The 42,490-nt window shown below is 73.2% G+C and carries 37 protein-coding genes, 3 pseudogenes and 1 CRISPR repeat array; of the genes and pseudogenes, 14 read left to right on the top strand and 26 right to left on the bottom strand.

Annotated elements, in window-relative coordinates:
• Window positions 1-60: 60 nt before the first annotated feature.
• Window positions 61-513, bottom strand: coding sequence for a DUF7144 family membrane protein (locus tag ABT247_RS06915; RefSeq protein WP_392900119.1), 453 nt, complete (start codon window positions 511-513; stop codon window positions 61-63).
• Window positions 514-657: 144 nt separating this feature from the next.
• Window positions 658-2,028, bottom strand: coding sequence for a hypothetical protein (locus ABT247_RS06910; protein WP_350739089.1), 1,371 nt, complete (start codon window positions 2,026-2,028; stop codon window positions 658-660).
• 316 nt (window positions 2,029-2,344) lie between these two features.
• Here ABT247_RS06910 and ABT247_RS06905 point away from each other — a divergent pair, with 316 nt between their 5' ends.
• Both ABT247_RS06905 and ABT247_RS06900 read left to right on the top strand, forming a co-directional pair.
• On the top strand, window positions 2,345-2,845 hold the full coding sequence (locus ABT247_RS06905) for a DUF6325 family protein (protein ID WP_350739086.1): 501 nt from the start codon (window positions 2,345-2,347) through the stop codon (window positions 2,843-2,845).
• Window positions 2,846-2,868: 23 nt separating this feature from the next.
• Complete coding sequence (locus ABT247_RS06900; protein ID WP_350739084.1) at window positions 2,869-3,153, top strand: SHOCT domain-containing protein; 285 nt, start codon at window positions 2,869-2,871, stop codon at window positions 3,151-3,153.
• A 40-nt stretch (window positions 3,154-3,193) separates the two neighbouring features.
• Here ABT247_RS06900 and ABT247_RS06895 read toward each other — a convergent pair whose 3' ends face one another.
• On the bottom strand, window positions 3,194-3,715 hold the full coding sequence (locus tag ABT247_RS06895) for a hypothetical protein (protein ID WP_350739082.1): 522 nt from the start codon (window positions 3,713-3,715) through the stop codon (window positions 3,194-3,196).
• Window positions 3,716-3,898: 183 nt separating this feature from the next.
• On the opposite strand from ABT247_RS06895, the gene ABT247_RS06890 reads away from it, so the two are divergent.
• The 4 genes from ABT247_RS06890 to ABT247_RS06875 all read left to right on the top strand — a co-directional run bounded on the left by ABT247_RS06890 (window position 3,899) and on the right by ABT247_RS06875 (window position 11,110).
• Window positions 3,899-5,728, top strand: a complete 1,830-nt coding sequence (locus ABT247_RS06890; RefSeq protein ID WP_350739079.1) for a glycoside hydrolase family 15 protein — start codon at window positions 3,899-3,901, stop codon at window positions 5,726-5,728.
• Between the two features lie 12 nt (window positions 5,729-5,740).
• Window positions 5,741-7,150, top strand: coding sequence for an MFS transporter (locus ABT247_RS06885; RefSeq protein WP_350739076.1), 1,410 nt, complete (start codon window positions 5,741-5,743; stop codon window positions 7,148-7,150).
• 214 nt (window positions 7,151-7,364) lie between these two features.
• On the top strand, window positions 7,365-8,255 hold the full coding sequence (locus tag ABT247_RS06880) for a YhjD/YihY/BrkB family envelope integrity protein (protein ID WP_350739073.1): 891 nt from the start codon (window positions 7,365-7,367) through the stop codon (window positions 8,253-8,255).
• A 140-nt stretch (window positions 8,256-8,395) separates the two neighbouring features.
• Window positions 8,396-11,110 carry a winged helix-turn-helix domain-containing protein gene (locus ABT247_RS06875; RefSeq protein ID WP_350739070.1) on the top strand — a complete coding sequence of 905 codons (2,715 nt, stop codon included), beginning with the start codon at window positions 8,396-8,398 and terminating at the stop codon, window positions 11,108-11,110.
• 63 nt (window positions 11,111-11,173) lie between these two features.
• Here ABT247_RS06875 and ABT247_RS06870 read toward each other — a convergent pair whose 3' ends face one another.
• Window positions 11,174-12,118 (bottom strand): hypothetical protein, encoded by a 945-nt coding sequence (locus tag ABT247_RS06870; protein WP_350739067.1) that lies wholly within the window; start codon window positions 12,116-12,118, stop codon window positions 11,174-11,176.
• 224 nt (window positions 12,119-12,342) lie between these two features.
• Between ABT247_RS06870 and ABT247_RS06865 the strand changes: the two genes are divergently transcribed.
• The gene (locus tag ABT247_RS06865) at window positions 12,343-12,738 is read left to right on the top strand and encodes an SHOCT domain-containing protein (protein WP_350739064.1); all 396 of its coding nucleotides are present in this window, start codon (window positions 12,343-12,345) and stop codon (window positions 12,736-12,738) included.
• Window positions 12,739-12,881: 143 nt separating this feature from the next.
• On the opposite strand, the gene ABT247_RS06860 is transcribed toward ABT247_RS06865, so the two are convergent.
• From ABT247_RS06860 to ABT247_RS06805, 12 genes and pseudogenes are all read right to left on the bottom strand, one after another.
• Window positions 12,882-14,102 carry an arylsulfotransferase family protein gene (locus tag ABT247_RS06860; RefSeq protein ID WP_350739061.1) on the bottom strand — a complete coding sequence of 407 codons (1,221 nt, stop codon included), beginning with the start codon at window positions 14,100-14,102 and terminating at the stop codon, window positions 12,882-12,884.
• 55 nt (window positions 14,103-14,157) lie between these two features.
• A pseudogene (locus ABT247_RS06855) lies at window positions 14,158-15,340 on the bottom strand (LLM class flavin-dependent oxidoreductase).
• Between the two features lie 138 nt (window positions 15,341-15,478).
• The gene (locus ABT247_RS06850; RefSeq protein ID WP_350739059.1) at window positions 15,479-16,504 is read right to left on the bottom strand and encodes an ABC transporter substrate-binding protein; all 1,026 of its coding nucleotides are present in this window, start codon (window positions 16,502-16,504) and stop codon (window positions 15,479-15,481) included.
• 10 nt (window positions 16,505-16,514) lie between these two features.
• Window positions 16,515-17,252 (bottom strand): ABC transporter ATP-binding protein, encoded by a 738-nt coding sequence (locus ABT247_RS06845; RefSeq protein WP_350739056.1) that lies wholly within the window; start codon window positions 17,250-17,252, stop codon window positions 16,515-16,517.
• Window positions 17,225-18,079: an ABC transporter permease gene (locus ABT247_RS06840; RefSeq protein ID WP_502892396.1), complete on the bottom strand. Its 855-nt coding sequence runs from the start codon at window positions 18,077-18,079 to the stop codon at window positions 17,225-17,227. Before ABT247_RS06840 ends, ABT247_RS06845 begins: the two co-directional genes overlap by 28 nt.
• Before the next feature lie 734 nt (window positions 18,080-18,813).
• The gene (locus tag ABT247_RS06835; RefSeq protein WP_350739054.1) at window positions 18,814-19,638 is read right to left on the bottom strand and encodes a DUF1295 domain-containing protein; all 825 of its coding nucleotides are present in this window, start codon (window positions 19,636-19,638) and stop codon (window positions 18,814-18,816) included.
• Window positions 19,635-20,894 (bottom strand): class I SAM-dependent methyltransferase, encoded by a 1,260-nt coding sequence (locus ABT247_RS06830; RefSeq protein WP_350739051.1) that lies wholly within the window; start codon window positions 20,892-20,894, stop codon window positions 19,635-19,637. Before ABT247_RS06830 ends, ABT247_RS06835 begins: the two co-directional genes overlap by 4 nt.
• Entirely contained in the window at window positions 20,891-22,180 is a 1,290-nt protein-coding gene (locus ABT247_RS06825; protein WP_350739048.1) for a class I SAM-dependent methyltransferase, read from the bottom strand. Before ABT247_RS06825 ends, ABT247_RS06830 begins: the two co-directional genes overlap by 4 nt.
• Window positions 22,177-22,956 (bottom strand): DUF1365 domain-containing protein, encoded by a 780-nt coding sequence (locus ABT247_RS06820; protein ID WP_350739101.1) that lies wholly within the window; start codon window positions 22,954-22,956, stop codon window positions 22,177-22,179. The genes ABT247_RS06825 and ABT247_RS06820 overlap by 4 nt, the downstream gene beginning before the upstream one ends.
• A 5-nt stretch (window positions 22,957-22,961) precedes the next feature.
• Complete coding sequence (locus tag ABT247_RS06815) at window positions 22,962-24,218, bottom strand: NAD(P)/FAD-dependent oxidoreductase (protein WP_350739098.1); 1,257 nt, start codon at window positions 24,216-24,218, stop codon at window positions 22,962-22,964.
• Window positions 24,219-24,696: 478 nt separating this feature from the next.
• Window positions 24,697-24,870, bottom strand: coding sequence for a CsbD family protein (locus ABT247_RS06810; RefSeq protein ID WP_350739045.1), 174 nt, complete (start codon window positions 24,868-24,870; stop codon window positions 24,697-24,699).
• Window positions 24,871-25,081: 211 nt separating this feature from the next.
• Window positions 25,082-25,498 (bottom strand): TOBE domain-containing protein, encoded by a 417-nt coding sequence (locus ABT247_RS06805; protein ID WP_350739042.1) that lies wholly within the window; start codon window positions 25,496-25,498, stop codon window positions 25,082-25,084.
• Between the two features lie 393 nt (window positions 25,499-25,891).
• On the opposite strand from ABT247_RS06805, the gene ABT247_RS06800 reads away from it, so the two are divergent.
• Window positions 25,892-26,452, top strand: coding sequence for a hypothetical protein (locus tag ABT247_RS06800; protein WP_350739040.1), 561 nt, complete (start codon window positions 25,892-25,894; stop codon window positions 26,450-26,452).
• A gap of 54 nt (window positions 26,453-26,506) precedes the next feature.
• Window positions 26,507-26,779 (top strand): annotated as a pseudogene (locus tag ABT247_RS06795) (helix-turn-helix domain-containing protein); the annotation flags it as partial.
• 256 nt (window positions 26,780-27,035) lie between these two features.
• Here the strand turns inward: ABT247_RS06795 and ABT247_RS06790 are convergent.
• On the bottom strand, window positions 27,036-28,538 hold the full coding sequence (locus ABT247_RS06790; RefSeq protein WP_350739037.1) for an FAD-dependent oxidoreductase: 1,503 nt from the start codon (window positions 28,536-28,538) through the stop codon (window positions 27,036-27,038).
• A 148-nt stretch (window positions 28,539-28,686) separates the two neighbouring features.
• On the opposite strand from ABT247_RS06790, the gene ABT247_RS06785 reads away from it, so the two are divergent.
• Entirely contained in the window at window positions 28,687-29,280 is a 594-nt protein-coding gene (locus ABT247_RS06785; protein WP_350739035.1) for a TetR/AcrR family transcriptional regulator, read from the top strand.
• A gap of 215 nt (window positions 29,281-29,495) precedes the next feature.
• On the opposite strand, the gene ABT247_RS06780 is transcribed toward ABT247_RS06785, so the two are convergent.
• Window positions 29,496-30,464 carry an NADP-dependent oxidoreductase gene (locus ABT247_RS06780; protein ID WP_350739032.1) on the bottom strand — a complete coding sequence of 323 codons (969 nt, stop codon included), beginning with the start codon at window positions 30,462-30,464 and terminating at the stop codon, window positions 29,496-29,498.
• A gap of 126 nt (window positions 30,465-30,590) precedes the next feature.
• Here ABT247_RS06780 and ABT247_RS06775 point away from each other — a divergent pair, with 126 nt between their 5' ends.
• Window positions 30,591-31,568 carry a GlxA family transcriptional regulator gene (locus tag ABT247_RS06775; protein ID WP_350739029.1) on the top strand — a complete coding sequence of 326 codons (978 nt, stop codon included), beginning with the start codon at window positions 30,591-30,593 and terminating at the stop codon, window positions 31,566-31,568.
• 86 nt (window positions 31,569-31,654) lie between these two features.
• A pseudogene (locus ABT247_RS33610) lies at window positions 31,655-31,936 on the top strand (hypothetical protein); the annotation flags it as partial.
• A 269-nt stretch (window positions 31,937-32,205) separates the two neighbouring features.
• On the opposite strand, the gene ABT247_RS06765 reads toward ABT247_RS33610, so the two are convergent.
• Both ABT247_RS06765 and ABT247_RS06760 read right to left on the bottom strand, forming a co-directional pair.
• Window positions 32,206-32,709 carry a universal stress protein gene (locus tag ABT247_RS06765; protein ID WP_350739026.1) on the bottom strand — a complete coding sequence of 168 codons (504 nt, stop codon included), beginning with the start codon at window positions 32,707-32,709 and terminating at the stop codon, window positions 32,206-32,208.
• A gap of 535 nt (window positions 32,710-33,244) precedes the next feature.
• Window positions 33,245-34,840, bottom strand: coding sequence for a CocE/NonD family hydrolase (locus ABT247_RS06760; protein WP_350739023.1), 1,596 nt, complete (start codon window positions 34,838-34,840; stop codon window positions 33,245-33,247).
• Between the two features lie 207 nt (window positions 34,841-35,047).
• Between ABT247_RS06760 and ABT247_RS06755 the strand changes: the two genes are divergently transcribed.
• Window positions 35,048-35,749 carry a TetR/AcrR family transcriptional regulator gene (locus ABT247_RS06755; RefSeq protein ID WP_350739092.1) on the top strand — a complete coding sequence of 234 codons (702 nt, stop codon included), beginning with the start codon at window positions 35,048-35,050 and terminating at the stop codon, window positions 35,747-35,749.
• Here ABT247_RS06755 and ABT247_RS06750 read toward each other — a convergent pair.
• Together ABT247_RS06750 and ABT247_RS06745 are read right to left on the bottom strand one after the other, a co-directional pair.
• Entirely contained in the window at window positions 35,724-37,106 is a 1,383-nt protein-coding gene (locus ABT247_RS06750; protein WP_350739019.1) for a HEAT repeat domain-containing protein, read from the bottom strand. The genes ABT247_RS06755 and ABT247_RS06750 overlap by 26 nt on opposite strands.
• A gap of 49 nt (window positions 37,107-37,155) precedes the next feature.
• Window positions 37,156-38,070, bottom strand: coding sequence for an SDR family NAD(P)-dependent oxidoreductase (locus ABT247_RS06745; protein ID WP_350739016.1), 915 nt, complete (start codon window positions 38,068-38,070; stop codon window positions 37,156-37,158).
• A gap of 340 nt (window positions 38,071-38,410) precedes the next feature.
• On the opposite strand from ABT247_RS06745, the gene ABT247_RS06740 reads away from it, so the two are divergent.
• Window positions 38,411-39,007 carry a hypothetical protein gene (locus ABT247_RS06740; protein ID WP_350739013.1) on the top strand — a complete coding sequence of 199 codons (597 nt, stop codon included), beginning with the start codon at window positions 38,411-38,413 and terminating at the stop codon, window positions 39,005-39,007.
• 84 nt (window positions 39,008-39,091) lie between these two features.
• On the opposite strand, the gene ABT247_RS06735 is transcribed toward ABT247_RS06740, so the two are convergent.
• The 4 genes from ABT247_RS06735 to ABT247_RS06720 form a co-directional block, all read right to left on the bottom strand.
• A complete protein-coding gene (locus ABT247_RS06735; RefSeq protein ID WP_350739010.1) occupies window positions 39,092-39,838 on the bottom strand; it encodes a hypothetical protein in 747 nt (248 codons plus the stop codon).
• Window positions 39,835-40,323: a GNAT family N-acetyltransferase gene (locus ABT247_RS06730; RefSeq protein ID WP_350739007.1), complete on the bottom strand. Its 489-nt coding sequence runs from the start codon at window positions 40,321-40,323 to the stop codon at window positions 39,835-39,837. The genes ABT247_RS06735 and ABT247_RS06730 overlap by 4 nt, the downstream gene beginning before the upstream one ends.
• Before the next feature lie 115 nt (window positions 40,324-40,438).
• The gene (locus ABT247_RS06725; protein WP_350739003.1) at window positions 40,439-40,981 is read right to left on the bottom strand and encodes a GNAT family N-acetyltransferase; all 543 of its coding nucleotides are present in this window, start codon (window positions 40,979-40,981) and stop codon (window positions 40,439-40,441) included.
• A gap of 61 nt (window positions 40,982-41,042) precedes the next feature.
• Window positions 41,043-41,189: a hypothetical protein gene (locus ABT247_RS06720; RefSeq protein WP_350739001.1), complete on the bottom strand. Its 147-nt coding sequence runs from the start codon at window positions 41,187-41,189 to the stop codon at window positions 41,043-41,045.
• Window positions 41,190-41,873: 684 nt separating this feature from the next.
• Window positions 41,874-42,386: direct repeats of the CRISPR family, unit length 28 nt; unit sequence GAGCAACCCCCGCGAGCGCGGGGCCGAC.
• Window positions 42,387-42,490: the final 104 nt, after the last annotated feature.

Below are 42,490 nucleotides of genomic sequence, written 5' to 3'. Positions count from 1 at the left end.
GGACGACGTCCGGGGCCGGGCCGTGTCGCGCCGAGGCGGCGGATTCCGGCGGTCACTCGGTCACTCGGCCGCCCGCTCGAGGCCGCCGTGGCACAGCCCCCAGATGACCAGTGCGTCGATCGCGATCAGGACGATGGCCCACCCCGGGTAGTAGGGCAGCCACAGGAAGTTGGCGATCATTCCGAGGCCGGCGATGGCGACACCGAAGATCCGGGCCCACAGGATGCCGCTGAAGACGGCGACGCCCGCCACCACGATCAGGACGCCGAGGATGAGGTGGATCCAGCCCCACCCCGCGGTGTTCATCGAGTACACGTAGTTGCGGGTGACGACGACCAGGTCGTCCTTGGCGATGGCGGAGATCCCCTCGAAGACCGCCATGAGACCGCCGGTGATCAGCATGACTCCGGCGAAGATGGTCCATCCGCTGGTGTAGCCGTGCTGCCGGGGCGGGGCGACCTGGCTGCCGCCGCTTCCGCTGACACTGCCGCTTCCGCTGACGCTGCTCGTCATGGCCGTGACTCCTTCAGTGGCGTCCCGCCCGGCGGATCGTGAAAGGCGGGGGGTCGAACAGAAGTCCTACGTTCACGGTAGGACCGGATCCGTGTCCTGTCGTGGGCAGCGGCCGGGGGGCGGTGCGGGCCCCGCGGAGCCCGGTCAGTCCTGCGGGGGCGGATGCCCGGCGTCGCCCGGCTCCAGGGCATCACCCGGTGCGGCGCCGCCCGGTCCGGAGGCGACCACCCGCCCGGAGGCGGCGATCAGTGCCAGCACGGCGAGGACCGCGAGCAGCACCAGGACGAGCAGGAGCACGGTCAGCACGGTCGGGTGGTTCCAGAGGGCGAACACCAGGGCCGCGATCAGCAGCGCCGCGAGGGCGAGCCCGCGGCGGTGGGCGTCGGTCCAGGCGCCGACCCGCCCGGTGTGCACGCCGTGCGCGCCGCCCCAGCGGGCGGCCGAGTCCGCGGCCCGGTCGGCCCCGCCGCGCACCGCGCGCGGCAGTCGTCCCGCCCCGGACAGGTAGGCGCCGAGCGCGACCACCACGCCGAGGACGACGGCGGTGCGCAGGCTGACCCGCAGGAACCTCAGCAGTGTGTCGAAGACCGCGGCCGCGGCGGCCGGGGACTGCACCGCGGGCGGCAGGTGGTCCAGGTAGTAGTGCCGGGCGATCACCAGGGCGATCGCCACCAGCAGGGCCGCTCCGGCCGCTCCCAGCGCCGTCGACACCAGCGCACGGCGCCGTCGGCGCGCCAGCAGGACGCCGACCAGGCCGAGCAGCACGGTGATCACCGGCACCCAGTTGCCCAGCACGTCCAGCGCGTGCGCGCCACCACGGATTTTGGCCAGCTTGTCGGACTGGAACAGCACCATCTGCTTGTCCACGTCCGGGATCTTCTCGGCCGGCGTCAGCCCCGCGGCCACCAGTTGCCCCTTCAGCTGGTCGACGGCCTGGCCCACGTCGAGGGTGACCGTGCCGTCGCTGATGCCGACGGCGCCGCGGCCGCTGCCGGTCAGCGCGCGCACCACCGCGGTGTGGGCGCCGCGGTTCGCCTGCGTCCAGACGGTCCCGAAGGCGTCGCTCTGCACGACCCCGGTCGCCGCCCTGGTGACCACCTGGTTCACGGCGTCGTCGATCCTGGGGCCCAGGGACCTGACGGCGGACGCGGCCCGGGGTGGCAGGCCCTGCGACTGCAGCCAGGACGCCAGGTCGGAGGCGACGTCCGGGCCGTCCACCTTGACGTCCACCGCCTGCGTGATCCGGCGGACCGCTGCGTCCTGGATCGCCGGGTTCGTCGCCAACGGCGCGACCGTGGAGACGTAGCGGTCGGTGTCGAGCGCGATGTCGTGCACCCAGACGGTGAGCAGCGAGACCGGCACCAGGATGCAGGTCAACGTGATCAGCACGGCCGAGGCGGTGCTCCTGACGATCCGGCCCACCCGGGAGGCGTGCCGGGGCTGCGCGGGGGCGCCCTCGTCGGCCGGGCCGCCCGGCGCCGGCCCGGACGGCTGGGGTTCGCTCGGCCCGTTCAACTGCCCTCCTGGCGCCGGCTCTCGCTGAAGCGGCTGCGACGCCGCTGACACCATTCACGCCGCAGCCGCCCTGGTCCGGCGCGCCGGGCTGGGCCGTCCGGAGGCGCGGGAGCAGCGGCCGGCCGGTCACGCCCGTCCGACCGGTGCGCGGCCCGGCCCCGGCCGCCGTCTCACCCCGGGCAGGTGATCCGCGCCCACCCGGCGGTCCCTACGGTCGAAAGCAGCGACGGCCCGCAGGGGCCGGCGCGTGAGGCCCTGACGACTCACCGGACTTCACCGGACTTCACGCCGGACGTCACCCGGAAGGAGCACCACCATGGTCGAGGACGACCTCGCCGAGACCGGGCCCATCGACTACCTGGTGGTCGAGTTCCCCGGCAACCGGATGACCGGGGAAGGGCTTCCGCTGCTGATCGACCTGGTGGACCGGGGTGTGATCCGCATCCTGGACTTCGCGTTCGTGCGCAAGGACACCGACGGCACCGTCTCGGGCATGGAGATCGCCGACTTCGACGGCGACGGCCGCCTGGACCTCGCCGTCTTCGAGGGTGCCGGGTCGGGCCTGCTCGACGCCGGGGACCTGAGCGAGGCCGCCGCAGTCGTCGAGCCCGGCAACTCGGCCGGTGTGCTCATCTACGAGAACACCTGGGCCGCCCCGTTCGCCACGGCGCTGCGCCGCGGCGGCGCGCGGGTGGTCGCCAGCGGCCGGGTGCCGCTGCCGGAGCTGCTGCGCTCCCTGGACGAGCTGGACGCCGCGGAAGGCGGCCCGGCCGGTGCGGCGGACGGCTCCGGTTCGGGCCCGTCCGACGCCAGGTGACGTCGCCGAGAGGAGTGGGAGTCATGCCTGGACTGCTGCGCGGCATCGCGCGCACCGCCGTCGTCGCCGGGACGGCGACCGCCGTGTCCAACCGGGTGTCCCGTCGCCAGGCGGGCCGTTGGGCGCAACAGGACGCGGCGGCCGAGTACGCACCGCCCCCGCCCCCGCCGCCGGCCCCTGCCGCACCCGCCGCGGCGGACATGGACGCGAAGATCTCCCAGCTGCAGCAGTTGGCGCAGCTGCGGGACCAGGGCGTCCTCACCGAGGAGGAGTTCGCCACGCAGAAGCAGCGGCTGCTGGCCGGCTGAGCGCCGTCGGCAGGGCCGCGGCAGCACCGCGGCGGGTGCCTCAGTGCCCGACGGCGACCTTGGCCGCGACGATGACCAGGCCCAGGAGCAGGTTGACCGCGCCCTCGGCGGCGATCTGGCCGGACGAGGCGCCGGCCCGGCGGGCCCCCAGCGTCGCCCAGACCACCTGCTGCGCGACGGCGACAGCGAGGGCGAGCCAGGCGTTCTCGCCCGCCCCCAGCCACGGACTGACCAGCACCGCCAGGGCGGGCAGCGCCGACGCCTCGACGAGCGGCCACTCGTGCCGGCCGACCTCGCGCACCTGCCTCCGGGTGACCGGCCGGCCGGCCTCGCGCTCGCCGGCCACCTGCGCGTAGACGTGGGCGGCCCAGAAGACGAGCCCGGTGATCACCAGCAGCAGGATGAGCGACAGCCGGGGGTGCGGCTCGTGCAGGTCGGAGGCCGCGATCACCGAGGCGGCGAGCATCGAACCGTACACCGCGCCGGCGTAGTCGGTCCGGTTCCCGGTTCCGTCCGGAGCCGGTTCGCGCGGGGCGTCGGTACGCCCGCGAGACGTTGTCATGGCGCCTGCTCCCGTCATCGCCGCGAGGCCGACCGCTGGGACCGTTTGGGCCATCATCGCCCGCGACCCGGGTTCCGGCGCGTCCGCGCGGCTCACCCCCGCCGGGTGACCCGCGTTCCGGCCGCCGCTCGTAACGTCAGCACGGCAAGGGCTGTTTCCCCGTCGTCCACCGAGGAGTTCACCGTGAACCCCTACCCCCCGATCGCCGAGCACGGGGTCATCGGTGACCTCCAGACCGCCGCGCTGGTGGCCACCAGTGGCGACATCGACTGGTGGTGCACCCCCCGCTTCGACTCCCCGAGCCTCTTCGCCGCCCTGCTGGACCACGAGAAGGGCGGCCGGTGCGGTCTGGCCGTCGACCGGGAAGCGGTGCCCGACGTCCAGGTGAAGCAGCTCTACCTCGCCGACACGGCCATCCTGGTGACCCGCTTCCTCGCGCCGGAGGGCGTGGCGGAGGTCGTCGACTTCATGGAGCCCGACACGTCCGAGTCCCCGAGCGACCGGCACCGGATCACCCGCACGGCCCGGGTGGTCCGCGGCAGGGTGCCCTTCCTGCTGGAGTGCCGACCGCGCTTCGACTACGGCCGGGCGCCCCACCAGCTCACCCTGACGGACGAACGCAGCGCGGTGCTCCGCGGCCCGGACCAGGAACTGTCCGTACAGGTCACCGCCCCCGTCGTGCTCCGCGCCGACGACTCCGACGTGACCGCGAGGTTCACCCTGGGCGCGGGGGAGATGGCCACCGTCCTCCTCAGCACCCAGCCGCCGGGCTCCGTGCCGGCCGCCCCGCCCAGTGACGTGGAGACCGTCGCCGCCTTCGACGCCTGCCGGGAGTTCTGGTACGGGTGGCTCAGGTCCTCCGGGTACCAGGGACGTTGGCGCCAGATGGTGGACCGGTCGGCGATCACGCTGAAACTGCTCAGCTACCACCCGACCGGTGCGCTGATCGCCGCCGCCACGATGGGGCTGCCGGAGCAGGTCGGCGGGGAGCGGAACTGGGACTACCGCTACACCTGGATCCGGGACGCCTCGCTCTCCGTCCACACACTCATCCGCCTCGGCTTCCGCGACGAGGCGCGCGCCTTCCGACGGTGGGTGCGGGACCGCATGGAGGCCGCCGACGGCGCCGGAGAGCGCCTCCAGATCATGTACCGCGTCGACGGCGACCCCCACCTGACCGAGGAGTCCCTCACCCACTGGGAGGGCTACCGCCGCTCCTCCCCGGTGCGCGCCGGCAACGCCGCCGCCGACCAGCTCCAGCTCGACATCTACGGTGAAGCGGCCTACGCGTTCGCCGCCGACGAGGACGACATGGGGGCCCTGCGCGGCTGGGCGGCGTTCCGCGGACTCGTGGACTGGCTGACCGAGCAGTGGGACCGCCCGGACGAGGGCATCTGGGAGACCCGTGGCGGACGGCAGGACTTCACCTACAGCCGTCTGATGTGCTGGGTGGCCTTCGACCGCGCCGTCCGGTTCGCCCGCCGGTTCGCCCGCCCCGCGGACCTGGACCGCTGGAGCTCGGAGCGCGACGACATCCTGCGCCAGATCGTGCAACGCGGCTGGAGCCGCGAGCGCGAGGCCTTCACCCAGCACTACGGCACCGACGTCCTGGACGCCTCGCTGCTGCTCATGCCCAAGGTCGGCTTCCTCTCTCCCACCGATCCGTCCTGGCTGACCACCCTCGACGCGATGGACCGGGAACTGGTCCAGGACAGCCTGGTCTACCGCTACGACCCGGCCGCCTCACCCGACGGGTTGAGCGGCTCCGAGGGCACCTTCAACCTCTGCACCTTCCTCTACGTCGAGGCCCTGGCCCGGGCCGGCCGGGTCCACCAGGCCCGGTACGCCTTCGACAAGATGCTCACGTACGCCAACCACGTCGGGCTGTTCGCCGAGGAGATCGGCCCCTCCGGCGAGCAACTCGGCAACTTCCCCCAGGCGTTCACCCACCTCGCCCTCATCGACGCGGCCATGGCCCTGGACGAGGAACTCGACCGCCGAGGGACGTCCTGAGGGGCGCGCGCGATGACCTCCACCGCCGTCCCCACCCCCACCGCGGCCGGACGCAAGGTGCTGATCCCGCTGGCGCTGGCCCAGTTCATCTGCAGCTTCGCCGGCTCCAGCATGAACGTGATGATCAACGACATGAGCCGGGACCTGGACACCAGCGTCCAGGGCATCCAGGTCGCCATCACCGTCTTCCTGCTGGTGATGGCCGCGTTGATGATCCCCGGGGGCAAGCTCACCGACCGCTGGGGCCGCAAGCGCTGTCTGATGGCGGGCCTCGCCGTCTACGGCGTGGGCGCCCTGCTCAGTGCGGCCGCCCCCGGACTCGGCGTCCTCATCCTTGGGAACTCCGTCCTGGAGGGCGTCGGTACCGCCCTGCTGATCCCGCCCGTCTACATCCTCACGACCCTGCTCTTCACCGGTACGGCCGCCCGGGCCCGCGCCTTCGGCACCATCATGGCCCTCGGCGGCGTCGGCGCCGCGGCCGGACCGCTGCTCGGCGGCCTGCTCACCACGGCCATCGACTGGCGTGCCAACTTCGGCTTCCAGGTCGTGGTCATCGTTCTGATCCTGTTCTTCACCCGCAAACTGGAGGACCCCCTTCCCGCCGATCCCACCCGGGCGTTCGACACCGTCGGCGCCGTGCTGTCCGCGGCCGGGCTGATCCTGCTGGTCACCGGCATCCTCGCCGCCGACAACAACACCTGGCTGATGATCGCGCTCCTGCTCGCCGGCGCCGCGGTGCTGGCCGGCTTCTTCCGCTGGATCCGCCGCGTCGAACGCGCCGGACGCGAACCGCTGCTGGCCCCCGGCCTGTTCCACAACCGCACCTCCAACCTGGGGCTGGTCACCCAGAACGCCCAGTGGCTCGTGCTGATGGGCGTCTCGTTCACCGTCGGCGCCTACCTCCAGGTCGTCCGCGGCTACAGCGCCATCGCCACCGGTGGCGTCTTCACCTCCGCCACTCTCGGCCTGCTCGCCACCTCGCTCGCCGCCGAGCGCCTCGCCAAGCGCCGCTCCCAGCGCACCCTGATCCTCACCGGTTTCGCGGTCACCACCGTCGGCATCGTCGTGCTGCTGCTCCTGGTCCGCGCCGTCGACGACATCTGGGCCTTCACCCCCGGCCTGCTGCTGATCGGGCTGGGCATCGGCCTGATGCTCACGCCCTCCGTCAACATCGTGCAGTCCGCCTTCCCCGACAGCCGCCAGGGCGAGATCTCCGGCCTGTCCCGCAGCGTCTCCAACCTGGGCTCCTCCCTGGGAACCGCGATCGCCGGAACCATCCTGGTCTCCGAACTCACCCGCAACAGCTACGCGGCGGCGATGGCCGCCCTCGGCCTCTGCGGCGTGATCGGACTCTGCGCGGCGATGTTCCTGCCGCACGACGGGGCCGCCACCGCGCGCGGCCAGGCGCCGCGATCCCGCTGAGGAGCACGACGCCGGACGAGCTCGACGGCTCGCCCTGCGAACCGCCGTGCACCGGCCAGGCGCGGGGAGGATAGCGGAGGCGCTGCGCCGAACGGCGGACCGTCCGACGTGCCGCGCGCCCTCCCGTCGCCCACCCTTGGACGGAATGCCCAGCGCTCGGGTCGAGGACGAGCCGGGGCGGACCGGATGCGGGCACGACCGGAGGGAGCGCGCGGTGGCGGCACAGCGTGACGAGCCCGGCCGGGCCGAATGGTTCCGCGCCAGGAGCGCCTGGCTGAGGGAACGCACGGCCACCCTGCGCGAGGCCCCGTTCCTGCGCCGGCTCGCCTCGCAGCTGCTCCACGTCCACGTCCTGGACATGGCCACGCGCCTCGCGGCCCAGGCCTTCCTGACCGCCATCCCGGTGCTGTTCGTACTGGCCGCCTTCATGCCCCAGGAGGTGCGCAACAGCGTCTCCGAATCCCTGCGGACCGTCCTGGGGCTCCAGGGTGCCTCGCTCGACGAGATCCGGGCGGCGCTGCGCCCCAGCGGTCAGGGCTCCACCATCGACGCCTTCGGCGGCATCGGGATCCTGGTGACCCTGCTCTCGGCCACGAGCTGCAGCCGCATCCTCCAGCGGCTGTGCGAGCGGAGCTGGCACCTGCCCCACCTCGCCGGGCGCCTGGCGGCGTGGCGATGGCTCGCCTGGCTCCTGGTGTGGCTGACCGCCCTGATCCTCCAGGGCCAGGTGCGGTCCGGGTTCGGGGCGGGCTCCGGCCTCGGGGTCGTGCTCTACCTGATCACGGCCACCCTGCTCTGGTGGTGGACCCAGCACCTGCTGCTCGGCGGCCGGGTCCCCTGGCTGCCCCTGCTGCCGGGCGCGCTGCTGACCGGAGCCGCGCTGACGGCGCTCGCCTGGGTGTCGCGGCTCTACGTACCCCGCTCGCTGAACCGCAGCGTGACGCAGTTCGGCCCGCTCGGCCTGGTCTTCACCCTGCTCAGCTGGCTCATCGTGGTCTTCACGGCCGTCACCCTCGGCATCGCGATCGGGTACGTCGTGGCGAGCCAGGGGCGGCTGGCCCGGCTCCTGGCGACGCCGGAGCCGGCCCCGGCGGGCGGGGACTGAGGCCCGTCGCACCGCGACCGCAGGGGCGGGCGGCCCCCGACGGGGGGCCGGTGGCCCCTTTGCCAGGCCGAGCGGTGTCACCCAGGATGGGGATTGTCAGTGCTCCGCGCCACCGTGCGCCGTACTCCGAGGTGAGCACCATGACCATCGGCTCGCCCACCCACCCCGCGGACGCGCCTCGACCCGGCACCGCCCGGCCGACCCGGATACCCGGCGGCGACCCCGTCCTCGCGGCCCGCTTCGCCGTCCCGCCGGTCCCGGGGACGTTCGTGCACAGACCGCGCCTGGTCGAGCGCCTGCGCGACGGTCTCCGGACGCCCCTCCTGCTGGTGACCGCCCCGGCCGGAGCCGGCAAGACCCTGCTGGTCTCCGACTGGCTGGCGACGACGCGGCTGCGGGGCCCGGCGGTCTGGCTCACCGTCGAGCGGGAGGACAACGCACCGGGGGTCTTCTGGGCCTACCTGCTGGAAGCCGTGCGGCACCAGGGCGTCGTCCTGCCGGACGACATCGGAACCCCCGCCCGGGCCGACGGGATCGACCACTCGCTGCTGGCCGGGCTGGCCGCCCACCTGAGCCGCCGCGAGGATCCCGTAGTCGTCGTCCTCGACGAGCTCGAGCAGGTGTCGTCCGCGGAAGTGGCCACCGGGCTCCACTTCCTGCTCAGCCACGCCGGCCCGGGTCTTCGGCTGGTCCTGATCAGCCGCAACGAGCCGTCCCTGCCGCTCCACCGCTACCGTGCCTCCGGCAGTGCCACCGAGGTCCGGGCCGCCGACCTGGCCTTCCGGCCGCAGGAGACCGCCGTACTGCTGCGCCGGCACGGCCTGGCCCTCTCGGACGACACCGCCCGGGCGCTGACCGAGCGGACCGGCGGGTGGGCCGCCGGGCTGCGACTGTCCGCCCTGGCCGCCCAGCGGGCCGCCGACCCCGAGGTGTACCTGAAGGAGTTCGAAGCCTGCCGCAGCACCGTCGCGGACTTCCTGCTCGCCGAGGTGCTCGGCGACCAGCCCGCCGAGACGCAGGACCTCCTCCTGCGCACGAGCGTCCTGGACCGGATCCACCCGGGCCTCGCCGACGCCCTGACCGGCCGCTCGGACGGATCTCGGATCCTCACGGCCCTCGCCCGCGCCGACACCTTCGTCGAACCCGTCGGCCGCTCCTGGTACCGCTGCCACCCGCTGTTCGCCGAGATCCTCCGTGACCACCTGTCGGCGTGCAGCCCGGGGCTGGAACGGGCGCTCCACCGCAGGGCGGCCCGCTGGCTGACCGCGGCCGGGCACCTGACCGACGGCCTGGTGCACGCCGCCGCAGCCGGCGACTGGGACTTCGCCGCGACCGAGGTCGTCGACCGGCTCGCCATCGGACGGCTGTTCGCCGGTCGCGACGCGGAGCGGCTCGACCGCCTGTTCGCCGACATGCCACCCGATGCCCGGGGGCCGGCCCCGGAACTGATCCGGGCGGCCCGCGACCTCGCCCACCACCAGGTGGACGGCGGGCTCGAGCACCTCCGGCACGCCGAGACGCTGCTCTCCGAGCGCGGCGCCGACGCCGTTCCGGCGGCCCTGCTCAATGCGGCCCACCTCCGGGTGCTGGCCGGCCGGCTGCTCGGCTCGGCCGACATGGCACGGGCCGCCGCCGAACGGGCGGCGCGCCTGGAGGAGGAGGTCCCGCAGGGACTCCGGCGGGAACACCCCGAACTTCCCGCGCTCCGCCTGACCGACCTCGGTTCCGCACTGCTCTGGAAGGGCAGCCTCGACGCCGCCGGAACGGCCCTGTCGGCCGCCGCCACGGCGGAGGCCGACGGTGCCGCCACGGCCTGTCCGCGCCACGAGTCGTTCGCTCGGCTCGCCCTGATCGACCTGCTCCGGGGTCAGCCGGGGCAGGCCGAGATCCACCTGCGCAGGGCCGGGGCCGAGGCCGAACTGGGCGGCCTGGCACCGGACTCCCGCACGGGGGCCGACCAGCTCGTGCTGGCCGCGCTCGCCGTCGACCGCGACGACCTGCCCGCGGCGCGGGCGGCACTGGACCGGGTCGCCGAGTCGGCCGCGGCCGACCACGATCCCACCGTCGCGGCGGGGATCACGATCGTCCGGGCGAGGATGCTGCTGGCCGACGGCCGTAGTCGCGCGGCGCTCGACCTCCTCGGCGGCCTGGAGGACGGTACCCCCGTCGCCGGACCGCCACCACCCTGGGTACGGGAGGGCGTCGCCGTGGCCGCGGCCGCCGGACACCTCGCCGAGGGCGACCCGGCCGCCGCGCTGGAGGCGCTGGAGCGCAGTGGCGCGGACGGCCCGGAACCCGCCGTCGCCGCCGCCCGGGCCCACCTCGCCGCGGGGGAGAGCCGAGGGGCACTGCGGATCCTGGCGGCGATCCCCGAGCACGACGGCCACGGACCCGCGATCACCGTGCGGGTCCTGCTGACCCGGTCCCAGGCGGCGCTGGCCCTGGGGGACGAGGCCGCGGCCCAACGCCTGCTCGCCCGCGCCCTCGCGGTCGCCCGGCCGGAGCGGCTGCGTCGGCCCTTCCGGGAAGCCGGTCCGTGGCTGCGGCGCCTGCTGCACGCCCGGCCCGAGCTGGTGGAGTCCCACGGCTGGCTGCCGCCCGACCTCCTGCCCGGCGCTGCGGCCAAGGCGTCCGAGGAGGCCGCCGCGGTGACCGACCCGGTCGAACCGCTCAGCGACCGCGAGCTGGACGTCCTCAGACTGGCCGCGCAGATGCTCTCCACGGACGAGATCGCCGCCGAGTTGTTCCTGTCGGTGAACACCGTCAAGACGCACCTCAAGAGCATCAACCGGAAACTCGCCGTCACCGGGCGCAACAGGGCCGTGCGGCGGGCGCGCGCCCTGCACCTGCTCTGACCGCGCCCGTCCTGCTCCGGCCGCGCACGTCCTGCTTCGGCCGCCCGTCCGCCCGGGCCCGCCTCAGCCGCGCCGACGCCGGCGCCGGCGGGCCCGGAGATGGCGCCACCCGACGACCACGGCACTCGCGCCGATCATCACCAGGAACATCGTGAGCCACGCGTTGTGGGCGACGCGGGCACCGGTGACCAGCACCAGCAGCACAGCGCCCACGGTCGCCAGGCACGCCAGCACGGTCCGCAGCACCACGAGGAGCATCCCCGGACGCAGGACCGACCGGGTCCTTCCGGTCCGCGCGGCCTCCGGCAGGGCCAAGCCGAATTGGCGCAGCGCACGCTCGCCGAGCTCTCCGGTGGCGCGGCGGTACATGACGCCGCACGCCGGCACCCACACGAACGGGACGACGGTTCCGATGAGCACCAGCACTCCCAGGCCGATCCAGCCGAGCCATTTGCGGAGGCTGGTGCGGGCGGGGTCCTCGGGGGTCACCAGCCCGATCAGGTACGCCTGGCGGCGGACGACGGCCGCCCAGGAGGCCTTCTCCCCGGCACCGGTTCCGGCCCGCGCCGCCCTCCGCAGGGCCTCCTGCGCCTGCTCGACCGTCGGGTGGACCCCCTGCACCACCAGGATCTGGGCCGCCGCGTCGTCGCCGCAGGGATCGCGGCCGGCCAGCGCCGCGAGCTCCAGCACCATGCGCAGCTGGGCGAGCAGCGCCGCGACGAACGCGACCGGGAGCAGGAGGATGAACGGGCCCCCGAGGAAGGATCCCTCGACCACCGTGCGGCGCACCCCCCGCTCGATGATCCGCTCGGCGGGATCCGGCCCGGCCGTCCCCGCCGGCCCGCTCCGGCGCGGCGCCGCGGCCTGTTCCGCCGCCTGGGGGCCCAGGTAGTCGACCACGAAGGCCGCGAGGCGTTCGGGCAGGTGGGCGGGATCCGCTCGGACCGTCGCCAGCAGTCGTCCCACGACGCCGGGTCGCTGTTGCCGCTCGTGCTCCGCTCCGCCCATCAGCCGCAGGATAACCCTGCCGGTCGACGCCCGCCCCGGGGCCGGATCACCCGGCCGGGGTGAGGCCGGGGCGGGCCGGCGGTGCGTATCTGGAACCGGAGCACGTCACGGCTTCCCGCCCGGTGCCTCCGGGGCCCGGGCGGCGGCTCGGGGCGTCCCGGCTCGGCACACCGCGGGCCCGCGGCGGCCCTGCGGGGCGCGCCGTCGATGTCAGGAGGCCCGCGGTGGACTACCCACTGCTCGACATCTTCTTCACCACCATGTGGATCTTCCTGTGGATCATGTGGTTCTTCCTGCTCTTCCGCGTCTTCGGGGACCTCTTCCACGACGACAGCGTGAGCGGCTGGGGCAAGGCCGGCTGGTCGGTGTTCCTGCTCGTCCTGCCCTTCCTCGGCGTCTTCGTGTACCTCATCGCGCGGGGCAACGACATGGGACGGCGCGAAGCGCAGCGGACCGCCGAGGCGGAGCAGGAGCTCCGCGCCTATCTCCGGCAGACGGCCTCCGAGACCGCGGCGCCCTCCAGTCACGTCGACGAACTGGCCCGCCTCGCGGACCTCAGGAACAGGGGAGACGTCACCGAGGACGAGTACCAGCGCGCCAAGGCGAAGGTGCTCGCCTGACGCTCGCCACCCCGAGCGGACGCTGGTCCTCGCCGGCGGTCGAGGAGTGGCCTCCAGCCGTGGAGCGGTGCGCCGGGCGCGCGCAGCGGGGTACGGCCGCGCCCGGGAGACGAAGGCGTCTCCCGGGCGCTCGTGCGCGTCGGTCACTTCCAGTCGAACCGGTAGGCCCGGTAGCTGTTCACCCCCGCGGGAAGCGTGGCGTCGTACAGCAGCTCGCCCTTCCGGCCGAACTCGGAGACGCCGGGCAGCGAGCCCCACCCGACGAGGAGGTTCCCGTTGCGCAGCGTCTGGGCGTTGCCCTGCGACGAGGCGCTGAGCTTCGCCGGCTGGTCGGCGGAGCTCACCAGGGTCGCCCGGTGCGTCCTGGTGTCCAGGCGCACGGTGACCACCCGGCTGTACGGAAGCTCGGAAACGGGGTCGGACCCGGTGTTCGCCCTACCCGCGGCCTCGTTGTCGAAGAACGTGTACAGGCCGTTCCCGAGCGGCTCCGGGTCGTGCTGCCAGGCGAAGATCCTCGCGGCGCCGTCCAGCACCTGGCCCGGCGCGGCGGTCAGCTCGAACGAGCCCGCCTTGCCGCCGAGTTGCCAGAGGATCCGGCCGGTGTGCCGGGACACCTGGTACGTCGTCCAGGTGTTGCGGGCATCGACGAGGAGTTCGCCCTCGCCGTCCGGCTTGACGGCGTTGATGTGGAACCAGTCCCAGGGCGTGTCCGGCGAGGACGGCAGCGGCTGCTCGCTCTGCCCGTAGGGCACGTGGTCGGCGCTGTTCCACTCGAACAGGACCTTGCCGGTGCGGATGTCGATCTCCTGCACGATCCCGTTGATCACCTTCTGGTGGGCGGAGCCGCCGATGGAGGTGAGGTCGGCGGTGGCCTCGGCGTAGGCGAGGATCAGCGCGGTGTTGCGCGGCGTGATCACGAACTCGTGGCCGTCGGCCGAGTAGCCGTTGCCGGCCCGCACTTCGGCGATCTTCCGGTAGTGCTCGTCGTAGATGTAGTCGACGCCGCTGGCCAGGCCGCCGAGGTTGGTGCCCTGCCACCAGGTCAGCACCGGCTTGCCCCGGTAGGTCTGCTTGCGGAAGTCGGCCGCCTGCTGCCCGGCCGGTACCGCGTGCGACCAGACGACCTTCCTGCCGTCGGGACTGAGGATCTCCACGCCACTGGCGTACCGGCCGGTGGCGGAGTTCGGCGCGATGAAGAGGTCACCGCTGCCGGTCCCCGCCTTGTCGGTCAGGACGTTCAGCGGGGGCAGTGGCGCGCTGTCCGGCGTCGCCGCCGTGGCGCCGGGCGCCGGCAGCACGCCGACGAACGCCGCGGTCGCAGCCACGGCCAGTGCCCTGCGGGCGGCCCAGGTCGTCTTTCGCATGGTGGTCCTTACTGGTGGAGGGCGGTCGGGTGAGCGGACTTTCGGTGGTGGGTCGTCAGCGGCCGGCGCCGGAGAGCAGCGGGGTACCGGCCGTCGCGGCGGCGCCGGGCGGCGGGCCGACCAGGCCACGGGCCTGGAGCACAGGGCGCACCCCTTCGCCGAACCAGTACGCCTCCTCCAGGTGCGGGTAGCCGGAGAGGACGAAGTGGTCGATGCCCAGGGCGTGGTACTCCTCGATCCGGTCGGCCACCTCCTCGTGGCTGCCGACCAGCGCCGTGCCGGCCCCACCGCGGACCAGGCCGACGCCCGCCCAGAGGTTGGGGTGGATCTCGAGGTCTGCGCGCGATCCCCGGTGGAGTGCCAGCATCCGTTGCTGGCCCACCGATTCGCTGCGGCCGAGCAACTGCTGGGCCAGTGCGACCGCGTCGTCGTCGAGGTCGTCCAGCAGCCGCTGCGCCTCCTGCCAGGCGTGCCGGGAGGAGTCGCGGGAGATGGTGTGCAGCCGGACGCCGAAGCGGATCTCGCGGCCCTCGGCCTCGGCGAGCCCCCGGATCCAGTCGACCTTCTCCTTGACCTGGGCGGGCGGTTCGCCCCAGGTCAGGTAGACGTCGGCGTGCTTGGCGGCGACCGGGCCGGCGGCGGCCGAGGAGCCGCCGAAGAACACCGGCGGCGCGGGAGCGGGCGGCACCGGTACGTGCGCGCCGGTCACCCGGTAGTGGGCGCCCTCGAAGTCGAACGGCGTGCCGGTCCACGCCCCGCGCACCACGCTGAGGAACTCGTCGGTGCGGGCGTAGCGGCCGTCGTGGTCCAGGTGGTCGCCGAACCGGGCCTGCTCGGCCGCGTCGCCGCCGGTCACCACGTTGAGCAGCAGTCGGCCGCGGGTGGCCCGCTGGTAGGTGGCGGCCATCTGGGCGGCCAGGGTCGGCGAGATCACCCCCGGGCGGAAGGCGACCAGGAACTTCAGGTGCTCGGTCTCGTGGGCGAGGAAGGCCGTGGTGAGCCAGGCGTCCTCGCACCAGGTGCCGGTGGGGGTGAGCACCGCTTCGAAGCCGAGCCGGTCGGCGGCCTTGGCGATCTGGGCGAGGTACTCGATGTCGGGTGGCCGGACGGCCGCGGCGGCGCTGCCCACCGTCGGGTTCGCGGCCGCCCCCGGTGAGGTTGCCGGCGTAGGCGTGGCGGTCGACCAGGCCTCGGCCGTCCCCGCCGGTCGGCAGGAACCAGTGCAGGTGAAGGTTCATCAGGACTCTTTCGGTCGGGCGCTTCGGTCAGGGATTCCGGTCGGGCGCTTCGGTCGGGGGCTTCGGTCGGGGACTCCGGTCAGGCACTTCGGTCAGGCACTTCGGTCGGGCGCTTCGGTCGGGGGCAGGAGCGCCCGGTCAGGACGGAGGGGGCAGCTGCGTGGTGGAGGCCGGCAGCCCCGCGTTGAAGCGGCGGTCGGTGAAGTCCGCGAAGGAGAAGGAGGCCGGGATGAGCTTCTGCCCGGCGAAGGTGTCGGCGATCGCCTGCTCGGAGCGGACGGCGTCGTCGTCCAGCGCCACGCCGAAGGACGTCGCCTGAGTGCGCCGCACCGAGGTCAGCGCGACGTCGTAGGGGATTCCGGTCTGCTTGGACCACACCTGCGCCCACTCCTCGGGATGCGTGGCCGCCCAGTGCTGGGCGGCCCGCAGCCGCTGCAGGTAGTCGCCGACCAGCTTGCTGCGCGCCTGGTCGGCCAGCGCGCTGGTGGAGGCGACGGCGAAGGACAGTCCCGCCGTGACCCCCTCCCCGGTGGCCAGGACGCGGCCGCCGGCCTGCTCCGCCATGGCGGTGTACGGGTCCCACACCGCCCAGGCGTCGATCTTCCCCGAGTTGAACGCGGCCAGCGCGTCGGCGGGTTGGAGGTAGCTCAGGTGCACGTCGGCCGGCGAGAGGCCGGCCTTGAGCAGCAGCGCGACCAGGGTGTAGTGCGAGGAGCTGCCCTGGGCGACGGCGATGGTCCGGCCCTTGAGCGCGGCGATGCCGGTCACCCCCGAGCCCTTGGGCACCAGGACGGCGTCACCCGCCGCGGAGGCCCGGACCGCCCCGACCACCTTCACCGGCCGCTTGGCGGCTCCGGCGAAGACCGGGGGCGTGTCGCCGACCGAGCCGAGATCGACCGACCCGGCACCGATCGCCTCCAGCATCGGCGGGCCGGAGGTGAAGGAGGACCAACTGATCCTGTACGGGAGGTCCTTGCTCTGGCCCGAGGCGTCCAACAGGGCCTGCGCGGCGGAGCCCTTCTGGTCCCCCACCCGCAGGGTCGGGGCTGCCCCGGCGGATTCCGGGGCCTGCGACCGTGCCGATGACGAGCCGCAGGCGGCCAGAGCGGCGAGCAGGAGGGGCGCGATGGCGGCCGCAACGGTGCGGCGGTTCTTCAGGGACATGTCGTGATCCTCAGTAGGGGCCGGAGACGCCGAGCCGGTCGAGCAGGGAGCTGCGCAGGCGGAGCACCGCCGGGTCGGCGGGGTCGCGCGGTCGGGCGAGGTCCACCGGCTCGTCGTGGACGATCGCCCCGGCGCGCATCACCAGCACGCGGTCGGCGAGCAGCGCGGCCTCCTCGACGTCGTGCGTGACCAGCAGCACCGCGCAGTTGCGACGCTCCCAGACCTCGGCGACCAACCGCTGCGCCCGCAGTCGGGTGAGGGCGTCCAGTGCGCCGAACGGCTCGTCCAGGAGCAGGAGTTCAGGTTCATGCACCAGCGCCCGAGCCAGTGCGGCACGCTGGGCCTCGCCGCCGGAGAGGGTCTTGGGCCAGGCGTCGGCCCGGTGGGCCAGACCCACCTCGGCAAGCACCCGATCGGCCAGCGGCCGGTCCGGCCGGCCGGGGAGCCCGAGGACCACGTTGCGCCAGACCTTCTTCCAGGGCATCAGCCGCGGTGCCTGGAAGGCCACGGCGCGCCGCCCCGGCACCAGCACCTCCCCGTCGATCTCCCGGTCCAGACCCGCCAGGATCCGCAGCAGCGTGCTCTTGCCGCAGCCGCTCGCGCCCAGCAGAACGGTGAACTGCCCCGGCTCCAGGCGCAGATCGAGACCGTCGAGGACGACCTCCGGGCCGAAGGACTTGCGCAGGCCGCGGACCAGCACGGCGGCGCCGGTCGAGTTCCTCACGTTCCGCTGAAGGTCGGTCGCCACGACAGCAGAGTCCTTTCCAGCGCGCGGACGATGAGGTCGGCCAGGAGCCCGAGGAGGGCGTAGACCAGGAGGCAGACGACGATCACGTCGGTCTGGAAGAACTCGCGGGCCTGGTTCATCAGGAAGCCGATGCCGTTGTCGGCGTTGATCGTCTCCCCGAAGACCAGTGCGAGCCACGAGACGGTCAGCGCGTACCGCAGGCCGGTCATCAGGCCGGGCAGCGCCCCGGGGAGGACGATGTGCCAGATCTGCTGACGCCGGTTCAGGCCGAGTGTCCTGCCGGCCTCGACGAGCGCGTCGTCGACGCTGCGGATCCCGGCGTAGACGTTCAGGTAGAGGTTGAAGCCGACGCCCATCGCGATCAGCGCCACCTTGGGCGCCTCTCCGATGCCCACCCAGATGATGAGCAGCGGGATCAGGCCGATGAAGGGAACGGTGCGCAACATCTGCACGGTCGCGTCGACCAGGTCCTCGCCGAGCCTGGACAGGCCGGCGACCAGGGCCAGTCCGACACCGACCAGGCTCCCGAGCGCCAGGCCGCAGAGCACCCGTTGCAGCGAGACGGCCAGGGCGGACGGCAGGGTGCCGTCCGCGGTCATGGTGACGGCCTTGCCGAGAACGGTGGACGGCGCCGCCAGGGTCTGGGCGGAGAGCGCTCCGGTCGAGCCGAGCACCTGCCAGACGGCGAGCAGGACGAGCGGCGCGATCGAGCGCCGCGCCCAGCGCGGTGCGCGCCGGCTCCGACCGGCGCGTGCGGCGACGGCGACCAGGTCGGGGGCCGGGGCGTCGCGGGTAACTGCGGGTGGTGGTGGGGCGTCCGTGTCGATGGACACAGGTGTCTCCTCGGGCAGAGTCGGACCCGGGCGAGGGCAGGGAGAGGACAGGCGCCGCAGCGTGCACCCGACGGGCACACGGGTGCGGGCAGGCCTGGGAGTGCACCGCGCGAACGGTGCGTCGGCACACGTGAGGCGGTGTCAGAACACGGGCGGTTCAGCGGCCGGGACGGCCGTCAGAGGCCGTGCGGCAGGGCGTCAGCAGCCCTCAACAGGGGCGACAGGCAGCGGAACAGACCCAGAGGAGGTCGATGTGACCCCGGGTCGTCAGAGGGATTCGGCGCTGCTGCATGCCGGGGAAGCTAGCCGGACTCGGCAAGCGGCGTCAACCACGTCCGGATCCTGAACGCCGCCGGCGGTCGGATCTACGTGACGACGAGGGCGTCCGCGCCTCGGCGCCACCGGGCGCGCGGCCGCGGCGCGGGACGCCTCCGGCGATGGTGAGCGCTCCGCCGCTGAGGGAGCGCTGCCCGCCCCCTGCGCCCCGGGCCGCACCTCGGCCACACCACGGGCCGTCCCGAACGGCGAGTGGCGTCCTGGTCCGGATGCTCCACTGCGCCGGTCACGAGCCGGTGATCGCCGGTCGGCACCGGTCTTCGAATCTTCACGGGGCGTTACAGTGCGCAGGCCGGTGGCGCCCCTCGACGACTACGGCCGCGCCGCAGCCACCGCGCGCCGTCGCCCGAGCAGCACAGCACTCCCGGGCCCGGTCGACCCGGACGGACCGGTCACGGCCCGGTGCCGGGCGGGGGCCCCGGACGGCGTGGCGGCAGGGGCAGGAAGCCGCTGGTACGGGCGGCGTACTCGGCCCAGCCAGGGCGTTCGGAGCCCAGGTGCCTCTCCAGCAGCGGTTTGCCGCTGCCGAAGGCGAGCAGCCAGGTCATCAGGGCAGGGCTGAGGACGAGGGCCCAGCCCGCCGGGGTGTCGGCGCACAGCAGGAACAGGCCCCACCACAGGCAGGCGTCGCCGAAGTAGTTGGGGTGGCGGGTGTAGCGCCACAGGCCCCGGTCCATGATCCGGCCGCGGTTGGCCGGGTCGGCCTTGAAGCGGGCGAGCTGACGGTCCCCGACCGCTTCGAAGAACAGACCCACCGCCCACAGCGCGGTGCCCGCCCAGGCGAGCGCGCCGGGCGGCTTCGGGATGTACTGGGCGGCCTGGACGGGCAGGGAGACGAACCAGACCAGGGCGGCTTGGAGCAGGTAGACCATCCGCAGGGCGTAGCGGGTGCGGGCCGGGCCCTCGGGGGCGCGGGAGAGCATCCGGGCGTAGCGCGCGTCCTCGGGCTCGCCCCGGCCGCGCCACCAGATGTGCCCGGACAGCCGCAGGCCCCACACGGTGACCAACACCGCGGCCAGGATCCGGCGCCCGGGGTCGCCGTGGCCGCCGGAGAGGGCGAGGGAGGCGAGGGCGACGGCGGTGAACGCGAGCCCCCAGGCGACGTCCACGCCGCGGTGGCGCCCGGTGCGCACGCCGACGGCGAAAGCGGCGAGGAGCACGGCCAGGGCGACGGCGGCGGTGACCGGCAGCGCCCGGGCGAAGGCGGCGGCGTTCACGGCTGCGTCCCGTACCAGTGGGCGGGGCGCACGGTGGACGGCGGGCCGCCGGGGCGTCGGGCGAGGACCTGGTCCACGCCCATCCGCCCCTCGGCGAACGCCAGGGAGCTGCCGGCCAGGTAGAGCTCCCACAGCCGGACCGTGGGCCGGCCGACCAGGGCGGTGAACTCGGCCCGGCGCTCGCGCAGGGTGTCGTGCCAGGCGTCGATGGTGCGGGCGTAGTGCTCGCGCATCGCCTCGGTGTGGACGACCTCCAGCCCGGCGGACTCCAGGAGGTCGACGGTCCGGCCCACGGGCCGCATGTGCATGTCGGGGGCGATGTAGGTCTCGATGAAGGCCCCGCCGCCCGGTGCGGTGGCGCCGCGGGACATCTGCTGGACGAGCAGGCGGCCGCCGGGCCGCAGCAGGCCGTTCAGACGGGCCGCGAAGGCCGGGTATCGGTCCTCGCCGACGTGCTCGCCCATCTCGATGCAGCTGATGGCGTCGTAGGCGGCGGGCTCGATGTCCCGGTAGTCGCGCAGCTGGACGTCGACCAGGTCCGCCACGCCCGCTGCGGCCATGCTGTCGGTGGCCCAGCGGTGCTGGCGTTCGGAGAGCGTGACGGCAGTGACGCGGGCCCCGAAGCGGCGTGCGGCGTGGCGGGCGAGCGCGCCCCAGCCGCAGCCGACGTCGAGCAGCCGGGAGCCGGGTTCGAGCGCGAGCTTGCGGCAGACCAGGTCGAACTTGGCTTCCTGGGCGGCCTGGAGGCCTTGGTCGTCGCGCCCGTAGTAGGCACACGAGTAGGCCATCGCGGGGCCGAGCAGGAGCGCGTAGAAGTCGTTGGACAGGTCGTAGTGGTGGCTGATCACCGCGCGGTCGCGGGCCCGGCTGTGCGGCGCGCCGCCGACCGCTGCGCGCCCGCGCGGACGGGCGGGAGGCGCACCGAGCGCACCGAGCCGGGCCGCGGTGGCCAGCAGTGCGGGCCAGGCCCGGGGCGCCGGGAGCGTGGGCCGCCGGCCGGCCAGGGTGCGTCGGACCTGGCTCAGGCCGGAGGCGAGATCGCCCTCGATGTCCAGTTCGTCGAGGATGTAGGCCTCGGCCAGGCCGAGTTCACCGGGCTGCCACAGCAGCCGGCGCACCGCTCGGGGACGGCGCAGGACGACGACGGGGGCGCCCTCGGGCCCGGTGGCGGAGCCGTCCCAGGTCTTCAGGCGGAACGGCAGGGGGCCGGGGAGCAGCCGGCCGAGGGCTGCGGCGACCAGGGCGGCGGCGTTCACCTGCCCGCCTCCTCGCGGGTCAGCAGGACCTGGTGGACGTCGAGGTAGCCGGTGCGGAAGCCGGCTTCGGAGTAGGCGAGGTAGAGCTCCCACATGCGCCGGAAGACCTCGTCGAACCCGAGGGCCGCGACCTCGTTGGAGTGTTCGGCGAAGCGTTCCCGCCACAGGCGCAGGGTCTGGGCGTAGTGCGGCCCCCAGGTGTCGGCGTGGGTCACCCGCAGGCGGGTGTGGCGGGCCGCGGTCTCCTCGATCGCCCGCAGCGAGGGGATCTGCCCGCCGGGGAAGACGTACTTGAGGATCCAGGTGTAGGTGCCGCTGCTGGCCAGCATCCGTTCGTGGGGCATGGTGATGGCCTGCAGGGCGACGCGGCCGCCCGGTGCCAGGACGCGGTCGAGGGTGGCGAAGTACCGGGGCCAGAAGGGCCGGCCGACGGCCTCGATCATCTCGACGCTGACCACGGCGTCGTACCGGCCCTCGGCGGCGCGGTAGTCGCACAGCCGCACCTGCACCCGGTCCGTGTGCCCGGCGTCGGCGATGCGGCGGCGGGCGAGGGCGAGTTGCTCCTCGGAGAGGGTGAGGCTGACCACGCGGGCGCCGCGCGCGGCGGCGCGCAGGGCCAGTTCGCCCCAGCCCGTGCCGATCTCCAGCAGCCGGGTGCCGGGGCCGACGGCGGCGAGGTCGAGCAGCCGGTCGATCTTGCGGTGCTGGGCGGCGGGCAGGCCGTCCCGGGTGGCGAGCGGGGCTCCGTCCGGTCCGGTCGGGAAGATCGCCGAGGAGTAGGTCATCGTCCGGTCGAGGAAGAGTGCGAACAGGTCGTTGGACAGGTCGTAGTGCCGGTGGACGTTGCGCCGCGCGTTCCTCGCGGTGGGCACCTCCGCCGCCGGTGGGCGCTGGACGTACAGTCGGCGCAGCCACTGGGTGCCGGGCGGTACCAGCGTGTGGGGTGCGGTGGCGAGTTCGGTGAGCAGCGCGACCAGGTCGGGGCTGTCCCACTCACCGGCCTGGTAGGACTCGCCGAAGCCGATCAGCCCGCCTTCGCCGACGCGGTGGAGGAAGGCGCGCGGCCGGTGCAGGCGCAGCACGGGGGCGCCGGGCGGGGCGGGCTGCAGGGTGCGGCCGCCGGGAAGGTCGACGCGCAGGCCGCGGCGGGCCGCCACCCGCCGCAGCAGGCGCGCCGCGGCGGCCGCGCGCAGCGGCACGTTCGGCACCCGCGCGACGTCCGGCCAGCGCGAGGGGTCGACGGGGGCCGACGGGGTCGACGCCGGCAGCGCGGTCGTGGTCGTCATGGGGTGGGCACCTCTTCCGTGGGCGCGGGCGTTCCGGCGGGCCGGTACGGGCCGGCGGTCGGACGGGGATGGACGGACAGGCCGCTGAGCCACAGGCGGACGCCCTGGTAGCGGATGTGCAGGCTGACGGCCCAGGTGGCGAACGGATGGGCGAGCGCGGCGCGCAGCAGGGCGGCGGGGCCGGCCGGCCGTGCGGTGCCGCGCACGGTGGCGGTGAAGGCCCGGCCGCCGGGGCGTTCCAGGTGGACGGTCAGGCGCAGCCGTTCGCCCGGTTCGGGCAGCAGCATCGTGTAGCGGCCGTCGACGGGGAAGAACGGTGAGACGTAGAAGTCCTTGTCGGTCCCGCCGCGGCCCCGGGGATCGGGTGGCAGCAGGTAGCGGTGGCGGCCGCCGTAGGTGTTGTGGACCTCGGCGACGGTGCACAGCGGACGGCCCGTCTCGTCACGGCACCAGTACACGGTCAGCGGGTTGAACACGTACCCCAGGGAACGGGCCTGGGCGAGCATCAGGACCCGCCCGCCGCCGAGGCGGACACCGCGGCCCTCGAGGAACCGTGCCAGATCCTGGCGGACGGTCGGCGCCGGGCCGGGCGGGCCGAGGAGGTGGTCGCCCACCGGGAACCGCGCCAGTGGCCGCAGCGGGCGCGGGACGGGCGGCAGGCGGTCGAGGTCCACCAGCCACAGGTAGCCCCGGTGGCGGAACTGCCGCCGGGAGGGCGCGGTGCGCACGTGGGTGGTGACGGTGTCGTACAGGACGGCGCCCCAGGGCCCGGGCAGGGCGGTCACGGAACGCTCACCCCCAGCAGCGAGTGCGCCGCCTCGACGCCGGAGCGGCAGCCGTCCTCGTGGAAGCCCCAGCCGTGGTAGGCACCGGCGAACGCGGTCCGGCCGGTGCTCAGTTCGGGCAGACGGGCCTGGGCGGCGACGGTGCGCGCGGTGTGGACCGGGTGCTCGTAGACCGTGCGGGAGATCACCAGTTCCTCGGGGACCGGCTGGTCGCGGTCCTCGTTGAGGGTGACCAGGTAGTCCTCGGCGGTGTCCAGCCGCAGAAGCCGGTTGAGGTGGTAGCTGACCCGCACCCGGTCGCTGGGCGCGGTGCAGTGCGGCATCCGGTAGTTCCACGAGCCGCGTGCCGAGCGGGCGGCGGGCAGCGCCGACGGGTCGCGGTGCAGCACGGTGGGGTTGCGCGAGTAGGTGAAGGCGCCCAGGACCTCCCGTTCGGTGTCGGTCGGGTCGGCGAGCAGGTCCAGCGCCTGGTCCGCGTGGGTGGCGATCACCACCGCGTCGGTCTCGGTGCGGTGTCCGCCCTCGCGGACCACGGTGACGCCGTCCGGGTGGCGGCGCACCGCCCGCACGGGAGCGGACCGGTGGACGGCGCTCAGCCGCTCGGCGATCCGCTCGACGTAGGTGCGCGAGCCGCCGACGACGGTGCGCCAGGTCGGGGAGCCGGTCACGGAGAGCATGCCGTGGTTGTCGAGGAACGCGAACAGGTAGCGGGCCGGGTAGTCGCCCGCCAGGTCGGGCGCGCAGGACCACACGGCGGAGACCACCGGGGTCATGAAGTGGCTGACGAAGTAGGGCGAAAAGCCCTCGGCGGCGAGGAACTCCCGCAGGCTCGGGTCGCCCGCCCCGGGGTCGGCGAGCAGGCGGCGCGCCCGCCGGTGGAAACGCGGCACCTCGGCGAGCATCCGCAGGTACCGGCCGCGGACCAGGACGTCGGGTGCGGCGAACAGCCCGGCGGGCCCCCTCGCGCCGGCGTATTCCAGCCCGCAGCCGTCGCAGCGCACCGACATGCTCATCTCGCTGTCGCGGGTGCGGATGCCGAGTTCGCGGAAGAGCCGCACCAGGTGCGGGTAGGTGCGCTCGTTGTGGACCAGGAACGCGGTGTCCAGCGCCACCGCCCGGCCGTCCGCCCCGGTGGCCTCCTGCGTGTGGGCGTGGCCGCCGAGGCGCGCGTCGGCCTCGAACAGCTCGACCTCGACGCCGGCGCGGGCCAGCTCGTACGCCGCGGTGAGTCCGGCGACGCCCGATCCCACCACCGCGGCCCTTCGCGGACGTCCGCCGGCAGACGCGGTGACACCGCGGTCGGTGGAGACGGGGACGGTACCGACGATCGTCACGAGAGCCCCTCCGGCGGTCAGGGCCGCAGGCGCGGCCCGAACTGTGTCTTCACCGGATGTTCGGAACCGGGGGCGGGCCGGATTGGGCCGAATGCCGCCGACGAGTGCCACCGGCGGAGGGCACCGGCGGAGGACACGGGCGCGTGGCGGGGGTGGGCAGTGGCCATCCGTGCGCGGTCGCGCAGGTAGGGGCGGCTGCGGTCGGGCAGCGGGACCGGTGGTAGGCGTGCGTTCGTCCGGCCGTGCCACGGGAGCAACGGGATCCTGCCGGCACCGGCCTGCGCCGGCCCGCACCGCCCTGCGCCGCCCGCCGCGGGTCCGCAGCGTGCGGCTCCGGACGTGACGACGGGCCGGGCACCCCGTTCCCGAGGTGTCCGGCCCGTCGCGGAAGAAGCGGTCAGTCCTTGAACGCGTCCTTGACCTTCTCGCCGGCCTGCTTCACGTCCCCCTTGACCTGGTCCCCCTTGCCCTCGGCTTCGAGGCGCTCGTTGCCGACCGCCTTGCCCGCGGCCTCCTTGACCTTGCCCTTGACCTTGTCACCGAGGTTCGACGCCTTGTCCGAGGCACTCATCGCGGTTCTCCCTCCGTATCGCAGCATCCTGTCGGGCACCCGTCTGCCCGCTCGATCCCGGACCATGCGCCGGATTCGGTCGGATCGGGGCCGCTCCGTTCGAGGACGGGCGCTCAGGACTGCTCGGCGGTGCGGTCACCGGCTCTGAAGGGCGAACACCTGAGGGCGCCCTACGCCTTGGGAGCGCGGGGGAGCCCGGGGCGGGACGGGATCAGGCCGAGAGGGAGATCTCGGTCGACTTGATCAGGGCGACGACGGAGGAGCCGGCGGCCAGGCCGAGGGCCTCGACGGCGTCCCTGGTGATCGCGGCGGTCAGCTCGCCGCCCTCGACGTCGACCTTGACGGATCCCATGGCACCGCCGGTCGCCACCTCGGTGACGGTGCCCGCGATCTGATTGCGGATCGAGATGCCCTCGACGGGGGCGGTCGCGAGGGACACCTCGGTGAACTTCACGAGCGCCTTGACGGCACTGCCCTCGGCGATGCCGAGGTCCTTGACGGCGTCCGTGGTGATCGCCGCCGTGATGTCCTGGCCGCCGGCGAGGCGGACCTTCACCGCGGACATGGCCTCGCCCGCCGTGACGGCGGTGACGGTGCCGGGGATCTGGTTGCGGATGCTCAGGCTCATGGACGTACGCCTCACTCGGGTCGCTCGTGGAATCCGCGGCTTCGGGCCGCCACCCACCACGCTATTCGCGCCGATCGGGCGCCGCGGAACGGCCCCTCGCATCCGCGAGGGCAACAAGGGCCCAGGCGTCGCATTTCCGTCTCGGACGAACGTCACGAAAAACCCGACACGCCAGTCCCCGCTCTTGGAGCTTTCTCCCACCCTTGCCACTGGGTCCGTATCCACCAAGGGCTGTCCCGGAATCCGGTGCCGGGCCGGGGCGCCGCTACCCCCGAGCGGGAGGTGGCGGCCACTGCCCTGTCGCTTGCGTTCGACGCCCGTCCCGGGAAGAGTTCCGTCCTGCGCATGTCGGTCGGGGCGGGGCGCGGGAGCAGGGGTGGAAAAATGTGTGTGATGGCTGCAGCGGTGAAAGAGGCTGCCGTTGCTCGGTTCCTCCGCGAATATCCGCAGATGGAGCACGCTGCATGCGACCACCCCGCGCTGCTGGGTTGCGCTGACGTCGACTGGTCGCAGATTCCCGGGTGCCCTGCCGGGATCCCGGCCCTGCTCCGCGGTCTCCTGGATGAGGCAGCCGGCCCTGCGGCTCTGTCCGTGCTGGGGAACGTCCTGATGAACAGTGTCTTGCACGTGAGCGCTGTGATGCCGGCCGTTCTGCCCTTCCTGATCCGCCTGGCAGCCGTCCCTGACACCGCGGTGCGGTCCGGATTGGTCGACTTCCTGGTCGTCGCCGCGGAACTGTCTTCGCCCGTCGACGCCGACGATGAACGCCAGGTGCTGCTGTTCGGCAACGAATCCGATCACCCGGAACGCGAGTGGTGCAGGGCCGCCTTCGCCGCACACGCTTCCGCCCTGCGCGCGTTGCTGGAGGACGAGACCCTTCCGGACGGACTGATCAGCATGGATGACCGCGAGTGCCTGCTCAGGGCTGTGGAACCGCAGCGACGTCCTTCCTGACTGCCCGCAGACCGGCACTGCGGCCCGTGAAGAGATCTTGCGGCGTCCGGTCCGATGACGGCGTCGGAGCCTTCCTGGATCGCCCCGTTCACCGCGCTGAGCCCTCGCTGTGCAGCACGTTGGTGACACGGTTGCGGCGTGAAGGAGCTGACGCGGTCCGCAGTGGCCGGCCGCGGAGCCTGCCGCTGGGGGACCGGGTGCTGTTGGGCACGGTCTACCTGGCGCACCAACGTGACGTTACGGCAGCTCGCACCACCGTTCGGCGTCTCGAAGTCCGCAGCCAACCGCATCATCAGCCACGTCGGCCCCCTGCTCGCGCTCAAGCCCGCAGACGGTTCTGCAAGAGCTGCTGCAAGGAGGCCGCCACCATGCGCGAGGTGGCTTCGAGATCTTTACGGGACAGCCCTTAGGCAGAAGCGGAGCGAGGCGCTCGTCACCCAGCGGGAAGGCCCTGATGGGGCGGCGGGACGCCGACTCGCTGGTGCCCTCACCTCCTCGTCCGCGGGGGCTCTTGCCTGGGAGCGGGCAACGGGCCTGGTGCGCAGGCCCGTTGCGGGGCGGGTCCCGTCGGGTTCCGTCGGGTTCAGGCGGCCACGGGGCGGCCGGTGGCGCCCCCGTGGGGGAGGGCCGCGTGCAGGGCGGCGCGGTCGTCGGTGCCGTCGCCGCCGGCCCAGGCGATGTGGCCGTCGGGACGGACCAGCACCGAGGGTGCGCCGAGGAGGGTTTCACCGTCGTCGGCGGGCAGTGTGACCACGCGCAGGTGCCGGCCGGCGGGAGTGTCCGCCATGGGTGAGTCGGCGGTGGTCAGGAGCAGGAAGTTGCCGTCGCGCAGCAGGGGGAAGGCGCGGTGCTCGTCCAGCGGGGTGCCGTTCTCCCTGAGGGCGGGCAGGTGGAGGTCGGGCAGGCGGTGTCCGACCCGCGGGTGGGCGTCCTCCTCGGCGGGGTAGCGGATGCCGATGCCGGATTCCGTGCCGGCGATGTGCGCGGCGACGCCGGGGATCGGCAGGATCTCGGTGGCCAGGTACTGCTTGGTCGCGGTGAGCGGGTCGTCGCCGAACGCCATGATCAGGGGCACCTGGGCGCGGGTGTTGGCGAGCAACTGCTGTCCGACGGGGTGGCGTTCGGCGTGGTAGGTGTCGAGCAGGGCCGGGTGCGCGCGGCCGTCGGCGACGGCGGCGAGCTTCCAGCCGAGGTTGAAGGCGTCCTGGATGCCGGTGTTCATGCCCTGGCCTCCGGCCGGGTAGTGCATGTGGGCGGCGTCGCCGGCGAACAGGACGCGCTTGTGGCGGTACTGCTCGATCTGGCGGGAGGCGTCGCCGAAGCGGGCCAGCAGCAGCGGGTCGGTGATGCCGTGGTCGGTGCCGGCGATGTCGCGCATGGAGGACCGCAGTTCGTCCAGGGTGGCGGGCTCGTCGACCGGTATCCGGTTGCGGCGGGAGTCGGTGCAGATGACTTTGTAGTAGCCGTCGCCGAGCGGAGCGGTGTTGACCTTGCCGAGCGGTCCGCTCGCCAGGCTGACGCCGGCGGGCGGGTCGGTGAGGCGCACCTCGGCGGCGATGCTGGTCCACTGGTCGTCCTGGCCGGGGAAGGCGACCCCGAGCAACTCGCGCACGGTGCTGCGGGAGCCGTCCGCGGCGACCAGGTAGTCGGCGCTCAGCCGCAGCTGCCCGCCGTCGTGGTCGGCGATGACGGTGACCGCGTGGTCGTCCTGGTCGAGACCGGTGACCCGGTGTCCGCGCAGGACGGTGACGCCGAGGGCGGTGGCGCGCTGCTCCAGCAGCAGTTCGGTGCGGTGCTGAGGGATCACCAGCAGGTGGTTGTAGCGGGAGGGCAGTTGGTCGAGCGGCAGTGGGAGACCGCCGAAGTGGCCCTTGCCCCAGGGCATCCCGGCGGCCAGGAAGGTGTCCACCACGCCGCGCATGTCCAGCAGTTCCAGGACGCGGGCCTGCATGGCGGTCGCCTTGCTGCCCAGGGGCCGCTCGGCGCGGCGCTCCACCACGGTGACGGTGGTCCCGGCCAGGGCCAGTTCGGCCGCGACGGCCAGCCCGGTCGGGCCCGCGCCCACCACGATCACGGATCCGGTCATGGTCTTCCCCATCTCTTCGCGCATGACTGCGCCGCATGGCTGATCCGCCCGGGAACGACCGGACCGGATCAACAAGTGAAAGCTTGCTCTCACTTTCTAGGGCATCAGTGAAGTGAATGCAAGCTCTCACTTGTCGTAGGATCGGGCCATGACCTCCTCGAATCCCGACCCCGGCCCGCGCCCCCTGCGCGCCGACGCGCTGCGCAACCAGCAGCGCATCCTCACCGCCGCCCGCGCCGCGTTCGCCGAAGACGGCCTGGAGACCCCGCTCGAGGACATCGCCAAGCGCGCCGGCGTCGCCCCTGCCACGCTCTACCGCCGCTTCCCCAGCCGCGACGACCTGCTCGTCGCGATCTGGGAACAGCGCTTCCAGGAGGAGCTCGACCCCGCCCTCACCGCCGCGGCCGACCACCCCGACCCCTGGGCCGCCTTCGTCGACGTGGTGGCCGCCGCCATGCGCATGTGGTCCGTCGAACAGGACTCGCTCGAGGCACTGCGCCGGAAGGGCGCCCTGATGCAGAGCTCCGGCCTCCGGCTCTTCGAGACGCTCCGCCGGCTGCTGGAACGGTGCCAGCAGGCCGGGCGGATGCGCACCGACCTCACCCCGGACGACCTGCCCGTCATCCTGCGGATGGCCAGCGTCGCCGTGACCCCCGGCCGCAGCGAGACCCACTGGCGCCGCTACCTCGACCTGCTCCTGGATGCCCTCCGAGCACCCGCCGACCGCCCCGACCCGCGGTAGCGCGGCCGCTCCGACCCGCGGTAGCGCGGCCGCTCGATCGCGAGCGGTCGCCTCGACGTGGCACATCACCTACCACTTGCGGCGCCCGTCGACACAGGGAGCTCATGACACGGGCGGCTCAACGGCATGGTGGGCTCGGCCCTGCCGGTGCTGCCGGTGCTGCCGGCGCTGCGGGACCCGCACGTGACGTGCGCGGGGGAGGCGATGACGGCCGGTCACGAGGTGACGGAAAGGACGATCTTCCCGGTGGTGCGGCCGGCCTCGCCCAGCGCGTGGGCGGCGGCGGCCTCCTCCAGCGGGAAGACGGCGTCGGCGATTACCCGCAGGCGTCCGTCCTCGACCAGTGCGGTGATCTCACGCAGGCCCTGCCGGTCGGGCTCGACGAGCATGAACTCCGCCCGCACCCCGGCCGCCTCGGCCTCCTCGTGGGGGAACGCATCGTCCAACGGCAGGATCGTGACCAACCGTCCGCCCCGGCGCAGGGTGCGGAGGGAGCGGACCCGGTCGGCGCCGCCGAGGGTGTCCAGGACGATGTCGACGTCGCGGACGGTCTCGGCGAAGTCCTGGGTGCGGTAGTCGACGAGTTCGTCGGCGCCCAGGGAGCGCAGCAGGTCGTGCTTGGCGGCGCTGGCGGTGCCGATCACATGCGCGCCGCGTGCCTTGGCGATCTGGACGGCCAGGTGGCCGACGCCGCCCGCGGCTGCGTGGACCAGGACGCGCTGGCCGGGCCGGACGCCGGCGGTGTCGACGAGGGCCTGCCAGGCGGTGAGCGAGGCCAGGGGAAGGGCGCCCGACTCGATGTGGGTCAGGCCCCGGGGGCGAGGGGCGAAGTGGCGTGCCGGGGCGGTGACGTACTGGGCGTAGGCGCCGGCCGGGTGCGGGAAGCGCGGCATCCCGAACACCTCGTCGCCCGGCTGGAACAGGGTGACACCGTCGCCGGCCGCCTCGACCACCCCGGAGACGTCGAACCCCAGGACGAAGGGCAGCGGTGTCCCGTCGGCGAACACCCCCCGCTGCCGGGTCTTCCAGTCGGCCGGGTTCACACCCGCCGCGTGCACCCGGACCAGGATCTCGCCGCGGCCCGGCTCCGGGCGCCGGCGCTCGACCACCTTGAGGACGTCCGGGGCTCCGGCGGTGTCCTGCGAGACGGCGCGCATGGTGGGGGCAGTGGCGGTTCGGGACATGACGGCGTTCTCTTTCCGGGTGTGCTTCCTGAGGTTGCGCCCGGTCGCCCGGACGCGCCCTCAGACTGCCGCGCCCCGGGAGCCCCCGGTAGCGGCGTGACGGCCACGGCCTGAAAAGATCTGGCCATGCACCACGTGGGCGTTCTGGCACTGGACGGCGTCGTCCCCTTCGAGCTCGGCATCCCCGCCCGCATCTTCGGCGCCGCCCGCGACGGGGCCGGCAACCGGCTCTACACCGTGACCACGTGCAGCCTCGACGGCGGGCCGGTACGGACCGAGGCCGACTACGGCCTCACCGTCAGCCGTGACGCCTCCTTGCTGGCGGACGTCGACACCGTCGTCATCCCGCCCTCCCACACCCTCGGCCCCATCCGCGACGAGGGCCGCCTGCCCGCCGCACTGCGCGAGGCCCTGGCCGCCATCCGCCCCGGCACCCGGATCGTGGGCATCTGCACCGCCGCCTACGTCCTGGCCGCCGCAGGGCTGCTCGACCACCGCCCCGCCACCACGCACTGGCGCGAAGCGGAGCGCCTGCAACGGATGTTCACCACCATCCGCATCGACCCCGGTGTGCTGTTCGTCGACGACGGCGACATCCTCACCTCCGCCGGTGTCGCCGCCGGGATCGACCTGTGCCTGCACCTCGTCCGCCGCGACCACGGCAGCCGGATCGCCAACGACGTCGCCCGTTCCTGCGTGGTACCGCCCTGGCGGGACGGCGGGCAGGCTCAGTACATCCAACGCCCCGTCCCCGACCCGACAGCCCCCGGCACCGCCCCCACCCAGGCATGGGCCGTGGAACGCCTCGCCGAACCCCTCACCCTGGCCGACCTGGCCGCCCACGCGAACATGAGCGTGCGCACCTTCACGCGCCGCTTCCGCGACGAGACCGGCACCACCCCGGCCCAGTGGCTGGTCCGCCAGCGCGTCGACCTGGCGCGCCACTACCTGGAGACCACCGACTGGCCCGTCGGCCTCATCGCCGACCGTACCGGCCTCGGCACCGGCGCCTCCCTGCGCCGCCACCTCCGCACCACCGCCGGCGTCACCCCCCAGGCGTACCGCCGCACCTTCCGCCCCGCCCCCGCGGCCGACCCGGTGTGAACGACGAGCCACAGGGGCCGGGCGGCCGACGCGACGCCGCTCCGGACGCGTTCGCATGGTTCCTGGACGTCGGCCCGGGCACCCGGATGGAGACGACGGAGGCCCGGTGCCGCCCTTGCATCTGCCGGTTGCCGTCGCGCTCGCCTGGCCGGCACCGCCTTCTGCCTGGCCGGCACCGCCTTCCGCCTGCCCGGCGACGCCGTAGCCTGGAGCTGAAGCGGGACGGGCAACAGGCATTGTCGAGTCGGGCTACCGGCTCGCAGGAGAAGGCCGGCCTGGACGTCCTGGTGCATGGCGAGCCCGAGCAGAACGACATGGTCCAGTACTTCGCCGAACAGCTCACCGGCTACCTGGCCACCCGGCACGGGGCCGGAGACCCGGGCCTACCGGGACAAGCTGCTCGCCGCCGCCCGCCGCCTGCGGGAGGAGCTCGCCGGCTGACCCACCGGTGTGGGATCGGCAAGGCGGGCGTGGATCACCTTCTGCCTCTGCGCCCGCCCGCTCGCGGGAAGCGCGGCGCCCCGCTGGTGCCGGGCCCGTGTCGCGGGGTTCGGTACCAGCGGGGCGTCCGCCTCAGACCACGGTGGGCGCGTGGAACTCGCGCCCGGTCCTGCGGCCGAGCAGGCCTGGTCCCACGTCAGACGGCCGCGAGGCGGGCGCGACGGCCGTCGCTCGCCGCGCCGTTGTCCACCGTGGCGGTCGGCGGAACCGCCACCACGGTGCAGGCGGCGTGCGCCAGGCAGTAGCGGCTCACGGAGCCGTGCTGGAGGAGGGTGCGCAGCGGGCTGCGCCGGCCGGTGCCCACCACGAGCAGGTCACCCGGTCGGTCCGCGACCTGGACGAGCACCGGACCGGTCTCGCCCCGCATCACCACGGGCTCGGCGCGGACATCCGCCGGGTACCCACCGAAGGCCAGGGCGAGGGCGGCGTCGAGCCGGTCCTGGGCCGCCTTCGCCCAGAGCTCCGCCAGCGACGGGCACGGCGCGGTGCGGTAGGCGGCCTCGCCGCCGACCGGGATCCAGGCCATCACCGGGACGAGTACGGCGTTCCGCAGGCGGGCCTCCTGCACGGCGCGGTGCAGGGCGGCCTGGTTGCCGGCCGATCCGCTGACTCCGACGACGATCCGGGTGTCCTCGGCCATGGTGCTGCTTCCTTCGCGTTGACCTGCTGCTGTTTCTTGGATTCGTCGGAGAAATGGCGGCCAGACTGGTGAATCTGCCGCCAGATCTCCGACGGTCCCTGGGATCCATAAGACTCCGAGGGAAGGTGGCGAGCAGTCCCGTTGACGTTTTCCCTACGCCCAGCACCGCCCGGTTAACGCGCTCTTGACCTCCCGATCGACTCACGCGTTCGGTGCGGGACGGCAGTAAACCGCCCGGCCGCCGGGAGCCCGGTACTCCGCGAACATCCAGCCGGCCACCGGTCGCGCCGCGACCGGTGCGTACCGCGGCCGTGGGCGGTCTTCCACGGGTCGGAGTGCTCGGGCAGGTCCCGCCACGGGGCCCGACGCGGTGCGCGTACCCGATCGCCCCGACCACCTGGCGCTGGTCGCACCCATGGCCCCTGGCCGCCCCGCCGCCGGAGGCGGCGGACCGATCACCGATCAGGCCTCATCGGATATGTCCGGTGTCCCTCTCACGACCTGGCAAACGAGCCGGTGAACGCAAAGACACTCCCTATTCGCCTTCGGCCTTGTCCGGAGCGGGGAGCACGAGCATCGAGGGGTGATGGAGCGATATCCGTACCGGTGCGAGGCGGGTGGTCGTCGCCCAGGACTCGCCGGTTCCGGTGTTGCGAGTGAAGCGCGGGTGCGCTCCACCGCTGATCTGTAGACGGATCCGGTGTCCGGGGAGGAAGCGGTAGGCGGTAGAGCTCATTTCCACCGTGACGGTGATCGGGGTATCGGCAGCTTGGAGTCTCTGCAGTCCGTCGCAGACGTTGGTCGAGCGGTTCTGCGGGTCGACGTCGCAGAGCCGCACGAAGACGTCGGCGTGACCGGTGTCCGTACTGACCTGCAGGACCGAACTGACCGGCCCGAGGACGTCGACGGGTGTGGTCAGCGGTTCCGTGGTGAAGGTCAGCACGTCCTGCCGCGCCTCCAGAGGCCGGTTGTCCCTCTGAGCGGCTCTGCCGCCGACCAGGGCGCCGCCGAGGGAGGGAGTCGGATCGGCCGGGTCGTAGCGGAAGGACAGCGGCTCCGTCGTGGCCTCGGGAGCGCGGGAGACCAGGGTGCTCCCGGTGCCGACGTACCAGTACTGGCCCCGACGGGCCGGCGGCCAGTCGAGTAGGTCCCGCCAGGACCCCCGGCCTCCGAGGTGGACCCGAACTCCGGTCGGTCGCAGGCCGGACGGGTCACCGCACAGGTGGGCCCGCAGCCAGGCAAGGCTCTCGGCGAAGACCTCGGGCCAGCCTTGCTGGAGTGCCGACTGGTGGGACCACGGGCCGACGAGCAGCGACGTTTCACAGCCGGCCCGCCGCAGCCGCCCGTACTGCTGCAGGGTCTGGTCGAGGTTCACGTCGTGCCAGCCGCCGATCAGGCTGGTCGGCACGGTCAGTCCTTCGGCTGCGGGCCCCGCGTCCGCCCCGTGCCAGTGGGCATCCCCGGGATCGGGGTGCGCCATCGCCTCTTCGAGGAACGGTACCGGTCCGCCCAGCGCGGCCCGGTACGCCTCGAGGACGGGGCGGCCTCCCGGCACCTTCCGCAGGTGACGCTGCAGCCGCAGGGTCGCCCGCAGGAAGCTCGGTATGCCCCGGTGCTGGGTGGTGAGGCCGACGGCGACGACGAGTGCATCCTCCAGGGAGAACGCGCCGCCGCGGTAGAAGAAGCGGTGGGGATCGTGCATGCCGATCTGGACCGCCATCGCGCGCAGCTCCGGGGGCGGGTCCAGGGCGAGAGCCCACTGGACGTAGGCGAGGTAGCTGGAGCCGATGGTCCCCAGAACGCCGGAGAACCAGGGCTGTTGACGAAGCCAGGCGACGGTGGCCTGGCCGTCGGCGGCCTCGTTGCGCCACAGGTCGAACTCTCCGCCGGAGCCACCGGTGCCACGGCAGCTCTGGAGAACGACGTGGAAGCCCTGTTCGGCCAGTAGGACGCCGTACATCGGTGCCCAGGGGAATCCCCGGCCGTAGGGCGAGCGGATCAGGAGCGTGGGGAAGTCTCCGGCGTCCAGGGGGAAGTAGTGGTCGGTCAGCAGAGGGCTGCCATCGGCAGCGGGCACGGCGAGGCCGGGCTCGTAGGCGATGTCGTGCAGCTTCGGCGGCAGTCCCCGCATGGACCGTCTCATGACCCTGGCGCTCAGGGGCGGCTTCTTCGCGGGTGGGCGGTGCGTCGGCATCACAGCGGTGCCTCGATTCCTGGGCGTAAGCGAGTCTCTCACTTCCCGTACGATGTACGAGAATAGCCCATGCTTGGATGGACGCGTCAGGAGCAGGGAGGTGCCACCGTGGCCCGCACGGATTCATCGGGGACGCAGGCCGGCGTGGACCCGGAGTCGCTCTGGTCGGCAGCGGAACGCCCGCGCCGGGGGAGGCCTCCGGCGCGCAGTCGGGCCGAGATCACCGCGTCCGCAGTCGCCATCGCCGACACCGAAGGGCTTGCCGCCGTCACGATGCGCGCGGTCGCGGCCCGGCTCGGAGCCGGAACGATGTCCCTGTACAGCTACGTCCCCAACAAGGAGACACTGCTGGAGCTGATGATCGACGAGGTGAGCGGCGACCACCAGCTGCCGAACGAGCCCTCCGGGGACTGGCGCCACGACCTTCGACAGATCGCCCACGAGCAACGCGCCATCATGCGGCGCCACCCCTGGCTGCCCGCCGCACTACCGACCCGCCAGACCCTCGGACCGAACGTCCTCGCCGTCCTGGAGTACGCGCTCGCCGCACTCGCCCCGACCGGCTTGGACGCCCAGGCGCGGCTGGAGACCTTCACCCTCCTCACCGGGTTCGTCGCCAGCCACATGTCGTACGAACTCGCCCAGGAGCGCGCCGTCGAAGCCACCGGCCGGACCCCCGGTGAGCTCCTCGACGCCCAGGCCCGCTACCTTCACTCCGTCGTCGCCAGCGGCAACTATCCCCATCTCGCCCGGGCCCTGGCTGAACCGAGCGGCAACCAGAACCCCAAGGCGGTTTTCGATCGCCTGCTCGACCGCGTGATCAACGGGATCGCACCGGGAGCATGACCGCGCCGAGCCGGGTACCGAGAGGACACGCCGGCCCGGCACCGTCCGGTGCTGTCCCCGGACACCCAACGCGCCCTCGCGGGCGCCGTGCTCGCCGCCCGGCTGCGCAGGGCGGAGGTGCGGCGGTGGACAGCGGCAGCGACCGCGCTGGCAGGGATCGGAGTCGCGGGGAACTGACGACGGTCTTGCAACCACTGGCCAAGCCCGATCGTGGTGCGGCTGCCGCTTCGATCAGGGCTGGTATGCAGCGTAGGTCGTTCATGCGAGCCAGCGCCCACAACGCGGCCTCGGCGACGGTCTCCCGCTTCCGGGTGGTCCGGGCGCCGCTGTCGCCGAGCAGGATGGCGACCTCGTCGGCGTGAACCGTGGCGGCCGGGCCGAGGCACGCCAGCAGCTCGGCCGCGCGGAACCGGACCTCGGGGGCAGGATCGTCCAACCGTGCGGCGAGAGCGGGAAGGAGTTCGGTGCTCGCCGAGCGCCATTGCGCCAGCAACCCTCCGGCCTGGGCCAGTGCACCGACCCGCTGGTCGACGTCGGAATGGTCCTGCAGGAGCCCGAGGGCGAAGGCGGGGAACGGCTCGGTGAACAACTTCGCGGTCCAGTGGTGGACACCGGTGACATCGGTACTGACCGAGCTGGTGTGGCGCCACAACTCGACGCTCGGGTCGCGGACTGCTTGCAGCAGGAGATCGGCTCGTCGTGCGGGAAGGTTCGGATCAGTCGGGGCGAGCGCGTGCACTGCTGCCAGGCGGATCTGCACGTCCGGCGTGTCGAGCAAGTCGCGGAGCAGTTCCAGGACCTCGGCAGCCTGCGGGCCGGCGGGTTCCCGTCCGGCTGCCAGGCCGAGCGCGAGGATCAGGTCCAGGCGGGTCGCTGGATCGGCCTCCGACCGCCAGCACTGCACCAGCGCAGACAGTACGGCTTCACCGCGGGTCTCGCAGGCGCCGAGGATGTGGGCTGCGTCCCGTCGGATTTCGGCAGCAGGGTCGGTGAGCAGGAGGAGCACCTTCGGCACCGCCCGTTCCCAAGCCGGCCGCCAGCCGGGGTCGAGGAACCTCTCAGCGACCCGCCCCGCCTCGCTCACCAGCCTCGACACCAGTTCCAGCACCGCGCGGCGGCTCGAGAGCAGGACGTCCGGACTCGCGGCCAACCGTACGAGAAAGGGCAGCGCCGCCGACGAAGCCGAGCAGATCCAACCGCCTTGGTGGAACAGATGGTTGAGGAGCTCAAATGCGGCGTGGTCGACGTCCTGCAGATTCTGTCCCGCGCACTGACGCAACAGAGCGGGCACATCCTCGGCGGACCCGCAGTTGTCCTTCAGCGTCGCCCAGTCAGTTGCCTCCAGTTCCTCCCACATGTCCCGACCCTATCGCCGGCCCACGCCCGGGCGATGCGCTTCCGCAAGGTCAGGAGGAGAGAAGGTCGCGCATGCGGGTCCGTTCGGCCCGGGAGACCGCGGCGGGGCGTCCGGCCGTCATGCCGCCGTCGACTGCCAGATCCTGGCCGGTCACCAGGCGGCTGGCGTCGCCGGCGAGCCACAGTACAGCCGCGGCGATGTCGTCGGTCCGAACGGTGCCGGGGAGCGGTTGGCTGGAGTCCAGCAGCGGCTTGAACGCCTCGGCCACTGACGCGGCCGTGGCGTCAGCCGCCGATGCCTCGGCGCCGGAACCCTTGGCGAAGATGCCCGTCGGCACGAAACCGGGGGACACGCTGTTCACGCGGACCTCGTGCTCACCCAGATCCACCGCTGCGCACCGGGTGAGGTGGAGAACCGCGGCCTTGGCGGTCGAATAGTCCAGGCCGGACCAGCCGGCGATCTTCCCCGCCAGGCTCGCCACGTTGATGATGCTGCCCGAGCGCTGCGCCACCATCTGCCGTCCGGCATGCTTGACGCCGTGCATGACGCCCGCGACATGGACCGCCAGCGTCCGGGTGAACACGGCCGAGTCGAAGTCCGTCACCGACGCCATGTTCCCCGGCCCGCCGGCGTTGTTGACCATGACGTCCAGCCGCCCGTAGCGCTCGACGGCGTGGCCGACCAGTGCCTCGACGTCCGCTTCGACCGAAACGTCGCAGCGTACGAAGGTCGCCGACTCGCCCAGTGCCGCGGCCCGCTGCTGTCCTTCCTGCTCGCGACGGCCGGCGAGGACGACGTAGGCGCCCTCGGCGGCGAACACCTCCGCAACGCGGGCGCCGATGCCGCTCGTCGCCCCGGTGACGACGGCGACCTTGCGGTGCAGACTCTTCATAGCGCAACTCCGGTGTCGGGTCCGACGCACATGCGGTAGGACCGGGTAGTAGCAAAGATTGATCATCATCATTGGTCATCCAGGGACTCCTGAACAAGTCGTGCCGTCCAGCGAACGGGATCGTGCGGGGGTGGGAAGGTGTAAACCGGCGTTGGTGCGTGGACCGGTGTTGCACGGACCGGCGTTGCCTGGGCCGGTGTTGAATGGACCGGCGTTCGATGGCGGCGTGATCGCCTACGACTCGCCCAGCGCGGCCAGCGCTCAGCCGTGAGAGCCGACGGCGTGCGGGCGTTCATCACCTGCGGTCGCCGCTGGGCCGCGCGTCCAGCGGGATTGGGGCGGGCTGGTGGTGCCGAGTGGCAGGTCGGCCCGGGTGGTGCCGGCGAAGCAAATCGATCCTACGCTGACGGTCGTGCGGGTACTGGGTATGAGCAGTGAGGACGAGATGGTCGCCTGCTTCTTGCGCGGCGAGCTGTCCAGCCGGAGGTTCGGCCAGAACCTCCGGTCCCACCTGGCGGCAGCCGGGCAGGCCGAGCAGTTGCTGACGCATCCGGACCTCTCCGACGCTGGAGCGAACGTCGCACGTCGCGCTCTGCTCGCCGCGACGCGCGGGTACGGCGAGAACCGCGACTTGTTCGAGAACTTCCCCCCTCAGGTCGCGTGGACCAGGGCACTCCTGTCCAGTGACGAGGTAGCCGGCGTGCGCTACCTCGAGTATTCCTACTGGGTCGAACTTTCGGGTGGCAGCCGCCGGCCGACCGACGCGGCCGCACGCATCAGGGCGGGGCTCCGGGCCTTCGACGTGCCCAACGAACCGTTCGTCGAGGCAGCCCACGCGCTCATCAGGGGTGCGCGGTTTCCTCCGCTCATCCTCGTCGGCGAGAGGCATGACGACCTGGTCTGCCTAGAGGGCCATCTGCGCCTGACCGCCCTTGCCCTCGTTGGCTTCCGGACCGACGTCGAGTGCCTGATCGGCATCGCGCCGACCATGGGACGCTGGGCGCAGTAGTCCAGTCGTACCGAGCTGTCGGTACCCCGGACAGACCTTGAGGACGCTCTGAGCAGCTCTGCCCGATGCGGCTGTCGGCCCTGGTCAGGAGGTCTGGTGGGTCGGGGAGTCCGGGTGGGGCCGCATCAGTAGCAGGTCCTCGCCCCAGGCGTCCAGCACCGCCGCGTGGCCGGCGGCCCGGGCTGCCGCCTCGACGCGGGCGAAGAGCTCTTGCTGTGGCGCCACTTCGCCGGTCGCGGTGATCCGGGCGACGGTGTCCAGCAGCGCGGCGCTCTCCCAGCCGGGCAGCGGGAACCGGTCCAGCTCCCAGGCCAGGTACTTGTTGTAGGGGCGGGGTCGGCGGTCCAGGGCGAAGAGCAGGTCGAGCAGGTATCCGACACTGGCGGCCGCGTCGAGGTGGCCGGCGAGCGGGTTGCCGTCGCGGTGGTTCTTGACCGAGCGGTAGAGCGCGTTGGCGTAGGCGTCCAGCAGGGCGGCGCCGGACCGGAAGGCCTCCTCGTCGCCGAGCCGCCCCATCCCGGCGACGATCCGGGTGACCTCCCCGTCGCGTCGGTCGAGCAGCACTTTGGAGCGGGCGATGGCGTACCGCTCCCAGTCGGCGGGCCGGCGGAACCGTTCCAGGGTGGTGACGACCAGGTCGAGCCGCGCGGAGCGGTAACCGTCGAGCGCCGTCAGCTCGCTGGCCGCATCGTCGGCGAGGATGACGTAGAGGTCGTGGTCGGAGTGGAGGGTGGTCATGCCGTCGTGGGCCCGGGAGCCCTTGAGGACGAGCCCGACTACGGCCGGGTCGGCCGTCGCCTCGGCGAGGAACGCCGCGAACTCCCGCATCATGCCAGGTTCTTGCGCATCAGCGTGCACACCGTCTCGTACCGCTGGAGCGAGCCGTCCTCGGCCTCCACGTCCCAGGAGTCCAGCTCGCGGCCGTAGGCCCGGTAGCCCAGGCGTTCGTAGAGGGCGCGGGCGCGCGGGTTGCTCTCCTCGACGCCGAGTTCGGCGCGGGTCAGGCCCCGGGCGCCGATCCGCTGCTCGGCGGAGCGGATCAGCAGCGTGCCGATCCCGCAGGACTGCAGGGCCGGGTGCACGCTGAGTTGCCAGAGCGTGCCGGCGCCGGGCGTGACCGTATAGTCGACGCCGCCGACCGCCACCGGGAGCCCGGCCCGCGTGCACACCGCCAGGTAGTCGACCTCGCCCGCCTCGGCACGGCGGATCTGGTGGACGAGCTCGCGCACGTGCTTGGGGGAGCCGGCCCAGCCGCAGGACGGCAGGTCCGCCTCGGTGAGGCCGCGCACCGACAGGTGCAGCCTGATCTCGGTCATCGCCGCATCCCTTCGACTCCGACAGCGGCCGTGCCCCATTCCAGCAAGCCGGTCCCCGCGCCGTCCACGGGGTTTCGGCTCCGGACCGTGTGCGCGAGCCGGTTCCCGCTCGCTGTCAGCGGTCGGCATCGCGGGCTGGTTCGCGGTGCAGGGCGCGGACGTACCGGTCGAACCGGTTGCCGTGCGCGTCCAGGGCTTGCTCGACGCAGGTGAAGCCGGCCCTTCGGGCGACCGCGGCCGAGCCCGGGTTGTCCGGAGCCACCTGGATCACTGCCTGATCTGCTCCTTCGCCTGCCGCGTACCGGCAGACCAGCAGGACCGCGCGGGTCGCCAGGCCCCGCCCGCGCCAGGAGGGGTAGAGGCCGTAGGCGATGTTCACCTGCCAAGCGGCAAGACCGGGCATCGCGAACCGGAGGTCGATCGTTCCCGCGAGGGTCTGCTCGGCGCCCACTCTGATCCCGAAAGCACGCAGCGGTCCCTCGGTGGCCCACTGGTCCAGGCAGTGACGCACGTATTTCTCAGTGCTGGCCCGAGTGCCCGCCCCGCCGTTCAACCAGCGCACCAGGAGGTCGTCCTCGCCGGCCAGGTGGGCGCTGACATCGACCAGGTTCAGGGGCGACAGGGTGAGATCGCCGTCGGTCAGCTCCAGATCACGCATCCGCCGACTCTCGGTGTCTCTGTAGTGGCCACGCAATCCACTATCCAGGTCGTGTCACCGATCAGCCGTCGACTTGTGCCCGGTGGGCTGGTGGTGCGGAGTTGCTTGGGCGGTGCCGCGCGACCACGCCGGTCTCGGGCTCGATGAGGACGCCGGGGCTGACCAGGCGCTTGAGCTTGTGCCGGGTGCTCTCGATGTTCTTTGGCATGGTGGCGAGAACGAGGGCTGCGCCGGGCCTGGGAACGGCACGTTGCTCCCTCCTCGGCGAGGGAGTGTGCGCTCGGCGAATGGAGCCCTGGCCGCCGAGCCGGCCCCGTTCGGGTGCAGCCCTGCAGCCCTGCAGCGGTGATCGGTTGGCCGCTCGCCGGCCGGGGCTCTTGCCGTGTGTCAGGCCTTGCCGAGGGGGATGCTCGGTTTGCCAGGCGGTCGGGGTCCACCGCGCGCTGGGAGACGATCGCTCCGAAACTGAGCAACCCCGCGAGCGCGGGGCCGACGCGGCCTCCTCGGCGGTCAGCCACACCGTGGAGGAGCAACCCCCGCGAGCACGGGGCCGACCACGGGATCGCGCGGCAATCGGCGGCGTGGGCGGAGCAACCCCCGCGAGCGCGGGGCCGACTTGAACGGAGGCGCCTACCGGATCAACGCCGGAGAGCAACCCCCGCGAGCGCGGGGCCGACGTGACCGGGTCGATCCGGCCGCCGCCCGGCAGGGAGCAACCCCCCGCGAGCGCGGAGCCGACGCGGACCCGCACCCGGGCCAGTACCGGGAGTCAGAGCAACCCCCGCGAGCGCGGGGCCGACTCGTTGAGCGCCCAGGCCTGCGCGGCGTCCGCGGGAGCAACCCCCGAGCGCGGGGTCGACCCCCCGGGGCACGCACGGAGCGTGACACCCCGAGAGCAACCCCCGCGAGCGCGGGGCCGACGGGTGATGGGCTGTCCGCACAGGAATGGATCGGAGCAACCCCCGCGAGCGCGGGGCCGACCAGCGGGCCCGCCCGGTCGCGAAGATGGTGCGGGAGCAACCCCCGCGAGTGCGGGGCCGACGGCCGCCGCTGTTCTTCGGGGCGGAATCCGCGGGAGCAACCCCCGCGAGCGCGGGGCCGACACGCCGCCCGCCGCGTCGACGGTGAACTCCGAGCAACCCCCGCGAGCGCGGGGCCGACAGCTCGATCATCGGCTGCAACGCCGCGTACACGGAGCAACCCCCGCGAGCGCGGGGCCGACCCCTCGTTGCCGCTCGCGAAGATGACCTTGCCGGAGCAACCCCCGCGAGCGTGGGGCCGACTGGGGCCCGACGGCCATCAGCCGGTCGAGCGCGGAGCAACCCCCGCGAGCGCGGGGCCGACGAGGACGACCATCCTCAGGAGGTCCCGGCGCTGGAGCAACCCCCGCGAGCGCGGGGCCGACGGAGCTGGTGGTCGTGTCCCTTGATGTGGTGGAGCGGTCGCATGCCAACGGTCATGCGGTGGGCGGAAGTTCATCGTGGGTGGGGTAGATCTGTTCCATGCTGC

This window comes from Kitasatospora sp. NPDC001539, assembly GCF_040298565.1.
Lineage (GTDB): Bacteria > Actinomycetota > Actinomycetes > Streptomycetales > Streptomycetaceae > Kitasatospora.
The sequence above is the reverse complement of the archived record's forward strand: the minus strand, read 5'-3'. Positions and strand labels throughout refer to the sequence as shown.

Bases quoted from the DNA above. Each gene is read 5' to 3' on its own strand.
- ABT247_RS06765 (WP_350739026.1), bottom strand. From the start codon at position 32,709: ATGGCCGAGGACACCCGGATCGTCGTCGGAGTCAGCGGATCGGCCGGC.
- ABT247_RS06860 (WP_350739061.1), bottom strand. From the start codon at position 14,102: ATGCGAAAGACGACCTGGGCCGCCCGCAGGGCACTGGCCGTGGCTGCG.
- ABT247_RS06850 (WP_350739059.1), bottom strand. From the start codon at position 16,504: ATGTCCCTGAAGAACCGCCGCACCGTTGCGGCCGCCATCGCGCCCCTC.
- ABT247_RS06905 (WP_350739086.1), top strand. From the start codon at position 2,345: ATGGTCGAGGACGACCTCGCCGAGACCGGGCCCATCGACTACCTGGTG.
- ABT247_RS06780 (WP_350739032.1), bottom strand. From the start codon at position 30,464: ATGTCCCGAACCGCCACTGCCCCCACCATGCGCGCCGTCTCGCAGGAC.
- ABT247_RS06875 (WP_350739070.1), top strand. From the start codon at position 8,396: ATGACCATCGGCTCGCCCACCCACCCCGCGGACGCGCCTCGACCCGGC.
- ABT247_RS06730 (WP_350739007.1), bottom strand. From the start codon at position 40,323: ATGACCGAGATCAGGCTGCACCTGTCGGTGCGCGGCCTCACCGAGGCG.
- ABT247_RS06790 (WP_350739037.1), bottom strand. From the start codon at position 28,538: ATGACCGGATCCGTGATCGTGGTGGGCGCGGGCCCGACCGGGCTGGCC.
- ABT247_RS06760 (WP_350739023.1), bottom strand. From the start codon at position 34,840: ATGCGGGGACTGCCGCCGAAGCTGCACGACATCGCCTACGAGCCCGGC.
- ABT247_RS06735 (WP_350739010.1), bottom strand. From the start codon at position 39,838: ATGATGCGGGAGTTCGCGGCGTTCCTCGCCGAGGCGACGGCCGACCCG.
- ABT247_RS06725 (WP_350739003.1), bottom strand. From the start codon at position 40,981: ATGCGTGATCTGGAGCTGACCGACGGCGATCTCACCCTGTCGCCCCTG.
- ABT247_RS06800 (WP_350739040.1), top strand. From the start codon at position 25,892: ATGGCTGCAGCGGTGAAAGAGGCTGCCGTTGCTCGGTTCCTCCGCGAA.
- ABT247_RS06895 (WP_350739082.1), bottom strand. From the start codon at position 3,715: ATGACAACGTCTCGCGGGCGTACCGACGCCCCGCGCGAACCGGCTCCG.
- ABT247_RS06900 (WP_350739084.1), top strand. From the start codon at position 2,869: ATGCCTGGACTGCTGCGCGGCATCGCGCGCACCGCCGTCGTCGCCGGG.
- ABT247_RS06745 (WP_350739016.1), bottom strand. From the start codon at position 38,070: ATGATGATGATCAATCTTTGCTACTACCCGGTCCTACCGCATGTGCGT.
- ABT247_RS06810 (WP_350739045.1), bottom strand. From the start codon at position 24,870: ATGAGTGCCTCGGACAAGGCGTCGAACCTCGGTGACAAGGTCAAGGGC.
- ABT247_RS06785 (WP_350739035.1), top strand. From the start codon at position 28,687: ATGACCTCCTCGAATCCCGACCCCGGCCCGCGCCCCCTGCGCGCCGAC.
- ABT247_RS06750 (WP_350739019.1), bottom strand. From the start codon at position 37,106: ATGTGGGAGGAACTGGAGGCAACTGACTGGGCGACGCTGAAGGACAAC.
- ABT247_RS06885 (WP_350739076.1), top strand. From the start codon at position 5,741: ATGACCTCCACCGCCGTCCCCACCCCCACCGCGGCCGGACGCAAGGTG.
- ABT247_RS06915 (WP_392900119.1), bottom strand. From the start codon at position 513: ATGACGAGCAGCGTCAGCGGAAGCGGCAGTGTCAGCGGAAGCGGCGGC.
- ABT247_RS06775 (WP_350739029.1), top strand. From the start codon at position 30,591: ATGCACCACGTGGGCGTTCTGGCACTGGACGGCGTCGTCCCCTTCGAG.
- ABT247_RS06720 (WP_350739001.1), bottom strand. From the start codon at position 41,189: ATGCCAAAGAACATCGAGAGCACCCGGCACAAGCTCAAGCGCCTGGTC.
- ABT247_RS06805 (WP_350739042.1), bottom strand. From the start codon at position 25,498: ATGAGCCTGAGCATCCGCAACCAGATCCCCGGCACCGTCACCGCCGTC.
- ABT247_RS06825 (WP_350739048.1), bottom strand. From the start codon at position 22,180: ATGACGACCACGACCGCGCTGCCGGCGTCGACCCCGTCGGCCCCCGTC.
- ABT247_RS06870 (WP_350739067.1), bottom strand. From the start codon at position 12,118: ATGGGCGGAGCGGAGCACGAGCGGCAACAGCGACCCGGCGTCGTGGGA.